This is a genomic window from Acidobacteriota bacterium (assembly GCA_018001935.1).
GTDB lineage: Bacteria > Acidobacteriota > JAAYUB01 > JAAYUB01 > JAAYUB01 > JAGNHB01.
Genome location: JAGNHB010000008.1, coordinates 57672 through 115342 on the forward strand (window position 1 = coordinate 57672; position 57671 = coordinate 115342).

Annotated in this window: 51 protein-coding genes and 1 pseudogene (2 of these 52 cut by a window edge); 32 read left to right on the forward strand and 20 right to left on the reverse strand. The window is 67.3% G+C overall.

From position 1 onward, the window contains the following. The 3 genes in view from elbB to KA419_05085 are tightly spaced (at most 17 nt apart) and all read left to right on the forward strand, a layout consistent with a single transcriptional unit that may run on beyond the window. Positions 1-364, forward strand: the 3' portion of a protein-coding gene (gene elbB / locus KA419_05075; protein MBP7865303.1) for an isoprenoid biosynthesis glyoxalase ElbB. It extends 299 nt beyond the left edge of the window; the window shows 364 of its 663 coding nt (coding positions 300-663); the start codon falls outside the window, past its left edge; it ends in the stop codon at positions 362-364. After that, a complete protein-coding gene (locus KA419_05080) occupies positions 361-981 on the forward strand; it encodes an LOG family protein (GenBank protein MBP7865304.1) in 621 nt (206 codons plus the stop codon). The genes elbB and KA419_05080 overlap by 4 nt, the downstream gene beginning before the upstream one ends. Before the next feature lie 17 nt (positions 982-998). Beyond that, positions 999-4181, forward strand: coding sequence for a hypothetical protein (locus KA419_05085; protein MBP7865305.1), 3183 nt, complete (start codon positions 999-1001; stop codon positions 4179-4181). Between the two features lie 16 nt (positions 4182-4197). On the opposite strand, the gene KA419_05090 is transcribed toward KA419_05085, so the two are convergent. The 5 genes from KA419_05090 to KA419_05110 form a co-directional block, all read right to left on the reverse strand. After that, a complete protein-coding gene (locus KA419_05090) occupies positions 4198-4800 on the reverse strand; it encodes a class I SAM-dependent methyltransferase (protein ID MBP7865306.1) in 603 nt (200 codons plus the stop codon). After that, positions 4790-5539, reverse strand: a complete 750-nt coding sequence (gene tatC / locus KA419_05095; GenBank protein MBP7865307.1) for a twin-arginine translocase subunit TatC — start codon at positions 5537-5539, stop codon at positions 4790-4792. Before tatC ends, KA419_05090 begins: the two co-directional genes overlap by 11 nt. A gap of 78 nt (positions 5540-5617) precedes the next feature. Next, on the reverse strand, positions 5618-5899 hold the full coding sequence (locus tag KA419_05100) for a twin-arginine translocase TatA/TatE family subunit (protein MBP7865308.1): 282 nt from the start codon (positions 5897-5899) through the stop codon (positions 5618-5620). A 13-nt stretch (positions 5900-5912) separates the two neighbouring features. Continuing rightward, on the reverse strand, positions 5913-8084 hold the full coding sequence (scpA, locus tag KA419_05105; GenBank protein MBP7865309.1) for a methylmalonyl-CoA mutase: 2172 nt from the start codon (positions 8082-8084) through the stop codon (positions 5913-5915). Next, positions 8081-10192, reverse strand: coding sequence for an acyl-CoA mutase large subunit family protein (locus tag KA419_05110; protein MBP7865310.1), 2112 nt, complete (start codon positions 10190-10192; stop codon positions 8081-8083). The genes scpA and KA419_05110 overlap by 4 nt, the downstream gene beginning before the upstream one ends. A 162-nt stretch (positions 10193-10354) precedes the next feature. Here KA419_05110 and KA419_05115 point away from each other — a divergent pair, with 162 nt between their 5' ends. Together KA419_05115 and KA419_05120 are read left to right on the forward strand one after the other, a co-directional pair. Beyond that, positions 10355-11467, forward strand: a complete 1113-nt coding sequence (locus KA419_05115) for a hypothetical protein (GenBank protein MBP7865311.1) — start codon at positions 10355-10357, stop codon at positions 11465-11467. Positions 11468-11539: 72 nt separating this feature from the next. Continuing rightward, the gene (locus KA419_05120) at positions 11540-15001 is read left to right on the forward strand and encodes a hypothetical protein (protein ID MBP7865312.1); all 3462 of its coding nucleotides are present in this window, start codon (positions 11540-11542) and stop codon (positions 14999-15001) included. 255 nt (positions 15002-15256) lie between these two features. Here the strand turns inward: KA419_05120 and hcp are convergent, their stop codons facing one another. The 5 genes from hcp to aspS form a co-directional block, all read right to left on the reverse strand. Beyond that, positions 15257-16852, reverse strand: a complete 1596-nt coding sequence (gene hcp / locus KA419_05125; GenBank protein ID MBP7865313.1) for a hydroxylamine reductase — start codon at positions 16850-16852, stop codon at positions 15257-15259. A 142-nt stretch (positions 16853-16994) separates the two neighbouring features. After that, entirely contained in the window at positions 16995-18218 is a 1224-nt protein-coding gene (locus tag KA419_05130; protein MBP7865314.1) for a sel1 repeat family protein, read from the reverse strand. A 259-nt stretch (positions 18219-18477) separates the two neighbouring features. Then, entirely contained in the window at positions 18478-19152 is a 675-nt protein-coding gene (locus KA419_05135) for a CDP-alcohol phosphatidyltransferase family protein (GenBank protein ID MBP7865315.1), read from the reverse strand. Continuing rightward, on the reverse strand, positions 19149-20141 hold the full coding sequence (locus KA419_05140) for a cyclic nucleotide-binding domain-containing protein (protein ID MBP7865316.1): 993 nt from the start codon (positions 20139-20141) through the stop codon (positions 19149-19151). Before KA419_05140 ends, KA419_05135 begins: the two co-directional genes overlap by 4 nt. Next, complete coding sequence (aspS, locus tag KA419_05145; GenBank protein MBP7865317.1) at positions 20134-21888, reverse strand: aspartate--tRNA ligase; 1755 nt, start codon at positions 21886-21888, stop codon at positions 20134-20136. Before aspS ends, KA419_05140 begins: the two co-directional genes overlap by 8 nt. A gap of 406 nt (positions 21889-22294) precedes the next feature. Here aspS and KA419_05150 point away from each other — a divergent pair, with 406 nt between their 5' ends. From KA419_05150 to arsM, 15 genes are all read left to right on the forward strand, one after another. After that, complete coding sequence (locus tag KA419_05150) at positions 22295-22591, forward strand: winged helix-turn-helix transcriptional regulator (GenBank protein ID MBP7865318.1); 297 nt, start codon at positions 22295-22297, stop codon at positions 22589-22591. Between the two features lie 81 nt (positions 22592-22672). Then, positions 22673-22933, forward strand: coding sequence for a carboxymuconolactone decarboxylase family protein (locus KA419_05155; protein ID MBP7865319.1), 261 nt, complete (start codon positions 22673-22675; stop codon positions 22931-22933). Positions 22934-23041: 108 nt separating this feature from the next. Further along, positions 23042-23287 (forward strand): thioredoxin family protein, encoded by a 246-nt coding sequence (locus KA419_05160; GenBank protein ID MBP7865320.1) that lies wholly within the window; start codon positions 23042-23044, stop codon positions 23285-23287. Position 23288: 1 nt separating this feature from the next. After that, a complete protein-coding gene (locus KA419_05165) occupies positions 23289-23666 on the forward strand; it encodes a hypothetical protein (GenBank protein ID MBP7865321.1) in 378 nt (125 codons plus the stop codon). Next, a complete protein-coding gene (locus KA419_05170) occupies positions 23659-23943 on the forward strand; it encodes a ferredoxin family protein (protein MBP7865322.1) in 285 nt (94 codons plus the stop codon). Before KA419_05165 ends, KA419_05170 begins: the two co-directional genes overlap by 8 nt. Next, positions 23940-24791, forward strand: coding sequence for a glycine cleavage system protein H (locus tag KA419_05175; GenBank protein MBP7865323.1), 852 nt, complete (start codon positions 23940-23942; stop codon positions 24789-24791). The genes KA419_05170 and KA419_05175 overlap by 4 nt, the downstream gene beginning before the upstream one ends. Before the next feature lie 165 nt (positions 24792-24956). Beyond that, complete coding sequence (locus tag KA419_05180) at positions 24957-25352, forward strand: putative zinc-binding protein (GenBank protein MBP7865324.1); 396 nt, start codon at positions 24957-24959, stop codon at positions 25350-25352. Positions 25353-25532: 180 nt separating this feature from the next. After that, positions 25533-26216, forward strand: a complete 684-nt coding sequence (locus KA419_05185) for a putative zinc-binding protein (GenBank protein ID MBP7865325.1) — start codon at positions 25533-25535, stop codon at positions 26214-26216. Next, on the forward strand, positions 26213-26647 hold the full coding sequence (locus tag KA419_05190) for a thioredoxin family protein (GenBank protein MBP7865326.1): 435 nt from the start codon (positions 26213-26215) through the stop codon (positions 26645-26647). Before KA419_05185 ends, KA419_05190 begins: the two co-directional genes overlap by 4 nt. 1 nt (position 26648) lies before the next feature. Beyond that, positions 26649-27344 carry a cytochrome C biogenesis protein gene (locus tag KA419_05195; GenBank protein MBP7865327.1) on the forward strand — a complete coding sequence of 232 codons (696 nt, stop codon included), beginning with the start codon at positions 26649-26651 and terminating at the stop codon, positions 27342-27344. A gap of 155 nt (positions 27345-27499) precedes the next feature. Continuing rightward, positions 27500-27940 (forward strand): hypothetical protein, encoded by a 441-nt coding sequence (locus KA419_05200; GenBank protein MBP7865328.1) that lies wholly within the window; start codon positions 27500-27502, stop codon positions 27938-27940. Positions 27941-27954: 14 nt separating this feature from the next. Continuing rightward, positions 27955-28434, forward strand: a complete 480-nt coding sequence (locus tag KA419_05205) for a rhodanese-like domain-containing protein (GenBank protein ID MBP7865329.1) — start codon at positions 27955-27957, stop codon at positions 28432-28434. 126 nt (positions 28435-28560) lie between these two features. Then, positions 28561-29010, forward strand: coding sequence for an arsenate reductase ArsC (locus KA419_05210; GenBank protein MBP7865330.1), 450 nt, complete (start codon positions 28561-28563; stop codon positions 29008-29010). A gap of 2 nt (positions 29011-29012) precedes the next feature. Beyond that, positions 29013-30068, forward strand: coding sequence for an ACR3 family arsenite efflux transporter (arsB, locus tag KA419_05215; GenBank protein ID MBP7865331.1), 1056 nt, complete (start codon positions 29013-29015; stop codon positions 30066-30068). Positions 30069-30202: 134 nt separating this feature from the next. Beyond that, positions 30203-30961 (forward strand): arsenite methyltransferase, encoded by a 759-nt coding sequence (arsM, locus tag KA419_05220; GenBank protein ID MBP7865332.1) that lies wholly within the window; start codon positions 30203-30205, stop codon positions 30959-30961. 263 nt (positions 30962-31224) lie between these two features. Here arsM and KA419_05225 read toward each other — a convergent pair whose 3' ends face one another. Then, positions 31225-31761, reverse strand: a complete 537-nt coding sequence (locus tag KA419_05225) for a 4Fe-4S binding protein (protein ID MBP7865333.1) — start codon at positions 31759-31761, stop codon at positions 31225-31227. Between the two features lie 264 nt (positions 31762-32025). After that, positions 32026-33127 (reverse strand): peptide chain release factor 2 gene (gene prfB, locus KA419_05230; GenBank protein MBP7865334.1). Its coding sequence is split into 2 segments (ribosomal slippage): positions 32026-33066 and positions 33068-33127, totalling 1101 coding nucleotides; the frame shifts between segments, so codons are not numbered across the junction. Between the two features lie 424 nt (positions 33128-33551). On the opposite strand from prfB, the gene KA419_05235 reads away from it, so the two are divergent. The 7 genes from KA419_05235 to KA419_05265 all read left to right on the forward strand — a co-directional run bounded on the left by KA419_05235 (position 33552) and on the right by KA419_05265 (position 42625). Further along, a complete protein-coding gene (locus KA419_05235) occupies positions 33552-34706 on the forward strand; it encodes a GAF domain-containing protein (protein ID MBP7865335.1) in 1155 nt (384 codons plus the stop codon). An 18-nt stretch (positions 34707-34724) separates the two neighbouring features. Then, positions 34725-36743, forward strand: coding sequence for a TonB-dependent receptor plug domain-containing protein (locus tag KA419_05240; GenBank protein ID MBP7865336.1), 2019 nt, complete (start codon positions 34725-34727; stop codon positions 36741-36743). Position 36744: 1 nt separating this feature from the next. Further along, positions 36745-37278, forward strand: coding sequence for a DUF4154 domain-containing protein (locus KA419_05245; protein ID MBP7865337.1), 534 nt, complete (start codon positions 36745-36747; stop codon positions 37276-37278). 19 nt (positions 37279-37297) lie between these two features. Further along, positions 37298-38914 carry a HAMP domain-containing protein gene (locus KA419_05250; protein MBP7865338.1) on the forward strand — a complete coding sequence of 539 codons (1617 nt, stop codon included), beginning with the start codon at positions 37298-37300 and terminating at the stop codon, positions 38912-38914. After that, positions 38911-41154 (forward strand): PAS domain S-box protein, encoded by a 2244-nt coding sequence (locus tag KA419_05255; GenBank protein ID MBP7865339.1) that lies wholly within the window; start codon positions 38911-38913, stop codon positions 41152-41154. The genes KA419_05250 and KA419_05255 overlap by 4 nt, the downstream gene beginning before the upstream one ends. A 52-nt stretch (positions 41155-41206) precedes the next feature. Then, a complete protein-coding gene (locus KA419_05260) occupies positions 41207-41590 on the forward strand; it encodes a response regulator (GenBank protein ID MBP7865340.1) in 384 nt (127 codons plus the stop codon). 282 nt (positions 41591-41872) lie between these two features. Further along, the gene (locus tag KA419_05265; GenBank protein ID MBP7865341.1) at positions 41873-42625 is read left to right on the forward strand and encodes an ABC transporter substrate-binding protein; all 753 of its coding nucleotides are present in this window, start codon (positions 41873-41875) and stop codon (positions 42623-42625) included. A gap of 170 nt (positions 42626-42795) precedes the next feature. Here KA419_05265 and KA419_05270 read toward each other — a convergent pair. Next, positions 42796-43173: pseudogene (locus KA419_05270) on the reverse strand (SUMF1/EgtB/PvdO family nonheme iron enzyme). Between the two features lie 665 nt (positions 43174-43838). Here KA419_05270 and KA419_05275 point away from each other — a divergent pair. Both KA419_05275 and KA419_05280 read left to right on the forward strand, forming a co-directional pair. Then, positions 43839-44804, forward strand: a complete 966-nt coding sequence (locus KA419_05275) for an ADP-ribosylglycohydrolase family protein (protein MBP7865342.1) — start codon at positions 43839-43841, stop codon at positions 44802-44804. Next, a complete protein-coding gene (locus KA419_05280) occupies positions 44801-46276 on the forward strand; it encodes an alpha-amylase (protein MBP7865343.1) in 1476 nt (491 codons plus the stop codon). The genes KA419_05275 and KA419_05280 overlap by 4 nt, the downstream gene beginning before the upstream one ends. Positions 46277-47002: 726 nt before the next feature. On the opposite strand, the gene KA419_05285 is transcribed toward KA419_05280, so the two are convergent. The 5 genes from KA419_05285 to ftcD all read right to left on the reverse strand — a co-directional run bounded on the left by KA419_05285 (position 47003) and on the right by ftcD (position 52775). Then, positions 47003-47542, reverse strand: a complete 540-nt coding sequence (locus KA419_05285) for a GNAT family N-acetyltransferase (GenBank protein ID MBP7865344.1) — start codon at positions 47540-47542, stop codon at positions 47003-47005. Then, a complete protein-coding gene (locus tag KA419_05290; GenBank protein MBP7865345.1) occupies positions 47539-48111 on the reverse strand; it encodes a hypothetical protein in 573 nt (190 codons plus the stop codon). The genes KA419_05285 and KA419_05290 overlap by 4 nt, the downstream gene beginning before the upstream one ends. A 321-nt stretch (positions 48112-48432) precedes the next feature. Next, on the reverse strand, positions 48433-49527 hold the full coding sequence (locus KA419_05295; protein ID MBP7865346.1) for a hypothetical protein: 1095 nt from the start codon (positions 49525-49527) through the stop codon (positions 48433-48435). Between the two features lies 1 nt (position 49528). Further along, positions 49529-50995: a PhoH family protein gene (locus KA419_05300; protein ID MBP7865347.1), complete on the reverse strand. Its 1467-nt coding sequence runs from the start codon at positions 50993-50995 to the stop codon at positions 49529-49531. 103 nt (positions 50996-51098) lie between these two features. Next, on the reverse strand, positions 51099-52775 hold the full coding sequence (ftcD, locus tag KA419_05305; protein MBP7865348.1) for a glutamate formimidoyltransferase: 1677 nt from the start codon (positions 52773-52775) through the stop codon (positions 51099-51101). A gap of 191 nt (positions 52776-52966) precedes the next feature. On the opposite strand from ftcD, the gene KA419_05310 reads away from it, so the two are divergent. Then, positions 52967-53821: a hypothetical protein gene (locus KA419_05310; GenBank protein MBP7865349.1), complete on the forward strand. Its 855-nt coding sequence runs from the start codon at positions 52967-52969 to the stop codon at positions 53819-53821. Between the two features lie 166 nt (positions 53822-53987). Here the strand turns inward: KA419_05310 and KA419_05315 are convergent, their stop codons facing one another. Then, the gene (locus KA419_05315; GenBank protein ID MBP7865350.1) at positions 53988-55550 is read right to left on the reverse strand and encodes a right-handed parallel beta-helix repeat-containing protein; all 1563 of its coding nucleotides are present in this window, start codon (positions 55548-55550) and stop codon (positions 53988-53990) included. A gap of 345 nt (positions 55551-55895) precedes the next feature. Between KA419_05315 and KA419_05320 the strand changes: the two genes are divergently transcribed. Then, positions 55896-56621: a hypothetical protein gene (locus KA419_05320; protein MBP7865351.1), complete on the forward strand. Its 726-nt coding sequence runs from the start codon at positions 55896-55898 to the stop codon at positions 56619-56621. Further along, on the forward strand, positions 56621-57523 hold the full coding sequence (locus KA419_05325) for a hypothetical protein (protein MBP7865352.1): 903 nt from the start codon (positions 56621-56623) through the stop codon (positions 57521-57523). Before KA419_05320 ends, KA419_05325 begins: the two co-directional genes overlap by 1 nt. A gap of 9 nt (positions 57524-57532) precedes the next feature. On the opposite strand, the gene KA419_05330 is transcribed toward KA419_05325, so the two are convergent. After that, positions 57533-57671, reverse strand: partial view of a hypothetical protein gene (locus KA419_05330; GenBank protein ID MBP7865353.1) — the 3' portion only. Its footprint extends 398 nt past the window's final position; only the last 139 of its 537 coding nucleotides appear in the window; its start codon lies off the right edge, out of view; its stop codon occupies positions 57533-57535.

Consider the following 57671-nt stretch of genomic DNA (forward strand, 5'->3'; position numbering starts at 1 on the left):
CCTTTGCACCTTCGCTGTGCAGGGCCCCGACTGCAGCGTCAACCCCGACGTCCGGCGGCTCGTCCTCGGGATGCACGCCGCCGGCAAGCCCCTCTGCGCCCTCTGCATCGCCCCGGCCCTCCTCGCCAAGGTGCTGGGCGACGCGGGTGTCCGGGTGACCCTCACCATCGGCAACGACCCGGGGACGGCGGAAGCCCTCCGCAAGGCCGGCGCCCTGCACCAGGACTGCCCCGCCGACGGGTGCGTGGTGGACGAGGCGAACCGGGTGGTGACGACGCCGGCCTACATGAGGGCCGGGCGGATTTCCGAGGCCGCGGACGGGATCGACGCCGCGATTTCCGCTCTCGCGCGGCTGATCGGGTGAGCCCGCAACCCGGCCGTCCGGGGGAGGCGGCCCTTCCCGCGCCGGAAGGCCCCCGGTCGGTGACGGTTTTCGGCAGCTCGCTCCCCGGCAACGGGATGCCGGAGTACCAGACGGCCTACCGCATCGGGTACCTCCTGGGTGCCGCCGGCTGGACCGTGGTGAACGGCGGTTACGGCGGCACCATGGAAGCATCCGCCCGGGGCGCCCGGGACGCCGGCGGACGGACCGTCGGGGTCACCGTGACCCGGTTCAGGGCCACCGGTCCCAACCCCTACCTGGACACCGTCATCGAGGAACCGGACCTCTTTGCGCGACTTTCGCGGCTCATCCGCCTCGGGGAGTGGTACGTGGTCCTTCCCGGAAGCACGGGCACCCTCGTGGAACTCGCCCTGGTCTGGGAATTCCTCAACAAGGGGTTTTCTCCGCGAAAAACCGTCCTGGCCGACCGGTGCTGGTCGCCCCTTCGGCAGGCCCTCCCGCCCGAAGCCGAGACGGGGCGCTGGCTGGAGACGGGCGCCGCCGCACCTCCCGAGGGCTCGCTCTGCTTCTGCGCCGACCTCCCCGACGCGGTGGAGGCTGTCCTCTCCCGCCGGGGATTCCCCGGCTCCACGTTATGACCGGCGCGGACAAGCCCATGAAGGTCGATGGGCGTAAACTGTTTCTGCGCTTTCTGTGTCTCCTCGTGACGGGGACCTCCCTCGTCACCGGCGCGCTCGCCCTTTCACCCGACAAGGGAATGACCCAGTACCTTCACGCCGTCTGGAGCACGCGCAGAGGCCTGCCCCAGAACACCGCCCACGCTATCCTGCAGACGCGGGACGGTTACCTCTGGATCGGCACCCAGCAGGGCCTCGCGCGATTCGACGGCGTGTCCTTCCGGATTTTCAACCGCGAGAACACCCCCGCCCTCCGGAAGAACCTGATCTCCCGCCTGTGCGAGGGCGCCGACCGGTCCCTCTGGATCGGGACCTTCGGGGCCGGCCTGCTGCGCTGCCGCGACGGGCGGTTCACCGCGATGGACCCCTCGACGGGCCTGAGCAGCAGCTTCATCTACAGCCTGTGCAACGACGACGACGGCTCGGTCTGGGTCGGCACCGACAGCGGGCTGGACCGGGTGCGGGGCGGACGGTGCGAGGATTATCCCGGGAAGGCCCAGCGACCCCGTACCGGGGTCCGGTCCCTGGCGAGGGACCGGTGGGGCTGGCTGTGGATCGGCGCCGACAGCGGGCTGATGCGTTACCGGAACGGGACCTTCGAGCGCGTTCCCCTCCCTGCCGAACTCCAGAACTCCAGCATCCTGGCCTTGCTCGTCTCCCCCTTTGACAACCGCCTCTGGGTCGGGACCAACAAGGGCCTCGCCTGGCTCTCGGCGGGGCAGTTCCACGCCTGCACCCCTGCGGAGGGCCTTTCCAGCCCCTTCGTGGAAGCGCTTGCCACCGACCGGCACGGGAACGTCTGGGTCGGGACGCACGACGGGGGCCTCAACCGGTACCGGGACGGGCGGTTCCAGTGCATTCGTCACACGGACGGCCTCCCCAGCGACATGGTCCTCTCCCTGCACGAGGACACGGAAGGGGGCCTGTGGGTCGGCACGAACGAAGGGATCGACCGGATCGGCGACGCGAAGTTCACGGTGCTCACCACCCGGGAGGGACTGACGAACAACCAGGTCCGCACCGTCTTTCAGGACGGCGCCCGAAACCTCTGGGCCGGCACCCACGGGGGCGGGCTCAACCGGATCGGCCCCGACGGGTCCGTCCGGGTGTACGGGGTCGCCGAGGGCCTTTCCGACGGCTTCGTGTACGCCATCGGCGAGAGTGCGGACAGCGAGATCTGGGTGGGAACCATGAACGGGGGCCTCTACCGCGTCACCGACGGGAAGGCGGCGCTCATCTCCGGCCCCAGGGAGAACAACCCAAGGGGCATCCGGGTGATTTACCGGGACAGCCGCAACCGGATGTGGATCGGCACCTACCAGGACGGCCTCGAACTCTACCAGGACGGGAAACTGACGTCTTTTCCCGCACAGGACCTTTTTGCGGGGATGCTCATCCGTTTCGTCCTGGAGGACCGCCGGGGCCGGCTCTGGATCGGGACCCACAAGGGCGTCTTCGTCATGGAGGACCGCCGGACCTGGCGGTACACCACGGCCCAGGGGCTGTCCGCCAACGAGACCATTTTCGCGTTCCAGGACCGGGAAGGGGAGATCTGGGTCTCCACCCTCGACGGCGGGCTGAACCGGTTTTCCGCCGATGCGGGTCGGTTCCGCTCCTACACCACGAAGGACGGCCTCTACAACGACATGATCTTCTGCATCCTCGAGGACGACGACGGCCGTTTCTGGATGACCAGCAACCAGGGGATCTTCCGGGTCGACAAGAGCGCCTTCCGGGATTACGACGAGGGGCGGGTCCCGCGCATCCCCTGCATCGCCTACACGGAAAAGGACGGGCTCCTCACCGCCGAGTGCAATGGCGGCTCCCAGCCGTCCGGGGTCCGCGCCGCCGACGGCCGGCTCTGGTTTCCCACCAAGAAGGGGTTGGCCTCCATCGATCCCCGGAACATCCTCGTCAACCGCATCGCCCCTCCCGTGGCCGTGGAAGAGGTGTCCATCGACGAGCGCGCACACCCCGTCCGCGACTCGGTGGACGTCCCCGCCGGCGCCCGCACCCTCGAGATCCGGTTCGCCGCCCTCACCTTCGTCTTCCCGGAGAGTGTCCGGTTCCGGTACTGCCTGGAAGGCTACGACGCCCGGTGGTACGAGACCTCGGAGGAACGCAAGGCGAAGTACGCCAACCTCCCGCCGGGCGACTACGTGTTCCGGGTCACCGCCTGCAACAGTGACGGCGTGTGGAACCCCACGGGCACGGCGATCCGCTTTACCGTTCGCCCCCTCTTCGTGCAGACCTGGTGGTTCTACGGCCTGTGCGTTCTCGCCGGGACCCTCGCCGTCGGCGGCCTCTTCCGCCTCCGCCTCCGGGCCATCCAGCGCCGCCACCGTGAACTCGAGCGCCTGGTGGAGCAGCGGACCTGGGACCTGCAGGAAGAGAAGAACCGGACGGAGAACGCCCTCAGCGAGGTCCGGGTGCAGAAGGACATCGCCCAGGAAGCCCTCCGCCTGAAGACCGACCTGATGCACATGGCCGTCCACGACCTCAAGAACCCGCTTCAGACCATCCTGGGGTACTCCGAGCTGATCCCCAGGCGCCTGGAGGAGAAGGGCACCGTCCTGCGGATGTCCAATTCCATCAACCTGTCGGCGGATCGCATGCTGAACCTCATCAACAGCCTGCTGAAATCCGCCGCCATCGAGAACGGGAAGATCACCCTGAACCGTCGCTGCGTCTCCCTCAACCGGGTCCTCCACGAGGCGCTCGAGGGAAATCGCGTCCGCAGCGAGGGGAAGAACCAGCGGGTGGAGGTCGAGACCGACCCCGACGTGGTCGTGCGGGGCGACGAAGAGCGGCTCCGGGAGGTGATCGACAACCTCGTCGACAACGCCATCAAGTACGCTCCGCCCGGCACCCTCATCCGCGTCCGGTTGACGCGCGAGAACGGGTTTGCCCTGTTCCGCGTGCAGGACGAGGGCCCGGGGCTCACCGAGGAGGACCAGAAGCACCTCTTCGAGAGCTTCCACCGCCTGAGCGCCAAACCGACGGGCAGCGAGCCTTCCACCGGGCTCGGGCTTTCAATTGTCCGCAAGCTCGTGGAGCTTCACGGGGGGAGGGTTTACGCGGAGAGCACCTACGGGCTGGGATCGGTCTTCGTGGTGGAGCTGCCGCTGGCGCCGGAAGGGGAGGGCGCGGAAGGTTCGTGATGTTTCACGTGAAACATCACGCCGGGACCCGGCACAGAACGGCCTTTTGCCCCGTTTCGAGAGCGTTGGGCGACTCCGTGCCGGCCACCGGGAAGGACCCCTCCCGGGCCCAGGAAGCGAACCGTTGCCGCATCAGGAGGTCCGCCGGGGTCCCTGCCCCGTGGAAGCAGAGGAAGAAGGACCCGGGGCGCTTCTTCAGGGCGGCTTCCAGCGGCCCGCCGGAAATCTCGGTGGCCCGGAGCGCCCAGAGCAGGCGGTCGCCGTGGTCCGGCGCCTCGTACTGCTCGAGCCGCCCGGGGACGACCTCCAGGGAGTCCAGCGCCAGAAGCCGCCGCACGTGACGGAGGAAGGTGCACTTTTTCCCGTTCGGTTCCAGGGCCACCACGCGCCGCTCCGGGAACCGGGCGGCCAGCACGACGGCCACCACCCCGTTTCCCGAGCCGATGTCCACGCCCGTGGCCCACGGGTAGGCCGCCACCCCTTCCGCGGCGGCCCGGGTGGTTTCCAGCAGTTCCCGCCGGAAACCCGCCGGGTCGCGAAACCCGGTGAGCCTCAGCCGGCGGTTCCAGCGGAACAGTTCGTCGATGTACCGGTTCAGAAGACGGGTGTCACCCGGCATGGCGGGCCCGGCGACGGGTGATGAGCCAGCACAGGATGACGCTGACCAGGTAGAGCAGGATCATCGGGGCGGCGAAGATGAAGAGGTTCACCACGTCGGTGGTGGGGGAGATGATGGCCGCCAGGATGAAGATGATGAGGATGGCGTGGCGGAGGGTCTTGATCATGAACCGGGGCGTGAGGATCTTCATCATCGCCAGGAAGGAGACGATGATGGGCATCTGGAAGACGGCCCCCATCCCCAGGATGACCATCATGGCGAAGTCGAAGTACTCGTCCATGCTGATCTGGGGGTTGTACGGCCGTCCCACCCCGATGAGGAAGCTGCAGGCGGCGGGGAAGGCGACCCGGTAGGCGAAGGTGCACCCGGCGAGGAACAGGAGGGACGAGAAGAACACGAAGGGGACGAACCAGCGCCTCTCCTTCTGGTACAGTCCGGGGGAGATGAAGCGCCAGAGCTGGTAGATGATGACGGGGGCGCTGAGAAAAACGGCGAAGCAGAACGCCACCTTGAGGGAGACGGTGAAGGGTTCCTGGAGCCGGAGGAACACCAGGGTGGACCCTTTGGGGAGGTGCCGGAGAAGGGGAAGGGCCAGCTGCCCGTAGATCCAGTCGTTGAAGGCGAAGGTCACGCCGAAGGCCACGGCCACGGCGATCACGGAGTACAGCAGGCAGGACCGCAGTTCCTGCAGGTGCTCGAGAAGGGTCATCTTCCGCAGTTCGTTGTTCGCTTCCGCCATGGTTGTGATGCGAGGTCCTTTCCGTGATTCGAAGGGAGGGGAAAGACCCGCGGGAGGTGCACCGCGGGCCCGGAGATATCATCCGCCGAGGTTTCGCCCCATGTCCGGTCCCGGCGGGTCGGCGGGGGGGGGCGTGCCCTGCCCGGGGACGGCCGCCCCCTCGCCTTCCGCCTGGAAACGTTCCTGGGCCTTCTCCGCCTCGACTTCCTCCTCGAGGGTGTTCTTGATGTCGTTCGTGGCGCGCTTGAACTCCCCCATGACCCGGCCCAGGGTCTTCCCGATCTCGGGAAGTTTCCGGGGGCCGAACAGGAGAAGGGCGACCAGGAAAATCGCCATCAGTTCAGGCAGTCCGAGGTTCATTGCAGCACTCTTTTCACCGGTTTTCCAGGAGGTCCAGGATTTTTCCCGCCGCCACGGTGATGACGGTCCCGGGGCCGAAGATGGCCGCGGCACCGTGATCCCGCAGGTAGTCGTAATCCTGGGAGGGGATCACTCCGCCCACCACCACCAGGATGTCCTCCCGGCCGAGTTGCCGCAACCACCCCGCCAGCTGGGGCAGCAGGGTCTTGTGACCGGCGGCCAGCGAGGACATCCCCACGACGTGGACGTCGTTCTCCACGGCCATGCGGGCCGCTTCCTCGGGGGTCTGGAAGAGGGGGCCGATGTCCACGTCGAAGCCGAGGTCGGCATAGGCGGTGGCCACGACCTTTGCGCCGCGGTCGTGCCCGTCCTGCCCCATCTTGGCGACGAGGATGCGGGGCCGACGGCCCTCCCGCTGTTCAAATTCGTCGGCGCGCCGACGAACGGTCTCCACTTCCGCCGGGTTTCCGAATTCCGATGCGTACACGCCCGATATGCTCCTGATGACGGCCTGGTGACGGCCGAAGACGGTTTCGAGGGCCGAGGAGATCTCCCCGAGGGAAGCCCTCGCCCTGGCGGCGTTCACGGAAAGCTCCAACAGGTTGCCCTCTCCGGACCCCGCGCAGCGGACGAGGGCGTCCAGGGCCTGCCGGACGTCGGCCTCGTTCCGTTCGGCGCGCAGCTTCTCGAGGCGTCGGATCTGGGCCTGCCGGACGGCGGTGTTGTCCACTTCCAGGATGGGGATGGGTTTCTCCTTGTCCAGGCGGTAGCGGTTGACGCCGACGATGGTCTCGCTGCCCGAGTCGATGTGGGCCTGCTTGCGCGCGGCCGACTCCTCGATGCGCATCTTGGGGAGCCCGGTGGCGATGGCCCGGGCCATCCCGCCGAGGGACTCGACCTCCCGGATGTGGCCCCAGGAGCGCTTGAGGAGGGCGTCGGTCAGCGACTCCACGTAGAAGGAACCCCCCCAGGGGTCGATGACCTGGCAGATCCCGGTCTCGGTCTGGAGGTAGATCTGCGTGTTGCGGGCGATCCGGGCCGAAAAGTCGGTGGGGAGGGCGATGGCCTCGTCCAGGGAGTTGGTGTGGAGGGACTGCGTGTGACCCAGGGCGGCGGCCATGGCCTCGATGACGGTGCGCGCGACGTTGTTGTAGGGGTCCTGTTCCGTCAGGCTCCAGCCGGAGGTCTGGGAGTGGGTCCGCAGGGCCATGGACTTGGGGTCCTTCGGGTTGAAGCCCTTGATGAGCTTGGCCCACAGCACCCGGGCGGCGCGCATCTTGGCCACTTCCATGAAGTAGTTCATCCCGATGCCCCAGAAGAAGGACAGCCGCGGGGCGAAGGCGTCGATGTCGATCCCGGCCTTGATCCCGGTGCGGACGTACTCCACGCCGTCCGCCAGGGTGTAGGCCAGCTCGAGGTCCGCCGACGCGCCGGCCTCCTGCATGTGATATCCGGATATGCTGATACTGTTGAACTTGGGCATCTTCCGGGAGGTGTAGGCGAAGATGTCGGCGATGATGCGCATGGAGGGGTCGGGCGGGTAGATGTAGGTGTTGCGCACCATGAATTCCTTCAGGATGTCGTTCTGGATGGTCCCCGCCAGCTGCTCCGGCTTGACGCCCTGCTCCTCCGCGGCGAGGATGTAGAAAGCCATGACGGGCAGGACGGCCCCGTTCATGGTCATGGACACCGACATCCGGTCCAGGGGGATGCCGTCGAAGAGGATCTTCATGTCCAGGATGGAGTCCACGGCCACGCCGGCCTTGCCCACGTCGCCCTCGACCCGGGGGTGGTCCGAATCGTACCCGCGGTGGGTGGCCAGGTCGAACGCGATGGAGAGCCCTTTCTGCCCGGCGGCGAGGTTCCGGCGGTAGAAGGCATTGCTCTCCTCCGCCGTGGAGAAACCCGCGTACTGGCGGATGGTCCAGGGTCGGACCACGTACATGGTGGCGTAAGGCCCTCGGAGGAAAGGGGGGATCCCGGCGGTGTAGGGGAGGTGCTCCGCGGCGGCGAGGTCGGCCGGGGTGTAGAGCGGCCGGACGCTCACCTGCTCCATGGTTCGCCAGGCGAGTTCCTCGAGCGGCTTCCCCGCCTCCCGCTCGGCGCGGGCCTTCCACGCGTCGATGGTGGACGGGGTGACGACCGGTTCGAAGGGTATGTTCTGAAAGTCGGGGATGGGGCTCATGACAACACTCCTGTCCGTTTCATGATGGTTTCGAGCACCGCGCGGCAGTTGGCGCGAAGGTGGATGAACTCGTCCACGCCCGCCTCGCGGTGCGCGTCGACCTGGGCCTCGGGGTACCCGGCCAGCACGATGAAGAGGTCGGGCCGCACCGCCCGGGCGGCTTCGACGAAAGGCGTCACCAGCGCGGGGTAGGTGTCGTCGGTTGAACAGAGGACCGCGACGGGCGCCCCGGAGTCCACGGCGGCCTTGGCGGCCTCTTCGGGCGTCGGGAAGCCCTTTGGGTTGATGACGTCGAACCCGCCCGCCTGGAAAAAGCCCGCGGAAAAATCGGCCCGGGCCCGGTGCTGGGCGCCCGGCCCCATGTTGGCCAGGAACACGAACGGGCGCCGCCCGGTCTTTTCACGCCAGGCATCGGCGGCCTGCCGGAGCGTTTCAAAACCCTCGGCGAGCCGGCGCGGCCGGACGGGGGTGACGGCGACGGGGTCACCCTTGTCGGGGAAGAACCGCCGGGTGAGGGCGGCGAGGTCGGCCCCCGCTGCGGCGGCCGCGACGGCGGCACGGACCCTGTCGGGCCCGGCGGGGGGCGGGGCGTCCAGGGGGCCGGCTCCCGCGACGGCGTCTTGAATCGCCGGGCCGGCGGCCGAACCGGGACCGGGGCCCCAGGGTTCCCCGTCCTCGTCCCGGAGGGGGGTCTCGTCGAGGTTGGGGTACATGTTGACGCCCAGGAGGGTGTCCTTTCGCCGGTCGACGTTCTCCACCCGTTTGCGGTAAACGGCTTCCGTCTCGGCCTGGGGGTACCCTTCCCGAAGGGCCGCACCCATCCCGCCCCGGCGCTCGATCTGGCGGAAAAGCTCCCAGGCTTTCCCGGCCAGTTCCAGGGTCAGGGCCTCCACGTACCAGGACCCGCCGGCGGGGTCGATGACCTGGGCCATCCGGGCTTCCTCCGCGAGGATGACCTGGATGTTCCGGGAGAGGCGCCGGGAGAACGCCCCCGGCGTCCGCGCCGGCGCGTCGAAGAGACCCGTGTCCAGGCTGTCGGCGCCGCCGGCCACGGCACTGAAGGCTTCCGTGGTCGCCCGGAGGATGTTGGTGTGAGGGTCGAGCCGGGAGAGGTTCCAGTCGGCGACCCGGGCGTGGGCCACCATCCGGGCGGCCGCCTCGCCGCCGCCGGAGGCCAGCACGACGTTGGACCACACGAGGCGGGCGGCCCGGAGCTTGGCGATCTCCAGGAAGAACTGGGGCCCCACGGCGAAAGTGAAGCGGATGGAGCCGGCGGCCTCGTTGACCCCCAGGCCCCGCCCCGTCATCTCGCGGAGGTACTCCGTCCCGGTGGCGGCGGCGAAGGCCACCTCCTGGACGGCGTTAGCGCCGGCCTCCTGCCACCGGTCCGCGCGGACGGCCACCGTCCTCAGGCGAGGGAAGGCTGCGGCGGCCCACGCCGCCAGGTCCGCCAACGTGTCATAGCGGGCGGAGAGGCTTCCCTCCAGGCGGCCGGCCGCGGCCAAATCGCCCAGCGGGTCGCACTCGACGGCGCCCGCCAGCCGGTCCCCGGGCAAACCCTTCTTCGCGGCCAGGGCGGCCAGCATCGCGGCGGCGGCACCGGCCTCCCCGCCGGACTGGATAAAAACGGGCGTTCGCCCGAGATCGCAGCCGTCCAGGGCTCGCAGCCACTCCGACACGGTTTGCAGAGGCCGGTTTCCTCCCTCCCCGCCGTGCCGGGCGAGGCAGAGATTGACAGCGGTCTCGCCGTTGTCGAGGCCCTGGCGGAGGGCGGCGTTGATGGTCTCGGGGTCGGGCAGGCAGGTCAGGGGGCTGACCGCCCAGGGGTCGGCCACGAAGCCGGCCGGGCGGGTCCCCCTGACATAGGGGGGGGCCCCGGGGAAGGACCCGGGAACCGGGCTGCCCTGGAGGTCCTCGGCGTTGTAGATGGGCCTGAGGGTGATGCCCTCGTAGGTCGGCGTGAACATCTTCCGGTCGAAGGGCGCGTCCTTGAGGAGGGCGGTCGCCTCCTTCTTCCAGTCCTCATACCCGGGGGGGGTGAAATCCGCGGCCAGGTCGAGCCTGTCCTCGACCCCGGGTGTCGCGTGGTCAGGTTTTTCGTTGTTCATGAACACCTCTTCAGAAAGTCGATCGGCCTTTCATTATAGTCAGTTTTCCCGGTCCGGCGTAACTTTTTTCTGGACCCTTGAATTCGGCGGTCGGATCTGCTAGATTGCGGCCGTAAGGGTCAGAAATCGAGCAGGCTCGGATCTCGGGTTCCGGAGAAAGCCATGATTTGCCCCAAGTGCGGCTTCGAACAGGACGACGGGCGGGCGGAGTGCGTCCGGTGCATGGTGGTCTTCAGCAAATTCGAGGCGCTCCTCAAGCGGAAGGAGCAGTCCAACGCCCGCTACTCGCCGCAGCCCGGCGAGGAATCCGAGGAATCCCCCGACGCCGGCGGCGAGCCGAACGGGTCCGTCCAGGCCGCGCTGTCCCCCGAAACCGTTGCCGACCTTCAGCGACGGGTCCGGCGGATCCAGGACAGCCTCGACGGCATGAACCGCTTCCAGGAATCCCTGCTCCAGGAGATGGACCGCCAGAAGGGCCGCATCCGCGACCTCTTCAACCTCTTCACCGGCCTGCGCGACGCCGTGGACCACCAGGTCCTCCAGATCCAGGGCGGCCTGCAGCCGGTCGTCCAGGCTTTTCGGACCGTGGAGGCGGCCATCACCGACGGGGTCGAGCTCCGGGCGCTCCGGGAGGAGATCCGGAACCTCTCCGAGCGGATGGACGACCTGGCTCCCCTTCGCCAGGCGGCGGTGGAGGCCGAACGGCTCTTCCCCAAGCTGGATCAGCTCGAAGCGGTTCACCGGGAACTGCGTGGCATGATGACCGGCCGGGTCGACGTCCCGGGGGATTCGCCCGGCTCCGACCTGGTCATGATGCGGATGGAACTCCAGGCGCTCCGCTCCGAGGTCCGGACCCTCATGGACCAGTCCCTGGGCGGCAAACAACCGCCCAAGGCCCCGGGTGAGCACAGCCGGGCCGAACTGGACAAGCGCCTGGCGGAACTGGTCCGGCGGCTCGACGCCCTCGGCAAGACCCGGGAGGAGGAGGCCGCCCGGCGCGACGAGTTCGCCCGGGGCTTCGAGAACCGGTTGAAAGAAGTGGAGGAGACGGTGCTTTCCCTGTCCGACGGCGGATCGTCGAGCCGGGAGTTTCAGGATCGGATGACGGCCCTCTCGGCGGAGATGGTCTCGACCCGGCAGGCCCTGCGGGCGGTCCAGGAGAACTCGGCCGCCCGCCACGACGACATCCTGGAAATCCGCGCCCAACTCGATTCCACCCGCGACCTCCTCGACCGGATCCGGTCGGCCTGGGACCACTCCTCCCCCGCGCGGTGACGGGTCCGCCGCCTTGCCCGGTGCCGCCCCGCCGGCAGCGGGACGTTCCCGACCCGGAAATGGTGGCTGTTGGTGATCAAGCGCGGAACCCTCCTTCTGGCATGGTTTCTCCTGGCCCTGGCCCCGGGGTTCGAGGCGGTGTGCGCCGCGCCCGGCGGCTATTTCCGCGTCGGCTCCCTGTCCCTGGCCGAGGGCCTGTCCCAGGCCTCGGTTTACTGCACCATGCAGGACAGCACGGGATTCATGTGGTTCGGCACCCAGGACGGGTTGAACCGTTACGACGGCTATCGCTTCACTGTCCACCGCAAGATCGCGGGCGACGGGACCTCGCTCCCCGACAACTACGTCATCACGCTGGCCGAGCACCCCCGGGGCACCCTCTGGGCGGGGACCCGGGCCGGCCTGTGGCGGCTCGACCTCCGCACGGGGGCGTCCCGGCGGGTGACCTGGCCGTCCGATGCGGAACTTCCCGGCGGGCCGGGCCAGGTTCAAACCCTCCTGCCGTGGGGCGATTATCTCTGGGCGGGCGTCCGAAACGCGGGCCTGTACCGGGTGGATTGTTTCGGCGGGCAGGCGGTCCGCGCTCCCTTTCCCGCCGGGGCCCGTCCCTGGCGCAGCGTCATGGCCCTCGCACCCCGGGACCGGGGGTCGTTCTGGGTCGGGACCGAGGGCGGCCTGGCGCGCTATGAGCCCGCGACCGCCCGGTGGGAAACCGTCCCGCTCGGGGCGCCGGCCGCGCCGTTCGCCGACGCCGCGCTCGTCCAGGCCCTCCTGCCGGACACCGACGGGTCGCTGTGGGTGGGGACCCGCGGCGGTCTCTGCCGCCTGCCCCCCGGCGGCCGGGCCCCGGACTGGCTGCCGGTGTCGCCCTCCGACCCCGCCGCCTTGAGCGACGCCAACGTGCAATCCCTCTTCCGGGCCCGGGACGGAGCCGTGTGGGTGGGGACCCGGGACGGCGGGGTGTGCCGCCGGGACCCCGTATCGGCGCGGTTCACCCGCTTCGCCCACGACCCGGCCGACACGCTTTCCCTGAGTGGAAGCACCGTGCTGAGCCTCTTCGAGGACGCCGGGGGGGTGATCTGGGTGGGGACCTGGGCCGCCGGGGTGGACCGCCTGAGGATCGTCCCCTTCGAGTACTTCCAGTACGTCCCGGAGAGACCCCACGGCCTCGGCGGGAAGAACATCCGGGCCGTCCTCTGCGCCGCGTCCGGCCTCGTCTGGGTCGGCACCAGCGAGCAGGGGCTCGACTGCCTGGATCGAAGGACAGGGACCTTCCGTCACTATCGGAACAACCCCTCCGACCCGTTCAGCCTGGTGGACAACCGCCGGGTCTGGGCCCTGGCCGAGGGCGCGGACGGCTCGATCTGGGTCGGCACGGGGGGCTTCGGCCTGGACCGGATGGACCCCTCCACGGGCCGTTTCTCCCACTACCGGCACGACCCCGACCGCCCCGACAGCCTCGTCAACGATTTCGTGAAAACGCTCCTGGTGGACCCGCGGGGCAAAGTCTGGGTCGGCACGGAGGCCGGCCTCGCGTGCCTGGACCCGGAGATCGGGCGCTTTCGCTCCTACCCGCTGGAGAAAGCCCCCGACGGTTCTCCGCACCCCACCCGGGTGGATTTTCTCTGCCTCGACCGCTCGGGGGCCCTCTGGGCCGCGAGCCAGTCCTCGGGCCTCTTCCGGCTGGACCCGGCGTCGGGCACCGTCCTGAGCTTCCAGCACGACGAGTCGAACCCGGCGAGCCTGAGCAACAATTCCGCCACGTGCATCTACGAGGACCGGGCCGGCAACCTCTGGGTGGGGACCTGGGGCGGCGGCCTGGACTGCCTGGAGGCGGGCGCGGCGCAACGGGGGCGGACGGTTTTCCGGCACTTCACGCCGGACCGCGGCGTGCACGCCTACAACATCTCCGGGATCACCGAGGACGCCTCGGGGGCCCTCTGGGTGAGTTCGTCCATCGGCCTGTTCCGGCTGGACCCGAAGACGGGGGTCACCGGGTTCTACGACCGCCGGGACGGTTTCCCGGACTGCAACTTCAACCCCGTGGCCTTCTGCCGCACCCGGTCCAGCGAGATCGTCCTGGGCGGTCTCGCGGGTCTCACCATCCTCGACCCCGCCCGCTTCCGCGTCAACACCCACGTGCCCACCGTGGTGCTGACGGCCTTTCTGAAATCCAACCGCCCCGTCGCCCTCGACGTCCCCGCGGAAACCCTGGAGCGGCTCACCCTGGAACACCACGACCGCGTCGTCTCCTTCGAGTTCTCCGCCCTGGATTTCAGCGCTCCCGACAAGCACCGCTACGCCTACCGCCTCGAGGGCTTCGACAAGGACTGGGTCTACACGACGGCCGCCAACCGGACCGCCACGTTCACCAACCTCGACCCGGGGACGTACGTGCTCCGGGTGAAGGGGTCCAACAACGACGGGGTGTGGAACGAGACCGGCCTGTCGCTGACCCTCGTGGTCACGCCGCCGTTCTGGCGGACCTGGTACGCCTACGTCGCCTACGTTGCGGCGGGGCTGGGCCTGGTGCTGTTCCTCGCCCGGGTCAAGAGCCAGCGGCACCAGCGGGAGATCGCCTTTCACCGCCGGGAACTCGAGTACCAGCGCCTCAAGACGGAGTGGCTCGAAAAGGTGGACCGGCTCAAGGACGACTTCCTGGCCAACACGTCGCACGAGCTGCGCACCCCGCTGACGTCCCTGGTCGGCTACGCGCACCTGGTCCGGAAGAAGCTCCGCCGGGTCGTCTTCAACCCCGAGTGCACCGACGCCGCCCGCCGCGAGAAGGCCGCCGCCCAGGTCCTGGAGAACATCGACATCCTCCTGGCCGAGAGCCGCCGCCTCACCATCCTGATCGAGGACCTCCTGGACCTCAACGGCCTGGAGAGCAACACGGCGATGTGGGAGGAAGCCCCCGTGGACGTCGGGGAGGTGGTGGAGAGCGTCCTGAACGAGCTGGGCCCGAGCTTCCGGGAGAAGTCGTTGACCGTGGGCGTCGAGCTGCAGGACGCGCCGGAGGTCCCCGGGGACCGCGCGCGCCTGCGGCAAGTGGTCTGGAATCTGGTGTCCAACGCCGGGAAGTTCACGCCGCCCGGCGGGGCGGTGAAGGTGTCCCTGGAGTACCATGCCAACGGGGACCGGCCGCGGTCGCTTCGGCCGGGGCGGGGGGAGTTCATCCACGGGCCGGGGCCTGCCGAGGCGCGGCGGGAGGCGTCCCGGGCCGGCGGTGGCGGGCGGGCGCCGGCGGGGGGCGAGATCCGGGTCACGGTGGAGGACACCGGACTGGGCCTCGACGCGTCGGACTGCGAGGCCGTGTTCCAGCGCTTCCGCCAGGTCGGGGACACCCTGACCGCCAAGCCCAAGGGCGTCGGGCTGGGCCTGCCCATCTGCAAGCGGATCGTCGAGCACCACGGGGGCCGCATCTGGGCCGAGCAACGTCCCGGCGGCGGGGCGGTTTTCCGCTTCACACTGCCGCTCGAGCCCCGGGTCTCGGAATCGACGGGGAAACTTCGCCGCCGGGACTCCGGGGCATAGCCCCCCGGCGCCTCCGACCGATAAGCGGGGCCGGGAAGTCCGCGACCAGCTCGGTCCGTGCCCCGGGCCCGAGGCGCGCGTCCCCCTGACGATCGCCGTTTTCGCTTCGGAGCCTGACCCCCTTCCGCCCAAACCACTGCCTTCTTGGGTATTACACCGAAACGCCCGTGCCCCCTTGGCCTCCGTGCCCCTCTGGCCTCCGGGTCCCTTTGGTCCCTTTGGTCCTTTTGGTCCTTTGTCCTTTCCCGAAAAGCCTCACCCGGAGATGCCGTACTTCTCCCGGAAACGCTTCCCGGCGTCGGTGAGGAGGTAGGCGGGCAGGGAGGGCCCCATGCGCACGTTCCGGAACCCCAGCGCCGCCAGGGCCAGCACGATGCCCACGGCCTTCTGGTCGTACCAGGCCAGGTCGAAGTCGATCGGGAGGTCGTTCACGTCGGCGATCCCCAGGGCGTCCTTGAGGGCCAGGGCGATGCGCACCAGCGAGTAGCAGTCGTTGCACTGCCCCGCGTCCAGCACCTGGGGAAGGCCGGCGACCTCCTTTCTCACCTGCTTGATGAATCTGAACTTGGCGCACCCGGCCGTGAGGATGATCGTGTCGTCGGGCATGGCGAGGGCGGCGTCGGTGAAACGCTTGCGCCGCTGGTCGCGCCCGTCGCACCCCCCCATCACCACGAACTTTCGGATCGCCCCCGACCGGATGGCGCCCAGGACCGTGTCCAGGTGCTTGGCCACGAAGCGGTGAGAAAAACCGCCCGTCACGGTGCCCTGTTCCAAGGCTTTCGGCGGCGGGCAGGTCTTCGCCAGGGCGACGATCGCCGAGAAGTCCTTGGGCTGGCCTTCCGGGGCCTCGGGGATGTGGACCACGCCGGGGTAGCCCGCGGGACCGGTGGTGAAGATCCGGTGGCGGTACGCGTCCGGGACCGGCGTGATGCAGTTGGACGTGACCAGGATCGGCCCGTTGAAGGCCTCGAACTCGATGTCCTGCATCCACCAGGCGTTGCCGTAGTTCCCGGCCAGGTGGGCGTGCTTCCGGAAGGCCGGGTAGGCGTGGGCCTCCCACATCTCGCAGTGCGTGTAGACGTCCACGCCCGTTCCCTCGGTCTGTTCCAGCAGCTCCTCCAGGTCCTTCAGGTCGTGGCCCGTGATCAGGATGCCCGGCCGCCCCCGCACGCCCAGGGGGATGGGCACCGCGCCGGGCTCGCCGTAGGCCGCGGCGTTGGCCTCGTCCAGGACGGCCATGGCCCGGGTCATGTAGCGACCGGTGTCGAGGGCGATCTCCTGGAGGGCCTCCTCGTTCTTCTCCTCGGCCAGGCGGGCCAGGATGCGGAGCAGGTCGCACCAGAGGCCGTCGTCCTCGCGACCCAGCGCCGCGGCGTGGATGGCATAGGCGGCGGCCCCCTTCAGCCCGTAGGTGGACAGTTCGGCCAGCGAGCGGATGTCCGGGTCCTTGGTGTCACGGATGTCGATGGCGGTGGACTTGCGCAGAAGCTGCGCCGTCCCGTCGGCCTGCCAGGTCACCAGGTCCTCCAGCCCGGCCGGGACGTCCACGGTGAACCGCTCCCGGAGGCTGTCCCGCAGGGCCAGCCCTTCTCGAATCATGGCCTGGAAGCGCTCGGAATCGAAGTTGGTGTTGGTCACGGTCGAGAAGAGCGACCGGGAGGCGAAGACCGCCTCCGCCCGGGGCACCTCGCCGGCGGCCATGGCGGGCCGGGCGCAGAGGGCGATCCCCTTGAGCAGGTAAATCAGCAGGTCCTGCAGGTTGGCCGTCTCGTCGGTCTTCCCGCAGGCGCCGAAGTACAGGCACCCCTTGTTCTCCCCCGTCTCCTGGCACTGGTAACAGAACATGTGCATGGCGGTCTTCCTCCCCCGCGCAATTTTCCCGATCCGGCCTCAGGGTACCATGCCTTTCGCGTCCAACGCCTTGATCAAAGTCAAGAGGCCGCTTCAATGCCCCGCTTCATCTTTGCGGTTGAACAGGCTTTTTGAGAGGGCGTCAATTTTCCTCAGGATCTTTAACGCCTTCCTTGAGGAGCTTCATCACTCGATGGATGGCGTCCTTCAGGCCCAAGTGATATGCTTTCTTATATAAAACCATGGCTTTCTGCTTGTCTTGAGAAACGCCTTCCCCGGCCTCGTACATCAGGCCGAGATTGTTCATGGCCGTAGCGTCGCCCTTGTCGGCGGCCTTCTGGTACCACCGGACGGCGGCGGCTTGGTCGGCCTGGACTCCACAGCCCTCATGATACATATATCCCAGCCGACACATGGCGGGTGTGTAACCGGCCTCGGCGGATTTCATGCACCAGGAAAAGGCTTCCTTTTCGTTTTTTTCCACTCCTTTTCCTTCCATCAACATCCCGCTCAAATTGAACTGGGCGGCTTCATGCCCTTGCCCGGCCGCCTTTCGATACCATTGAACCGCCTCGGAAAAATCGATTTCCCGGCCGTAGCCTCTTTCGCAACAGACTCCGTAATCGTACTGCGCAGCCGTGTGGCCCTTCTCGGCCGCTCGTTGAAACCAGTACTGGGCCTCTTTCAGATTTTTCCCCCCACAATTGCCTAAAAAGTGCAGTTTCCCCAGGTTGTACTCCGTGATCGCATCCCCTTGAGCCGCGGCCTTTGCCAACCATTTCTTTGCTTGCTCACAGTCTTTATCGACACCCGTCCCCTCCAGGTAACAGACCGCGAGATTTGCCTGCGCGTCCACATGACCCTGCTCAGCCGCCTTGAGATACCATTTGGCCGCTTCTTTCGGATCACGGTCAACGCCTTCCCCCGACTCACAGGTTCGCCCCATGGCGAATTGGGCTTCCGGGAGGCCTTGCTCGGCCGATTTCCGAAGCCAGGTCAAGGATTCCGGCGCGTTTCGTTCGACTCCCTCGCCGGAATCCAGCATCATGGACAGCATGAACTGCGCGCGTGAATCATTCTGCTCGGCGGCCTTCCGGAACCACCGCGCCGCTTCCGCCGGGTCTTTCCGCACACCCTCGCCGCGATAAAGAAGATCTCCCAGACAGTACTGCGCATTCGCACTCCCCTTCTCGGCCTCCGGGCGAAGCAGGCGCACCGCTTCCTTGAAATCCCCTTTCCTGCAGGCAGCGATCGCCAGCTCCATGGGGTCGTCGAGAGTTTTTGCTTTGATTGAGGCGGGAGCAAAAGCAAAACCGATCAAACAGGTAATAAACAGAGGCAACCCTCTTGACTTTCTATTATTCAATCTACTTACCTCCAATCAATCTATGTGGATCACCATCTTCGCTGAGATCGTCGTCTTCATTATAGACCGGAACCGGTGGTTCTCCGCCCCGCATTTCGCGGGGGGCATTCTTCGATCTGTCGCGAAGGCGGCGGGATGGCCGTCCATTCGACCGAAAACGAATCGGAGCCGCGCGCGTAAGCAAGCGGAAAGATGTTTTTACGCTGACCGCTCCCTCACGGTCGCGGCGCTGACGTTGTTTCTGGAGAGCGTGGGGTGGTCAGGGGGGGGTGAGGATCAACCAAACGAAGCGGGCGAGAAGGGCACCGCACAAAAAAAGGATGAAGGCGTTGGTGAGGCGGGCGCGTCGGGTCCGCTCCCGGCTGAAGCCGTAGGCGGAGTAGCCCGCCACGATCTCGGGGACCGTCTTTCGCCCGCGGACCACGTCCCAGAAGACTTTCGCGTACACCAGGGCGGACACGACGACGAAGAAGGCCAGCACCGCAAGGGTGTCGGTCTTCATCCAGTCCAGTCGGAACGCGTAGGTCACGAAGGCCCAGAGTTCCACGGCCAGGGCGGCTTTTCCCCAGAAGTTGGGGGTGATGGGGACCTTCGCCTTTCGGTTCAGGAGCAGCCCCCCGGCCGCGATGAGGACGTCCTTCCCCACCAGCAGGGCCAGCGCCCAGGTGGGGAAACCGCGCTGCACCCAGATGGCCGCGGCGAGGAAGAAGACGCAGACCTTGTCGGCGGCCGGGTCCAGGACCTTCCCGACGTCGGACTGGGAACGGAGGAGGCGGGCGAGGAAGCCGTCCAGGAAGTCGCTCAGGGCCATGACGGCGACCCAGGCGGCGAGGGCGGTGTCGTTGCCGGCGGACAGGGCGTTCAGCACGAAGGGGATGGCCGCCACCCGCACCAGGGTGACGGCGTTGGGGAGCGTCGCGAGCCCCCGGCTCATCGGACCAGGCCCCGCTCCAGCATCGTCTTGAGGATGGCCAGCACGGCGTAGGAGCAACGGGGGACCTCTTCGAGGATCTTCCGCAGGGGGGCCCTTTCCGAGACTTTCATCCAGACCATCAGGGCGCTGTCCAGCGTGTCCTCCTCCGCCCACCGCAGGGTGTTGCAGCAGGGTTCGAAAACCCGTTCGAAGTCCTCGATCTCCTGCAGGATGACCTTGCTCTCGTCCTTCAGGCGCATGGCCTCCAGCAGGAGGTTCATGGGCGGCCGGTCGATGGGGGCCGTGATGTCCTTCCGGCTCACGTTCTCGCCCCGGAAGGTGAATTCACCGGCGATATCCTCGTGGAAGATCTCGTAGAAGGCGTCTTCCCCCTCGAGGCGCCCCATGCGGGCCGTCACGATGTTCCCCTTGGCGAAGGCCACCTCGGCGCGGACGGCGTCGGGGGTCTCGATGAGCATGATGCCGCTCTGCCCGGTGTTGATGAGGGTCTGCATGACCGTGGCCAGGTCGAAGAAGTGGAGGCTTCCCTGGAGCTCCTTCCGGGTCCCCGGCTCCCCGCCGGTGATCTGCCGGTCGGCGTTCTCGAGGCGGAAGGCCAGGATCTCGCAGAGCCGGCGAACGAAGATGATGTTCCCCGAGATCAGCTCCTCGTACTTCTCGGCGGGGATCTCGAGGACCTCGACGGCCTGGGGCACGCGAACCGACGCCAGTCGGGGCCGGCCGGTGATCAGGGCCATCTCGCCGAAGCACTCCCCCCGGGAGAGGTAGGCCACGATGGCGGTCTGCTTCGCCTCCTTCCGGGTGATCTGGATCTCCACCACCCCGTTCCGGATGATGTAAAACTGGAAGGACGACTCCCCCTCGCGAAAGATGAACTCGCCGGGGCCGTAGGTCCGGAGCAGCCCCTCGTCGTACACCTTCTGGATCAGGGAATCGGGCAGGCCCTTGAAAAGCTCGGACTCCTTCAGAAAACGGGTTTCCTCAACCATTGCCACCCTCCACCCGCAGATGCAGCTCGGCGAGCTGCCGGTCGGACACCCCCGAGGGCGACCCCGTCAGCAGGCACATGGCGGAGGTCGTCTTGGGGAAGGCGATGACGTCCCGGATGGAAGTTTCCCCCGCCAGGAGCATCACCATGCGGTCGAGCCCCAGGGCGATGCCGCCGTGGGGCGGCGCCCCGTGGCGCAAGGCATCCAGGAAGAAACCGAATTTCTCCCGCGCTTCCGCCTCGGTCATCCCCAGGGTCCGGAAGATCTTCTCCTGGAGTTCGGTCCGGTGGATCCGGATGGACCCGCCGCCCAGCTCCATCCCGTTCAGGATGACGTCGTAGGCCTGCGCCAGGGCGGTGGACGGGTTCGCGAAGGCGGGGTCCGCCGGCGAGGTGAAGGGGTGGTGGCAGGCGGCCCAGCGCTGCTCCTCGGCGTCGAACTCGAACATGGGGAAGTCGGTGACCCACAGGAAGTCGAACCGGTTGTCGTCGATGAGCCCCTCGCGGCGGCCGAGCACGAGGCGGAGGGCGCCCAGGGACGTGGCGGCGGTCCGTTCGGGACCGGCCACCATGAGGAGGGCGTCGCCGTCCTTCCCGCCCGCCGCCCGCAGGAGGGCGAGCTTCTCCTCATCGGGGACGGCGGCGGGGATGGAGGACTTCAGGGCGTCCTGGTCCAGCTTCAGCCAGGCCAGCCCGCCGGCGCCGTAGGTCTTCACCGTCTCCTGGAAGCCGTCGATGTCCTTGCGGCTGTACTTCGCCCCGCCCGGGACCAGGATGCCCCGGACGACGCCCCCCTCCTCCACCACCTTGCGGAAGATCCCGAAGGAGGAGTCCCGGAACGCGTCCGACACGTCGCAGATCTCGAGGCCGAAGCGGGTGTCGGGCCGGTCGGACCCGAACCGTCGCATGGCCTCGGCATAGGTCAGCCGCGGGAAGGGCACCGAGACCTCGTGGCCCACGAGGCGCCAGACGCGCTGGAGCATCCCCTCCACCAGCGCGTAGATGTCCTCGGGGGTGACAAAGCTCATCTCCACGTCCACCTGGGTGAACTCGGGCTGGCGGTCGGCGCGCAGGTCCTCGTCCCGGAAGCAGCGGACGATCTGGAAGTACCGGTCCATCCCCGAGAGCATGAGGAGCTGCTTGAAGAGCTGGGGCGACTGGGGCAGCGCGTAGAAGCGCCCGTGGTGGATCCGGCTCGGCACCAGGTAATCCCGGGCACCCTCCGGGGTCGACCGCGTCATGAAGGGGGTCTCGATTTCGAGGAAACCCTGCTCGTCCATGTATTTTCGGACCTCGAAGGCCGCCTGGTGACGCAGGACCACGTTGCGGGTCATGGGGGCCCGTCGGAGGTCCAGGTAGCGGTATTTCATGCGGAGTTCCTCGGACGCCCGGACCTCGTCCTGGATCTCGAAGGGGGGGAGATCGGAGGTGTTGAGGATCTCCACGGACGTGGCGATCACCTCCACCTGCCCGGTGGCGAGGTGCGGGTTGACGTTGCCGGGGGTCCGGGCCGCCACCCGCCCCTCCACCCGCACCACGTATTCGCTCTTCACGCCCTCCGCCTGCTCGTACAGGGCGGGATTGTCCTCCCGGTCCAGGGTGACCTGGGTCAGGCCGTGGCGGTCCCGGAGCTGGAGGAAAAGCACGCCCCCCAGGTTCCGTACCGCGTGGGCCCAGCCGGTGAGCACGACCGACTGGTCAACGTGGCCCAGGTTCAATTCGCCGCAGGTGTGGGTTCTCAGGCTCATGGGGTCCTCGCTTTCAGGAAATGCCTTTCCACCACCCCCGGGTGCTCATCCGATCGCCCGTCGAGGGGAAAGGAACCGGCGGTCGCCCGCCGGCCGGCATTGTACCACAGGTTCAACCCGGGACGTTGCCATCCGTTGCGGGAAATCGTGAGCGGTTCGCCCTTCCTGCCCCCAGAAGAAATTTGATGCTCCCGTATAAAGTCGACAATTGGATATTTCCCGCGAATGACGCCAATTGACGCGAATAACGAATACAAAGAAATAAATTGGCTTGTGATATTCCAATTCGCGACGATTCGCGGGCTAAATCGACTTTTTGCGGCCCCATCAAAATTGGCGGGACCGAAAAAAAGGCTTGACAGGGGAGACATAGCTTGGCAATAATGCCAAATTGTTGGAGGGAAGGATGGCGGACGCGTTTTCCTATCAGGCCAAAGCCACTGTTTTGAAAGCCATGGCTCACCCGAGCCGGCTGAAGATCATCGACGCCCTGTCGGAAGGGGAACGGTGCGTGTGCGAGTTGCGGGAGGTGGTCGGGGCGGACATGTCCACCGTGTCCAAGCACCTGTCGGTGATGAAGGCCGCCGGCATCGTCGATGATCGCAAGGCGGGGCTCCAGGTCTTCTACCGGTTGCGGTGCCCGTGCATCCTGAAGTTCTTCGGGTGCGTCGAGGCCGTTATTTCCGAGAAGTCCCGGAAGTGAACCTTTTTTTTCTCGTTTACTTGGCAACATGGGAATATAGGAAAACGGTTGAAGAAATTTCACTGAACCAAGGAGAATGCGATGGATGAACGCACCCGGGAATTGATTGCCGTCGGCGTTTCCGTCGGCGTCCACTGCCAGCCCTGCCTGGAGTATCACCTCTCGAAGGCCCGGGAGCTGAAGATCGCGGAAGGGGACGTCCGGGAAGCCATCGAGATCGGCACCATGGTGGAGAAAGGGGCCCTGACGGCCATGCGGAAGTTCGTGGACCAGGCCCTGGCGCCGCCCGAGGCGCCGGAAGGCCCCTGCTGCTCCGGAAGCACGACGTCCTGCTGCGGGTGAGCCCAGGGTCCGGCCCGGACGCTCCCGGCGCGGAGTGCCGGCACCCCGTCCCGAGACGGGTTGGAGATCGGTTGAACGAATGCGATTCTGCCCTTGAGGGAGGAGAAGATGGAAATACTTGTATTGGGAACCGGTTGTGCAAAGTGCGAAACCCTTTTGAAAAACGTCCACCAAGCCCTGGAAGCGACCGGGACCTCCGCGACGGTGAGAAAAATCAGCGACATCAAGGAAATCATGAACTACCGGATCCTGATGACCCCGGGGCTCGTCATCGACGGGGCGGTGAAGACCGCCGGGCGCGTCCCGAAGCCGGAGGAGATCTGCACGCTCCTCACCGAGGCGGCGGGGGTCTGACATGGGCGACAAGCAACCCGGCCTGATCCTGTGCGTGTGTACGGGGAAATGCCCCGGGTTCTCGAAGATGGACATCTGGGACTTCGTCAACCGCGTCCGCATCGAGTTGCCCGTGGAGTACGCCTTCATCCACCCGCAGCTCTGCGAGGAGGACGGCGACCGTTTCCTGGCGGACATGCTCAAAGCCGACCGGCCGATGGTCATCGCCGGCTGCGCCCCCAACATGCAGGTCAAACTCTTCCGGGACGCCTTCGCCGCGGCCGGCCTGGACGTCAAGAAGGACCTGGTCCCGCTGGACGTGCGGGACATGACCACCGACGAGGCCTTCCGGAAGGTGGCCGACGCTCTCGAAAAAATCGGGGAGGCGGACCATGCCTGACGACACCTTCATGGGGGTCAAGCGGGAGAAGATCCCCTGGTTCCCCACCATCGACTACGCCCGGTGCGACTTCTGCATGGAGTGCGACAAGTTCTGCCCGCACAAGGTGTTCGAACGCAGGGACGGTGCGCGGAAGCTGGTGGTGGCCCACCCGAACCACTGCGTGGTGTTCTGCCGGGCCTGCGCCAAGACCTGCGGGCCCGACGCCCTGTCGTTCCCCGTCAAATCCGAGGTCGTCGCCCTCATCAAGAAAATCCGCGAGGAGGAGGCGTCGTGACAACGGCCATCCTGCCCTGCAACGGCCTGGACAAGCCCTTCGGCCCCCTCTCCCGGGAGGTCGCCCTGTGCCTGGCCGCCCGGACCGGCGGGGACCTCGTCTGCCCCGTCCTGCTGAACCAGGCCCCGGACCGGTACCGAGAAATCCTGGCCGCAACCCCCCTGACCGTCATCGACGGCTGCGCCACCCGGTGCGCGTCGAAACTGGCCGCCCGCCTCGACCTGAAGGTGGACCGGAAAGTCTTCATCCCCGAGGAGGTGAAGAAGGCCTCGGTCAAGCCCGAGAACACCCTGGTTCCGGGCCCGCAGGCGCTGGCGTTCGCCCGGCAGGTGGCCGGCGGGTGGACGGCGGACGGCGAGGCGCCGGAGCCGGCGCCCGTGGCCGTCTCTTTCCCTCCCCCGGGGGACGTCCTTCGCGTGACGGTGGACAAGTTCGTTTTCAAGTTCCCGTCCGGCGGTTTCCTCTTCAACGAAAACGACTGCTGGGCCCAGGTCCTGGGAAACCGGGCCCGGGTGGGGGTGTCCGACTACGTCCAGCAGAGCCTGACGGACATCACCTGGTTCGAGCCGCCGGAAATCAGCGCCGTGGTGGAACAGTTCGGCGACCTGGGGCAGGTGGAGTCGTCCAAGGCGGTCATGGAGATCGTCTCCCCCGTCAGCGGACGGGTCGTCGCGGTGAACACGAAACTGAAGGACAAGCCCGAGTGGATCAACGAAGACCCGTACGGGAGGGGGTGGATCGCGGAGCTGGAGCTGACGAATGTCTCGGAAGACATGCAGTTCCTCCTCGGGCCCGACGCCTACGCGGAAGCGGTTCGCCGAAAAGCAATGGAAGCGGTTGCGAAATGAGACCCGAAGGGGTTGATTCCAGTGGCTTCCGGAGAGAACCGGCGAGCCCGGCGCCCGCTGAACCATGGTCGCCAGGGGCATGATCCCGCTTTCGTGTCCGAAACCTGTTCGTGCGGTTCGTGTGGTTCGTGGTTGAGATCCGGTCCTTCCGGGTTGGGGTGCAACATGCAAGAAAAACACAAAACCCTGGTCATCCCCTGCAGCGGCATCGGCAAGGTCCACGGGCTCGTCAGCCGCGAGGTGGCCTACGACCTCGCGCAACGCCGCGAGGGGCAAGGTTACGACACCCTATGCCTCGCCCTCCTGGTCACGGGGGACGAGGCGGCGCTGGACAAGGTCGGGAGCGCCCCCTGCGTCACCGTGGACGGCTGCCCGAAGCTGTGCGCCCTCAAGAGCGTCGAGCAGGCGGGGGGAACCGTGGCACGGTCGGTGAAGGTGGTGGACGCGATGAAGAACCACCGCGGCCTGAACGCCGGCACGGCCACCGCCCTGACGGACGACGGGTGGGCCCTGGTCCGGGAGATCGCCGACGACATCGAGAAAGGCGGACCCCGCCAATGACTCGCTCCAGAAACAGAGTGAAGTTTTCCGGATCCGCCTCACGCCAAGACGCGAAGCCGCCAAGCCTCGCCAGGAACGACCGGAAAGATCATCGGACCCGCTTTGCGAGGCTCTGCGTCCTGGCGACTTTGCGTGAGGCTGTTTACACCGATCCCGACCGATCAGGGGAGATTGTCGGACATGGAAACGCAGCGTAAAATCGGCATCATTTCCTGCAGCGGGGAGGAGATCCCCGAGGGGACCCTCTCCCGCAACGCGGTGCGGCGCGTCCTCGAGGCCCTCCGGCCGGGGAGGACCGTGACGCTCTGCCTGCCCCTGTTCCTGGCCGGCGGCGAGGAGGAGCGGGCCTTCGCCCGGAACCACCCCGTCGTCGCCGTGGACGGCTGCGCCAAGCGCTGTGCGAAACGGGGCACCGAGATGCACAGCGGCCCGGTGAGCGCCTCGGTGGTGGTGACGGACGTCCTCGGCGGGCCGGCCGACGGCTGCGCCCGCTCGGCGCGGGACGTGTCCGCCGCCGACGCGGAGGCGGTCTGGGTCGTCGCGGAGCGGGTCGCCGCCGAGGTGGACGCCCTGCTGGAGCGCTCGCCGGCGTCACCCGCCCCGGAGGGGGACCCGGCGGCCGGCTGTTCCTGTTCGCGCCCCGTGCCCGGCCTCTCCGTCACGGTGGGCGGCCGGCCGGTCACCCTCGACGGCCTGGCGCTGATCTTCGACCAACTCGCCGGGGAAGGGATCAGCGGGGCGGGCGGAGAGGCCGGGGCCATCCTGCGGCGGGTGAAGATTTACCACGAAATCCCGGAAGGGATGGAGGAAGACTATCAGGCCGCCCTGTTGCGTGCCTATCAGGACTACCGGAGGAACCGATGAGAAAGAACGCGTGGAAGGTCGTGGTGGTGATCGCCCTGGCCGTTGCGGTGGGGCTCGTCATCGCCAACAAGAACCGGCCGGGGGAGACCGGGACGCCGGCGCCGGCGGCGGCCCCCGCGGTATCGGCCGCAGCCTCACCCGCACCGGAGCCGAAGCTCCCGAAGCTCGTGGACCTGGGCGCGAAAAAGTGCGTCCCCTGCAAGATGATGGCGCCGATCCTGGACGAACTGGCGAAGGACTTCAAGGGGAAGCTGATCGTGGAGTTCATCGACGTCTGGCAGAACCCCGAGGCCGGGGACAAGTACGGCATTCAGTCCATCCCCACGCAGATCTTCTACGACGCCGACGGGAAGGAATTCTTCCGCCACGAGGGGTTCTACCCTAGGGAAGAGATCCTGGCCAGGTTCGCGGAGAAAGGATACCGGTTCTGAGATGGAAGAACTGTTCACCGCGTTGACCCGGGCCGTGGAGGGGTCGGCCCCCATGGCCCTGACCGCCGCGCTGGTCTGGGGCGTCCTCAGCATCGTCCTGAGCCCGTGCCACCTCTCCAGCATCCCCCTGATCGTCGGCTTCATCAGCGAGCAGGGGGAGTTGACCCTTCGGCGGGCCTTCGGCATCGCCTCCCTCTTCAGCCTGGGGATCCTCGCCACCATCGCCGCCATCGGGGCCGTCACCGCGGCCATGGGGCGCCTCATGGGCCAGGTGGGGGCGTGGGGCAACTACCTGGTGGCGGGGGTTTTCCTGCTGGTGGGCCTCCACCTGCTGGACATCGTCCCGATGCCCTTCTCGGGCCCGGGCCAGGTGGGGCTCAAACGACGGGGGCTGCTGGCCGCCTTCCTCCTGGGCCTGGTCTTCGGCATCGCCCTGGGGCCCTGCACCTTCGCCTTCATGGCGCCGGTCCTGGCCGTCAGCTTCAAGGTGGGGGCCGACAACCCGGCGTACGCCGCGCTGCTGCTGGCCGCCTACGGCGTCGGGCACTGCGCGGTGATCGTGGCGGCGGGGACCTTCACCGGGGTGGTGGAGCGCTACCTGAGGTGGAACGAGAGATCGAAGGGGACCCTGGTCGTCCGGCGCGTCTGCGGCGTCCTCGTCCTGGCGGGGGGCGTCTACATGATCCACATCGCGTAAACGGGAAACCACGGATGAACACGGATGAACACGGATGGAATCGAGCGGGAGGCCGGCCGGGTCATCCTCCCGGACGACCCGCCCCCTTCTGTCATCCGTGTCCATCCCTGCTCATCCGTGGTTCAAATTCGATCCGGAATGAAGGAGGAATGAAGATGCGATCTCGTGTTCTGTCGATCCCAATGATAATGATCCTGGCCCTCTCGGCCGTGATGGCCGGGAATCCCGCTGCGACCGCGAGGAAGACGCCGGGGAACCGGTACACGGCCTACTATTTCCACGGCAAGCTGCGGTGCCCCACCTGCCTGAAGATCGAGAAGCTCTCGGCCGAGAGCCTCCGGGCGAACGAGGCCGACATGTTCAGGCGTGGTGTTCTGGCATGGAAAGCGGTGAACATCGACCTGCCCGAGAACGAACACTTTCGCAAGGAGTTCGGCCTGACGGCGTCCGCCCTGGTGTTCGTCTGCGAGGAAGGGGGCAAGGTCAAGCGTTCCCGTTTGGTGGACGAGGTCTGGGAGTGGGTGAACGAGCCGGAGGCGGACTTCGGGCAGAAGGTGGACGAGGCTTTCTCACGCTTCGTCGCGAACCGGAAGTGATCCGGAGCGATTCCATGAGTGAGTTCTTCCCTCAAGCCGATCACGCCGATGGCGCCCCCGTGCCGCTTTCCCCGCGGGAGGCCCACGAGGCCGCCCTGCGGGGCGCGGTCTTCGTGGACATCCGGCCCGACTTCGAGACCAACTACCGGGTCTTCGACGTCCCGGCCCTCTTCAACCTGCCGTACCGGGCCTACCGGGAGGGCTTCACCCTCCTCCCCGCGGGGGAGCCGCTGGTGGTGGTCGACAACGTGGGGACCAAGAGCCCCGAGGTGGCCCGTTTTCTCATGGCCAACGGCTGGCGAGAGGTGGCGGTCCTCGTGGGCGGCGTGGTGGCCTGGGCCCAGGACGGCTTGCCCCTGGCCAGGGACCCGGACTACGAACTGGTTGGCGGCTGCGGCTGCAAGCTGAAGCCGAAGAAACCGCGGAAGGAAGGCTCCGCGGTGGCGCCGAAGGCGGAGGCGGAGGAGGACCCACCCCGTGAAAACAGGGAATGAACCACGAACCACACGAAAGACACGAACGGGGGCGCGTGCTGACAAAACTTCCCTGAAAAAAACGATGGGGTGGGCTTCGCGGTCGTGCTGCGATGGATCAAATCGTGAAGGAATACAGGTGAACGGATGTCGGTAACGCGAAAAGTTCTGTTCCTGTGCACGGGGAACTCCTGCCGCAGCCAGATGGCGGAGGGGTGGGCGCGGCACCTGCGTGGAGACATGATCGAACCGCACTCCGCGGGAATCGTGGCGAAGGGGCTCGACCCGCTCGCCACGCGGGTCATGGCCGAAGCGGGCGTCGACATCTCGGGGCAGGCGTCGAAAACCGTGGAGGCCGTCCGGGACATCCCGTTCGACCTGGTGGTCACCGTTTGCTCCCACGCGGCCGAGACCTGCCCCGTCTTCCCCGGGAGAGCGCGGCGCCTGCACGCCGGCTTCGACGACCCCCCGTCCCTGGCGCGGTCCGCCGGGTCAGAGGAGGAGGCCCTCGCCGCCTACCGCCGGGTGCGCGACGACATCCGGGCTTTCGTCGAGGGTCTTGAATTTGAATCTGTTCGGTTTATCCAGGAGGGTTGATCATGACCGATCACGTTTCACGTCGCCTCTCGTTTCTCGACCGGTTCCTGACGATCTGGATCTTCCTGGCCATGGCCGTCGGCGTCGGCATGGGCGCCGCCTGGCCCGGGGTGAAGAATTTCTGGAACCAGTTCAGCTCCGGGACCACCAACATCCCGATTGCCATCGGGCTGATCCTGATGATGTACCCGCCCCTGGCCAAGGTCCGCTACGAGGAGCTGGGGCGGGTGTTCCGGAACTGGAAGGTGCTGCTGCTCTCCCTGGTCCAGAACTGGGTCATCGGGCCGATCCTGATGTTCGGCCTGGCGGTGGCGTTCCTGGCGGACAAGCACGAGTACATGGTGGGCCTGATCCTCATCGGCCTGGCCCGCTGCATCGCCATGGTGATCGTCTGGAACGACCTGGCGGAGGGCGACCGGGAGTACGCCGCCGGCCTGGTGGCCTTCAACTCCATCTTCCAGGTGCTCTTCTTCTCGGTCTACGCCTGGCTCTTCATCACCGTCGGGTTGCCGCTGGTGGGGCTGAAAGGAACAGTGGTGGCCATCTCCATCGGGCAGATCGCCGAGAGCGTCTTCATCTACCTGGGGATCCCCTTCCTGGCCGGGATGTTCACCCGCCTGGTGCTGGTGAAGCTCAAGGGGAAGGCGTGGTACCACGCGAAATTCGTGCCGGTCATCAGCCCGATCACCCTGGTGGCGCTGCTGTTCACCATCGTCGTCATGTTCAGCCTGAAGGGGGAGTTCATCGTCAAGCTGCCGATGGACGTGGTGCGGATCGCCATCCCGCTCCTGGTCTACTTCGTCGTCATGTTCCTGGTGTCGTTCTTCCTGAGCGCGAAGGCGGGGGCGGATTACGGGCAGTCCACCACGTTGTCCTTCACGGCGGCCTCCAACAACTTCGAGCTGGCCATCGCCGTGGCGGTGGCGGTGTTCGGGATCAACTCCGGCGAGGCCTTCGCCGCGGTCATCGGGCCGCTGGTGGAGGTGCCGGTCATGATCGGCCTGGTGAACGTGGCCTTCGGGATCCGGAGCCGGTATTTCAGGTGCGCCTCCCGATGAAGGGGGAAGCGCTCGCGAAGACGACCGCGCAAACGTCGCACCGGTCTTCGGTCAACGGTGAAAACAGAGGGTGTGCGAACCCGTTTTCAACCGCATCCCGACTTTTTGCGTGCCGATCGAAAAAGAGGTGACTTATGGCAGACAGTGACATCCGTGACATGGTGAAGGAAGCTTACGGGACGGTCGCGCGGAAGCAAAACGGCTGCTGCGGCCCGGCCGCCTGCGGGTGCTCCGGGGCCGCGGCCCAGCCGGTGCCCGAGGCCGACCTGGGCCTGTCCTGCGGGGACCCGGCCGCGTTCGACCAGATCCGGCCCGGCGACACGGTGGTGGACCTCGGTTCCGGAGCCGGCCGGGACGTTTTCATCGCCGCGCGGCAGACCGGTCCCCAGGGAAAAGTCATCGGCGTGGACATGACCGACGACATGCTGGGCCTGGCCCGGTTGAACGCGGTGAAGTTCGCCGCCCGGGAGGGTTACGACAACGTGGAGTTCCGCAAGGGGTACATCGAGGACCTCCCGGTGGAGGACGGCTCGGTGGACGTGGTCATCTCCAACTGCGTCATCAACCTGTCGCCCGACAAGCCGAAAGTGTTCCGCGAGGTGCACCGGGTCTTGCGGCCGGGGGGCCGGATGGTGGTCAGCGACATCGTGCTCAACCGGGAACTGCCTTCAACGGTCCGGGAGAACGCCAGCCTCTACGCGGCCTGCATCGCCGGGGCGCTGCGGCGTGAGGCGTACCTGGAAGCCGTCCGGGGGGCGGGGTTCGCCGAGGTCCGCGTGCTGAAGGAAGTCCTGTACACCGGTGGCTACAGCCTGTCGGACCCCGTGACGCAGGGCGTTGCGGAGGATTTGACCGGCATCGCGTCCAGCCTCACCGTCCTGGCGACCCGGTGACCGGATAACGGCTGGTCTCACCCTGAGACACGGCGGAGAATGATCTTTAGCCCGTCCGAGCGGCAACGTTTGAAGAAGGCGCATGCCGACGGAAGCGATCCGTATCACCTCCCGATTTTTCCTGGCCTTCCTGGAACGGAACGGCCGGAAGTTCCGCATCGCCATGGGCGTCAACATCGCCGGCTGATGAATGGCCTGGCGGGGCCCGTCGGGCCTCCTCGAAAATCTTCACCTTGAATCCGCCACGGATTCAAGGTGAAGATTTACCTCGGCTGCATCTCGATGCACTCCAGGGGGCATTCCTCCACGCAGAGCCCGCAGCCGTAGCAGGCGCCCGCGTCGAACGCCAGACGGTCGTCCTCGATCGTCCGGGCGCCGAAGCGGCAGGCCGGGACGCAGTTGCCGCAGTGGGTGCAGACGTCGGGGTCGGTGACCGAGATCATCGCGCCCTTGTCGCATGCCTCGCTGCGGTCCAGGAAATAGGCGCAGCAGTCGTCGCAGCAGAAGCAGACCCCGGCGGCGGCGCCGGCGGCGTTGCGGAAGGGGCGCGCCACCAGGCCGGCCGCCTCGGCCTCCGCGAGGAGCTTCTCCGCTTCCGGCCGCGCCAGGGGGCGCTTGCCCGACCCCGTGGGCTCCGTGTCCTCGAGCATCAGGCAGACGTCCATCCGCGAGCGCGCGCAGGAACCCTTGCGCTCCCGGCAGCCGCAGTTGGACACCCAGAAACCCGAGGCGTTCTTCACCAGCACCCGTGCTTCATCATGAGTACACACAAAGTGGACCGGCGACGTCTCGTTCCCCATCCCCACCTCCTGTAACCGCATATCCTCATGGCTATTCTAACCACGAAATACACGAAATACACGAACAAAGACCGCGGGCCCGGAAAGAATTCAGTAATTCCATGGAAACGATTTGATGTGCTTTCGCTGAAGAACCGAATACGCTCGGTTTTTCATCGCGATCAGCCCCCGTCCGGGAAGGGCAGAGTTTTACCCACCCATCCAGAACGCACTGATCCCCTGCTTTTTCGTGTATTTCGTGTATTTCGTGTATTTCGTGGTTGGTCAGGAAGTTTCCCGGAACGCGACGAGGTAGGCCTTGATGAAGTCGTCCAGGTCGCCGTCCAGAACCGCGTTCACGTTGCCCATCTCGAACTTGGTCCGGTGGTCCTTCACCATCTGGTAGGGCTGCAGCACGTAGGAACGGATCTGGCTCCCCCAGGCGATGTCCTTCTTGGTCCCGCCGGCGGCCTCCAGCTCGGCCTTCTTCTTCTCCATCTCGATCTCGTACAGGCGGGCCCGGAGGACCTTCATGCACATGTCCTTGTTCCGGATCTGGCTCCGCTCGTTCTGGCACTGCACCACGATCCCCGTGGGCAGGTGGGTGATGCGCACCGCCGAGTAGGTGGTGTTCACCCCCTGGCCGCCGGGGCCGGACGAACAGAAGGTGTCCACGCGGATGTCCTTCTCGTCGATCTCCACCTCCACCTCGTCGCTGATCTCGGGGGAGACGTACACGGACGAGAACGAGGTGTGGCGCCGGGCGTTGGCGTCGAAGGGGGAGATGCGCACCAGGCGGTGCACGCCGCTCTCCGCCTTCAGGAAACCGAAGGCGTAGTCCCCCTCCACCAGGAAGGTGACGGACTTGATCCCCGCCTCCTCCCCCGGCTGGAGGTCCACCATCTGGGTGTTGTACCCCTTTCGCTCGCAGTAGCGCAGGTACATGCGCATGAGCATCTGGGACCAGTCCTGGCTCTCGGTGCCGCCCGCGCCCGGGTGGATGGTCATGAAGGCGTTGCGCATGTCGTTTTCGCCGGAAAGGATCGTCCGGATCTCCGCCTCCTGGAGGGTGGCGGCGAGGCGGGTCGCCTGCTCCGCGATGTCGGCGGCGACGTCCTCTCCTTCGTCGGCCAGTTCCAGGAGGGCGCCGAGGTCATCCGCCGACCCCCGGAGGTCCTGCACCAGCTTGATGTTGTTTTTCAGCCGGCGGATCTTCTTGAGGACGTCCTGGGCCTTTTCCTGGTCGTTCCAGAAGGCGGGGTCCGCCGCTTCGCCCTCGAGGCATTCCACGTCGGCCGCGCAGCGTTCGACGTCAAAGATACCCCCGGATATCCTGGATGCGCTTGTGGCTCTCTTCCAATGTTTTCCTGATTTCGTCCAGTTGCATGTCGAGGACCGTCCCTGGTGGATTCCGCGGTTGACGGCCCCGGTCGGCCGTCGGCGCGAATTCCGCCATGATAGCGCACCCCCGCGGCAAATGCAACGGGTTCGAGGGGTCCCCGGCGGGTTGCCGCCCACGCGCCCTGCCGGGCCCTGGCGGCCCGGCAAGTGCCCGAAAGTGCCGTGGCGCACTTGACATTGAAAGGCCCAAATGCTTAAATCGTCCAATGAGCGGGAAATTACTCAAGAAAGCCCTGAACCGACCCGAAACGCGGGGGTTTCTGCAGGATTTCGTCGTCTCTCTCGGGACCCGGGCGTCGGTCCGGACGGCCGGGGGGGCGATCGTGTTCGGGGACCCCGAGGGGCCCTCGGATTCCCGCGCGGAGATATGCCACCAGGGTGAAACCGTCGGTCACGTGAGTGCCGGGGCGATGGCCGAACCGATCGCCCGGGTCATTCGGTTCATCCTGGACCGGGAGGCGGAAACCCGGGACCTGGCCTCCGAGACGCTGGAGCAGTACCGGGAGATCGCCTTCCTGAGCGAAATCTCGGAGATCATGGCGAACTCCTCCCTCGAGTTGCGCGAGCTCGGGAGGATCGTCATCGAGAAGGCGCAGCGGCTGATCGTCGGCGACAACGGGTCCATCATGCTGCTGAACGAGGATTCCGGCCGCTTCGAGATCATCGGGGCGTACGGGACCAAGGCCGCGGTCCCGGTGAGCTTCTCCGAGGGATCGGGGATCGTCTGGAAAGTGCTGCAGGGCGGGCGCGGGGAGATCATCAACGACGTCCGCAGCGACCCCCGCTACGTGCCGGGCGGCCCCGCCATCCACTCGCTCCTCTGCGTCCCGCTCCGGGCGAAGAACCGGGTGGTCGGGGTCATCAACATCAGCAGCGAGTCGCCGGTGGCCTACTCGGCCCGGCACCTGAACATCCTTCAGACCCTCGCCTCCGAGGTGGCGGTGGCCTTCGAGAACGCCAACCTCTACACGCGGCTGCGGGAGACCTTCTACAGCACCGTGCGGACCCTGGCCGAGACCATCGAGCGGCGGGACACCTACACGGGCGGCCACACCCAGCGGGTCATGGAGTACGCCCTCGGCGTCGGCGACGTCATCGGGCTCGACTACGGCCAGCTCAACGACCTCGAGCTGGTGGCCGTCCTCCACGACGTGGGGAAGATCGGCGTCAGCGACCTGATCCTCCTCAAGCCCGACCGGTTGACGGCCGAGGAGTACGAGACCATGAAGACCCACTCCGCCATCGGGAGCGAGATCCTCGCCAACATCCGGGAACTCCGCCGGCTGGTCCCCGGCATCCGGCACCACCACGAGCACTTCGACGGCAACGGGTACCCCGACGGCCTGGCGGGGGAGAAAATCCCCCTTCTCGCCCGGGTCGTCTCGGTGGCCGACACCTTCGACGCCATGACCAGCGACCGTCCCTACCGGCACGGCCTGAGCCCCGACAGGGCCTTCCGGGAGTTGCTCCGCTGCAGCGGGAGCCAGTTCGACCCCCTCATGGTCCGGGCGTTCATCAGCCGGTTCGCGGAGTCTTTCGGGTTCAGGGCGCCGGACGCCGTGTGACGGCGCGGGAGGACAACCATGAAGATCCGGGCGATCATCCCTGGCGGTCTTCTCTGGGTGCTCCTGCCCCTGCTCGTCGGGGCCGCCGTCGGCCAGGACAGGGGCGGGACCCCCGAGGAGGAGCTGGAGCGGATCCGGGGAATGTCCCTGGCGGACCTTCTGGAGACCGAGATCCGGGTGACGTCGAACAAGGCGCAGACTGCCCGCGAGTCCTCCGGCATCGTTTCCGTGGTGACGGCCGACGAGATCCGACGCTCGGGCGCCCGCGACCTTCTGGACGTCCTCCGCCTGGTCCAGGGCTTCGAGTTCGGCCTGGACGTTCACGCGGTGATCGGGCTGGGCTTTCGCGGCAACTGGGGCCTGGAGGGCAAGATCCTCGTGCTGCTCGACGGGCTGGAACTCAACGAGTCCTTCTACGGCATCGTCCCCTTCGGAAACCACTTTCCCGCGGACCAGGTCCACCGCATCGAGATCATCCGCGGCCCGGGCTCGGTGATGTACGGCGGGAACGCGGAGCTGGCGGTCGTCAACATCGTCACGAAGGGCGCCGCGGCCCTCGAGGGGGCTTACGTCCACGGCACGTACGGGACCTTCGGCGACACGTACGGCCGGCGCGACGCGGGCCTCGTCGCCGGGTACCGGAAGGGGGACCTCCGGCTGGACGCTGCCGCGTTCTTCGGCCAGGGCCGCGTGAGCGACCGCGACTACACCGACAGCGAGGGGAACACCATCAACCTGGGCTCCTCCACCGCCAAGTGCCCCGGCATGGTGAACATCGGGGCCTCCTTCAAGGGGCTGGCCTTCCGCTTCGTGATGGACCGCTACCTCACCGAGGCCCGGGACGGCTGGGGGCTGAATCACCCGGAACCGATCCCCAACGATTTTCCCTCCTATCTCGTGGAAGCCCGCTACGAGTGGCGCCCGACCGAGCGCCTGAAGCTGACGCCCTCCGTCCAGTTCAAGAGCCAGGCGGCCTTCAACGGGACCAACGAGGCGGCGATCGTCAACAACCTCTACTTCGACCTCTGGACGGATCGCCGCCTGGGCCGGCTGACCCTCGAGTACGAGGCGTCGAAGGACCTTTCCATCCTCGCCGGCGCGGAGTACCGCCACGACTTCGCCCGCATCTTCGGGCCCGACGAGCTTGTGAGCCTCTTCAACGGGGGCCTGCGCACCGTGGACTACTCCAACGGGGCCTTCTTCGCCCAGGGGACCCTCCACACGGCGCTGGCGGACTTCACCGGCGGAATCCGCTTCGAGCACCACAGCCAGTTCGGCAACTCCGCGGTCCCCCGCTTCGCCGCGACCCGCACCGGCGAGCGCTGGCACGTCAAGGTGCTGTTCGCCAAGGCGTTTCGGGCGCCCACCATCGCCAACATCGACTACAACCCCGACATCCGCCCCGAGAAAGCCTACTCCTTCGAAATCGAGTTCGGCTGGCGCCCGGCCCGGGACGTCTACCTGACGGGGAACCTCTTCTACCAGACCCTGCGCGACAACATCGTCTACGTCAACGAGGCCGAGACCCAGGAGTCCACCTACCTCAACCTCGGCCGGACCACCACGTGGGGTGTCGAAGCCGACCTTCGGTGGAAGCGGGAAAGGCTTGACCTCCACCTCGGCTACTCCTGGTACCGGGTCTCGGAAAACGACGCCCCGCCGTACGAGGTGCCCGGTGACGAGAGGGCCCTGCTGGCCTTCCCGAACCACAAGTTCACCGTCTCGGGGACGTTCCTGCTGGGGCGGGGTTTCTCGCTGAACACCACGCTCGCGGTCCTGGGAGAGCGTCACGGCTACCGTTCGGACGGGACCGGGACCCTGGTCCCGGACACCTTCCCGGTCCGTGCGCTCTGGAATGTCTACCTCCTTCGGGAAAACTGCTTCGCGGAAGGGTTGGACCTCGGGGTCGGGGTGTACAACCTGCTCGGGTCCGGTTACGCCTACATTCAGCCCTACCAGGCCAGTCACCCCCCGCTGCCCGGCCCCTCCCGGGAACTGGTGCTCAAGCTCGGCTGGCGATTCGACTGGAAGCACTGACATGAGATCCCTCGGCCTCCTCCTGCCCTGCCTGATCTGCCTGACACTCCCGGTGCGGGCCCAGGAGGAGACGTCCCCCGACATCCAGGCCATCACCTTCACCAAGATCTTCTCCTACGTCAAGACCCTCAAGGGAAAATCGCCGGGGGTCATTGCCATCGTGGACGGGGGGGACGGGGCCGGGGGCGCCCGGGCGATCGCGGAAGCCTTCCGGCGGGAGATCGACCGGTCCGGGCTCTCCCGGCGGTTCCGCGTCTCCCAGCTCCCGGTCGACCGGCTCGACCCCGCGAGCACGGACGTCTGCTACATCGGGTCCGTCTCCGGCGCCCGGGGCGTCGAAAGCTTCTGCCTTCGCAACAAGGTCCTCACCATCACGAGCTCGCCCGAGGTCATGAAGCGCGGGATGGTGTCGATCCTGGTGGGGCTGTCGGACAACAAGCTGAAAATCGTCGTGAACATGAGCCGTTTGCGGAGCGAGGGTCACGAAATCTCCGCGGAACTGCTCGACCTTCCCCGGGTCGCCATCATCCGCTGAACGGAGGCCGTCGACGGACATGCATGACCAACGACAACGTGAAACCCTGAGATGGCGCCACCGTCTCGGCTTCCGCATGGTCTGCCTGACGGCCCTGCTCCTGGGCGCCATATCCCTGTTCATCTTCTTCTTTTTTCCCGACCGCCTCGAGCGGCAGTACGCCCGCGCCGTGGAGGACAAGGCCGCGGGGATCGCCTCGATGACGGCCTACGGCGTTCGCGCAGGGGTCTACTTCGACGACGCCGAGGCCATCCAGAAAGCCGTTGAAATCGCCCGGCAGAACCGGGAACTCGTCTACCTGGTCGTGGAGAACGCCGAGGGGCGGCCCCTGGCCATGTTCAATCCCCAGGAGGCAGCCCGGCACCACTACCGCGAAGCCGCGACGAAACCCCCGGGGACCGACGCGGTCTGCGCCGTCTCCAGCCCGGTCACGCGGGAGGGGAAGCTGATCGGGCGGCTGTTCCTGGGCCTTTCCACCCGGGCGGTGGACGAGGAGGTGAGCCGGAGCCGTTCCCTGGTGGCCCTCATCAGCGCCATCATCTTCCTGGTCGGGCTCGCCGCCGCGTTCTTCATCGGCCGGATCGTGACCCGGCCCCTGAACCGGATCATCGGGATCATCGGCAAGATCAGCGGCGAGAACCTCAAGCAGCGGGCCCCCGTCGAGGAGATCGACAGCGAGGCCGGGCAGCTGGCCCGGGCGTTCAACCGGATGCTGGACGAGCTCGAATCGGCGTGGCTCAAGTACGAGGAGATCAACCGCACGCTCGAGAAGCGCATCAAGCTGCGCACCCACGAACTGACCCGGGAGATCGCCGAGCGGCGAAAGATCGAGGACGCCCTCCGGGAGTCCAACGAGCAGCTCAAGCAACTGGACAACCTCAAGACCGAGTTCATCTCCACGGTCTCCCACGAACTCCGGACCCCGATGACCTCCGTCCTCGGGTTCGCGAAGATCTGCCGGCGCAAGCTCGACAACGCCGTCCTCCCGGCGCTCGGGGCCGGCGACGGCACGCCCGCCCGCCAGGCCTTCGACCAGGTCCGCCATGACCTTGAGATCATCGTCAACGAGGGAGAGCGGCTGACCGCCCTCATCAACGACGTCCTGGACCTGGCCAAGCTCGAGTCCGAGAAGATGGAGTGGAACATGCAGCCCCTGCAGATCCGGGACGTGGTCTCCCAGGCCGTGGAGGTGGTCCGTCCCCTGGTGTTCCAGAAGTCCATCGAGATCCGCACCGAGTTCGGGCAGCCGCTGCCCGAGATCCTGGGTGACCCGGACCGCATCCTGCAGGTCCTGATCAACCTGCTCTCCAACGCGGTGAAGTTCACCGACCAGGGAGGGGTCACCTGCACCGTGAAGTCGGAAGGGCCCGAGGTGCTCGTCAGCGTGATCGACACCGGGATCGGCATCGCCGAGCAGGACCTGGAGTCCGTTTTCGACAAGTTCAAGCAGGTCGGGGACACGCTCACGGGAAAACCCCGGGGGACCGGTCTCGGCCTCCCCATCACCAAGCACATCATCGGTGTGCACAAGGGGCGGATCTGGGCGGAGAGCCGCCTCGGGGAAGGGAGCCGTTTCTTCGTGGCCTTCCCGGCTTATGAAGCGTCCGCCCAGGCGCTGAGGGAGTCGGTTTCATGACGACACAAAACGACGGGGACAAGACGAACCGGGAGCTGGAGGACCTGGTCCGAAGCCGGACCGCAGACCTCGAGCGGGCCAACATGGCCCTCTTCGAGGAGGTGGTCCAGCACGAGAACACCATCAAACTCCAGCAGGCGCTCTTCTACATCAACGAGGAGGCGTCGCGGGCCGAGGACCTCGAGGCCTTCTACCCCGTGGTGCATCAGATCGTCCAGGGGTTGATGCACGCGACGAATTTCTTCATCGCCCTCTACGAGCCCCAGACGGACCTGCTCACCTTCCCCTACTTCCGGGACGTGATCGACTCCCCCCCGCCGTCCCGGCACCCCGGACGGGGGCTTACGGAGTACGTCCTGCGCACCCGGGCGCCGCACCTGATCCTGCGGGAGGAACTCGACCGGCTGGACCGCGACGGCGTGACCCTCAACGCCTACGGGACGAGCCCCGCCTGCTGGCTGGGGGTCCCCCTCGCCCTGGGGGAGCGCTTCTTCGGGGTCATGGCCGTCCAGAGTTACGACGCCGAGCACCTCTACACCGAGCAGGACATGGACGTCCTGGTCTTCGTCGCCCGGCAGGTTTCCACGGCCATCGAGCGGCTCGCGCTGGAAGCCATGCGCCGCCGTTACGAGTTCATCGTCAACACGGCACAGGAGTACATGTCCCTGGTGGACCGCCAGTACCGGTACGTCGCGGTGAACGACGCCTACTGCCGGGCCCGCCGGCACGCCCGCGAGGAGGTCCTCGGGCGGACGGTGTCCGAGATCTGGGGGGAGGACCGCTTCAAGCGTTTCATGAAGCAAAACTTCGACACCTGCTTCTCGGGCCAGGTGGTGAACTACCTCAGCCGGTTCTCCTTCGACGAGGGGGAGGAGCGGTGCATGGACGTGACGTACTACCCCTTCCGCAACCCCGCCGGCGAAGTGACCCATGCCGCGGTCGTGAGCCGGGACGTCACCGTGCAGGTCCATGCCCAGGAAGAGCTGCGCAAGGCCAAGGAGGAGCTGGAGGTCCGGGTGGAGGAGCGGACGGCCGAACTCAAGCGGGTGATCGGGCAGCTCCGGAAGGAAATCAACGAGCGGCAACTGGCGGAGCGGGCCCTCAAGCGCAAGGAGGAGTACTTCCGCGCCCTGATCGAGAACGCCCAGGACACCATCGCCATCCTCGACGACCAGGGGACGATCACCTTCCAGAGCCCGTCGATCCTCCCGATGCTGGGGTATGCCCCCGAGGAACTGGTCGGCCGGAACGCCTTCGGGTACATCCACCCGGACGACCGCCCCCTGATGCTGAAGGCCTTCGAGGAATCGAAGTACCTTTCCGGGCGCACCACCAAGGTGGAGTTCCGGTGGCTCCACCGCGACGGCGCCTGGCGCCACATCGAGGCCATCGGCAGCAACCTCCGGGACAACCCCGACATCGGCGGGATCGTCATCCACTCCCGCGACATCACCGAGCGCAAACAGGCGGAGGAGGCCCTGTTGCGCTCCAACGAGAAACTGAAGGAGTTGGACCAGGTCAAGACCGTTTTCCTCTCCACGGTGTCCCACGAGCTTCGGACCCCCCTGACCTCCATCCTGGGCTTCGGCAAGATCATCCGGCGCAAGCTCTCCGAAGCCGAGGGGGCCCGCGACGGCGACACCCCTTCGCGGTCGGACCGGGTCCTCACCCAGGTGGCGGAGAACGTGGGGATCATCGTCGCCGAGGCCGAGCGCCTCACCTCGCTGGTGAACGACGTGCTGGACATCACCCGGATGGAGTCGGGGATGCTGGAGTGGAAGCGGCTGCCGGTCCACATCCCCGACCTCGTCGCGCAGGCGGCGGCCGCCACGGCCGCCATGGCGGAGAACCGGGAGATCGCGATCCGGACCGAATTCCCCCCCGATCTGCCCGAATTCAACGGGGACCCCGACCGCCTGCACCAGGTCCTGGTCAACCTTCTCTCCAACGCCTTGAAGTTCACCGAGAAGGGGACCGTCACCGTGTCGGCACGGCGGGAGGGGAACGATCTCCTCGTCAGTGTCGCGGACACGGGGATCGGCATCGACCCGACCTTCCACGAGAGAATCTTCGACAAGTTCCGGCAGGTCGGGGACACCCTGACCGGGAAGCCGGAGGGCACGGGGCTGGGCCTTCCCATCTGCCGGCAGATCGTGGAACACTACGGCGGCCGGATCCGGGTCGAGAGCACGCCGGGGACCGGAAGCATTTTCTCGTTCACCCTGCCCCTGTCCCCTTGATCTCGGGGGTGGGACCTGTGGTACAATCCGGCCGTCGCACTGGGAGGGTAGAATGCCCAAGATCCTTATCGTAGACGACGAGGCGCATATTCGACTGCTTCTGGAGCAGTCTCTGGAGGAATTCGAGGACGTCGGCGTCGAGATCATGACCGCCTCGAACGGGCGGGAGGCGTTCGAGATGATCCAGGCGAACCACCCGGACCTCGTCTTCCTGGACGTCATGATGCCGGAGATGAACGGTTACGACGTCTGCCTGAAGGTGAAGCGGGAACTCGGGATGACCGGCGTTTACATCATCATGCTCACCGCCAAGGGCCAGGAGTTCGACCGGAAAAAAGGCATCGACTACGGCGCCGACCTCTACATGACCAAACCCTTCGACCCGGACGTGATCGTGGACAAGACCGCGGAAGTCCTGGGCATCCGGCCCGAGTGACCGGCGCGCGGCCGGTCCCGTCCGGAAAGCCGCCCGATGGGTGAAGGCGATCACGGGGAAACGACCCGCCCCTCACATGACAGGATGAAGAGAGCCTCCCCGGTCCCGGCCGGGGATCGTTGTTTTCCGCGCTCCCGGCGGTTTCGCCCCCCCCGGCCGTCCGAGACGGGACGGCGGGGCCCGGGCCTGGGCCTTGCGCTCCTCGCGGCCCTGGCGGTCGTCGGCGGCTGCGGGAGAACCGCCGCGCCGGGCGCTTCGGGGCCCGTCCGCCGGGTGGTCTGCATGGCCCCCGCCTACTCGGAGATCTGTTTTGCCCTCGGCCGGGGTGACGCCGTGGTGGGCGTCACCGATTTCTGCGTTTTTCCGCCGGAAGTGACACGGGCCGCGAGGGTCGGGGGCTTTCTCAACCCTGACCTCGAGAAGATCGCGCACCTCCGTCCGGACCTGGTCCTGACCGCCCCCGAGCAGGGACAACTGCGGCAGAACCTGGAGGCGCTCGGTCTGCGCACCCGAACCCTCCCCGTTTACTCCGTCGCCGACATCTTCGCGGCGGTGGAGGCCGTCGGCAAGGAACTCGGGGCCGAGGAGGCCGCCCGGCGGCTCTCGGCGACGCTTCGCGACGCCACGGCGCCCCGCCCGCTCCCGCCGGGCGTCCGTCCGCCCCGGACCCTGCTGGTGGTGGGGCGCAACCCCGGGGAACTCTCGGGGATCTTTGTCGCCGGGCCCGGGACCTTCCTGTCCGAGGTGCTCGGCCGCGCCGGCGGCGCCAACGTCTGCCCGGAGGGGATCCTTTATCCCACCCTGTCCCTCGAGGGGATCGCGAGCCTCGACCCGGAGGTCATCCTGGAACTGCGCCCCGGGGAAGGGCTGACCGAGGCCCGGAGAGCCGCCCTGGTCGCCGACTGGGACCGGATGCCCTTCCTTCGGGCGGTGAAGTCGCGCCGGGTCTTCGTGCTCACCGAGGACTGGGTGGACATCCCCGGCCCCCGCGTGGTGCAGACCCTCCGCCTCTTCCACCGCCTCCTCCACCCGTGAGCCCATTCCGAAGCCGGCCAAGCCACGCGCGGGAGGGTTTTTCGGGCCGGGCGGCTTTTCCCCCTTCTCTCCCGCGTTGGGAACGAGTCCGTCTGAAGGTCCGGGCGGCGGGCGGATCGGGCCAAGCGGAAACCCATGCAGGGATCTGGTTCGTCAGGGTCCCAGGCACCCCGGTACGCAGCGCGGCAGCAACTCGCAACTGCGAGCCAACTCCCGCCCCGGATCACGCGTTCCATGCCGGATGCAGCGCCGGGGTGGTCGGTGGCCGAACCCGTCGGATAGAGCCCGTACCAGTCCCAGCACCATTCCACGACGTTCCCGGTGATGTCGATGGGTGCCGGAATAGGGCCGTTGCTGAAGATACGGATGGTATCGAATCCGGTGTAAGGGGTTCCGGTCCAGATTCCGTCGCTCAGGCGCAGGTATTGCCCCCGGGCGGGTATGGTCACATCCACCGAGGTCACGAGGCTGCCGCCCAGCCAGGCCTCGAGCGTTACCTCGACCGCCGTCTCCTGGGGATTCATCAGGGCGACGCCGGTGTAGTCCATCCAGGATCGCACCGCCTCCCCTCCTTCACGAAACCATCTGCTGCACCTGATCCGTCCGTGTATTTCGTGTATTTCGTGGTTAAATAATCTTTGGACTTTTTCGTGTGGTTCGTGGTTTTGTAATCCCTGGAGGCACCGTGGTGGACAAGCCGATCGAGAACTGTTACTGGGTGATCCCGGGCCGCTTCCTGGCGGGGGAGTATCCCGGGGGCCGCACCCCGGCGGCCGCCGCCGCGCGGCTCGAGGCGATCGTGACGGCGGGCGTCACCTGCTTCGTGGACCTGACCAGCCGGGAGGACTTCCTGGAGCCCTACGAGCCCCTGCTGGCCAGGATCCGCGGCGGGGCGGCCCGACGCCTGGCCTTCCCCGTCGGCGACGTGGACGTCCCCCGCTCCCCCCTCGACACCGTGGCGATCCTGGACGCCCTCGACGACGCCCTGGCCCGCGGCGAGGCCGTCTACCTCCACTGCTGGGGCGGCGTGGGCCGCACCGGCACCCTGGTGGGCTGCTGGCTGGCCCGCCACGGCCACCCGGGCCCCGCGGCCCTGGACCGCCTGCGGGAGCTGTGGGCGGCGTGCCCCAAGTCCCGGGAGCGGGTCTCCCCGGAAACCGACGAACAGGCGGCGTACGTCCGCCGGTGGCGGGAGGACGCCCCGGACGCCCTCGTGTCACGCTGCGCCGGCGCCCTGCTGGGCCTGGCCGCGGGCGACGCGCTCGGGACTACCGTGGAGTTTTCGCCCCCCGGCTCCTTCATCCCACTGACCGACATTGTCGGCGGGGGCCCTTTCCACCTGAAACCGGGCGAGTGGACCGACGACACCTCCATGGCCCTCTGCCTGGCCGACAGCCTCATCCACTGCGGCGCCTTCAACCCGTGGGACCAGATGGACCGCTACGTCCGATGGTGGACGACAGGGTACCTGGGGAGCAACGGCCGGTGCTTCGACATCGGCAACACCACCCGGGACGCCCTGGAGCGCTACCGCCGGACGGGGGACCCGATGGCGGGGTCCGCCAACCCCCGCGCCGCCGGCAACGGCTGCCTGATGCGACTCGCCCCCGTCCCGCTCTTCTTCGCGGCCGACCCGGCCACGGCCATCCGCCTCAGCGGCCTGAGCGCCAGGACCACCCACGGCGCCGCCGTCTGCGTGGATGCCTGCCGCTACCTGGGCGCCCTCCTGGTCGGGGCGGCCGCCGGGGAGAGCCGGGAGGCCCTGCTGTCGGAACTGTACACCCCCGTCCCCGGCTTCTGGGACGAGTACCCCCTCCACCCCGAGGTGGAGGCCGTCGCCCGGGGCTCCTTCAAGCGGAAGGAACCGCCGGCAATCAAGGGCTCGGGATACGTGGCGGCGTCCCTGGAGGCCGCCCTGTGGGCCTTCCACCAGGCCCGGGACTTCCGCGCGGGATGCCTCGCCGCCGTCAACCTCGGCGACGACGCCGACACCACCGGCGCCGTCTACGGCCAGCTCGCCGGCGCCCACTTCGGCCTCGACGGCATCCCCCAGGAATGGCGCCCGCGCCTCGCCCGCCCCGACCTCCTCCACACCCTCGCCCGCCTCCTCGCCGCCCAACGCCCCCCCCAAAGTGGCGCCGCCCTCCAGGGCGGCGAACCCTCAAAGGAGCTGACATGAACACCCACCCCGCCAATCCCCTGTTGTACCAACTCAACACCCGTGTCTTCCTGACGGACCTCTCGCGCCGCCTGGGGCGGCCCGCCAACCTCGACGACGTCCCCGACGACGAACTCGACCGGCTGGCCGGCCTGGGGGCGGACTGGGTCTGGTTCCTCAGCGTCTGGCGGACGGGGCTCGCCGGGCAACGCGTTTCACGCGGAAACCCCGACTGGCGCCGGGAGTTCCAGGAAACCCTGCCGGACCTGGTGGACGACGACATTCCCGGCTCCGGTTTCGCCATCACCGGGTACGCCGTGCACCCCGACCTGGGCGGGGACGCCGCCCTGGCGAGGCTGCGGGAGCGGCTGCGGGCCCGGGGCCTGCGCCTGATGCTCGATTTCGTGCCCAACCACACCGCGCCGGACCACCCGTGGGTCGAGGAACACCCGGGGTTCTACATCGAGGGGACGGAAGAGGACCTGACCCGGGCGCCCCAGAACTGGGGCCGGTCGGACGACGGGGGCCGAATCCTGGCCTTCGGGCGCGACCCCTACTTCCCCGGCTGGCCCGACACGTTCCAGCTCAACTACGGGAACCCGGAACTGCAGGCGGCGATGACCGCGGAGCTGCTCCGGATCAGCGGCCAGTGCGACGGGGTGCGTTGCGACATGTCCATGCTCGTCCTTCCGGAGGTCTTCGAGCGGACGTGGGGCGTGGCGTCCGGCCCGTTCTGGCCGAACGCCATCCGGCAGGTGAAGGAAAGGCACCCCGGGTTCGTGTTCATGGCCGAGGCGTACTGGGACCTGGAGTGGGTGCTGCAGCAGCAGGGCTTCGACTACACCTACGACAAGCGCCTGTACGACCGGTTGCGGGAGGGGCGCGCCCGTCCCGTCCGCGAACACCTCTGCGCCGACCGGGACTTCCAGGGGCGCTCGGCCCGCTTCCTGGAAAACCACGACGAGCCGCGGGCGGCCGCCACCTTTCCCATCGAGTCCCACCCGGCCGCGGCGGTCCTCACGTTCCTCTGCCCCGGCCTGCGCTTCCTCCACCAGGGGCAACCGGAGGGCCGCCGCCGGCGGATCTCGCCCCACCTCCGCCGCGGGCCGGAGGAAACGCCCGACGCGGGGGTGGCCGGCCTGTACGAGCGTCTCCTGGGCGTGCTGCGGTGCCGGGGGGTGCGGGAGGGGCAGTGGCAGCTCCTCGAGTGCCGCCCGGCCTGGGACGGCAACTGGACCTGGGACGGCTACATCGCCTTCGCCTGGCTAAGCCCCGGCGACGATCCGCTGCTCGTGGCGGTGAACTTCGCCCCGAACCAGGCCCAGTGCTACGTCCGGCTGCCCCTGCCGACCGCGGGTCACGAGTGGACGCTGCGCGACCGGATGGGCCCCGACGTGTTCGAACGGAACGGGGACGACCTCCAGGAACGCGGCCTCTACCTCGACATGCCGCCGTGGAAGGCCTCGGTCTTCGCCCTGGAACGAAAGGAGTGATCCACGGGAAATCATGGAGGCGCTGAAGATCTGCATCTCGCAGGGAGTCGGAGCCTCCAATTTCGGCGTGCCGATCCTGGCCGAGGAACTGGCGCGACAGGAAGCCGGGAAAAAGCAGCCCGCCAGGAAGTGATGGCCTCGTGTACCGTGGTGTCGTCGCCTAGTGCGGCGAAACAAACAAAGAAGTTACAGACGCAAGAGATCCTTCCGGAATTCCTCTCACCAAGGCACTAAGGCACGGAGAAGAGATGCTTCCGATTACCGTGAACCGGCCGAACGCCCTCACCGGTCTCCTGACTTCCGACTCCGGACTTCTTCGTTCGTGTGGTTTGTGTGGTTCGTGGTTCAAGAAAGGCTGTTAGCGGATTAGGCTGAAGGGGTTCAGGGTCTGACCCGATGAATCGTGTCTGTCGTGAGCAGCGTACCTCGGCCCTGGAATCCCGTCTGTGTATTTCGTGGTCCCTCTTCCGGTCACGAGGTTGCGCGGCTGGACGGCTTTGCGTCTTTGCGAGCGGTTGAGACCGCCTGTTTCTTGGGTAGAGTCCGGATGATCCGTGTTCATCCATGGTTTCATCTCCAGTTATCCGCATTGGGAGGCATCGTTTTTTCCAGCAGACCGGCGGGGACGAGCCGCGCCGACTCCACGCCCCTCCTCCAACGGGTCACTCCCCCCGAAGAAATGCCGCCCCCGGCCCTCGGCAAAGTGCGGAAAAGGAGTTAGAGAATCTACAGGAGTTTCATGAAGAGGATGCCGTGGCGGCCGAAACCGTAGTAGTGGGGGAGGGGCCGGATGCGGCGGAAGCCCAGGGACTCGTACAGGCGGATGGCGCGCCGGTTCTCGGACCGCACCTCGAGGCGGATGCGGTTCGCCGGCCGCCGCCGGGCGCGCTCCTCCGCGAACCCCATCAGGCGGCGGCCCAGCCCTTTCCCCTGGGCCTCGGGCCGGACCGCCAGCGACCCGATGCGGCACTCGAGGCGGTGGTGCGGGGACCCGGCGAAGACCAGGATCAGGGTGCCGGCCGGGACGCCCCCCTCGTCCTCCGCCAGCCAGACCTCGCAGCCGCGCTGGGCGAAGAGGAACTGGAAATAGTCCGCGGGGTAGGCCTCCTCGGCGAAACAGGCGTTCTCGATGTCGAGGATGACGCCCAGGTCGTCGAGGGTGGCCCGGCGGACGAGCCTGTCCTGAGGGGTTTCCGCCCCGGGGGTGTTCGCCGGGCTTTCCGGGGAGGGCGGCTGTTTATCGTCCCGGCTGATTGGCCCGCTCACGGCACGTTCACCGTCGTCTCCCCGGAACCCACTTCGATGGCAAGCAGATGCAGGAAGCCGATATCCGGGACAGGCAGACCTGTCTGACGGCAATATCCCATGATATCGCTGAAGTCGAGTGTGAGGACAGCCTTCAATCGGTATTCCCCGGGTTTCAAGTGCCACAGCGCATGCATCCCTTTCAGGCCCTCCCGGATATTCAACCGGATTTCCGCCGAAGATCCCGGGCCGACCCGGCGAAAATCCGTCAGCGCTTGCGGGGGATACTCGGTATTCCCCGTGTTTCGGCCGAAGAATTCTTTTCCTGCGGCGTCATGGGCGATGATTCTTACACGGGGCGACCCCTCCGGGAACCAGAAGGGCACATAGACCGTGTTCTGTGTCGAGTTTCGCAGTGCCAGGCCCATCTCAACCAGGCCGGAATAACGAGGGTTTTCGAAGCCGACGATGCCCAATCGAAGCCCGCCGGCGGTCACCGGGCCCCAGGAATACCCCTCATGGGTCTGGCCGGAAATCAGGGCTGTCACCAGGGTAAGAACACATAAAGCGAACGGCACGATCTTCCACATGTCCAGAATCCGTTCTGCCCAACCCATGCGGGGTTTTTCCCGACCCCGCCGGGGGCCGGACACCGGCGGGCAACACCGGTTTTCTTCTTTCCCCCGGGGACCTCGTGGAGACCCATGACGCCGTGGCCGATCCGGGGTCTCCTCGCAGTCCCCGAACCGAATAAACCGGAAAGGAAACCACGAAATACACAAACGAAGAGAACGGAAGTCAGGAGTCGGGAGATGGCGTTTGGCCTGTTCACGGCGATTGAAGCGCATCTTCTCCGTGCCTCCGTGCCTTGGTGAGAGAAATTCCGGACGGACCTCTGGAGAGCGGCGCACTTAAAGGTCTGCGAAATCCTCGTCGCCGGCGGGGCCCTCCGCCTGGAACCACTGGAAGGCCAGGTCGAGGGTGATTTTCGAGACGTCGCCGGGGCGCGTCGCCGCCGGGGCGTGGGCCTCGATTTCCGCGTAGGCGTGGGCGTCCCCGGTGAAGTGGTTGTAGAGCTGGACCAGGTCGCCCGCCGGCGCCGGTTCCCCGCCGGGGCTGTCGGCGTACACCCCGCCGGACGGCCGCTCGAAGCGCTGGGTGATCTCCAGCCAGACGCCGCTTTCCCGGGCGTAGTGCATGTAGCGCACCACCACCACGGGGCCGAAGTGGGTCGCGGGGAAACCGAGCTTCACCTGGTGGTCACCCGTCAGCCGGATGACCGCGGGGAGGACGCCGCCCGAGACCCACTCGGGCGGGACGGGGTTGAAGAAATCGTCCCGGAAGAGCGGCCGCCGGGCCCGCTGCGGGTCGAGGAAAACGGCGGCGTAACCGGGGACCGGGACCTGGAGGATCGACCACGCCCCGACGGCGACGCGATCGCCGGGGCCTTTCCGCGAGACGGACTGCTCCACCCGGAGGCAGAAGGGCCCGGTCTTTTCCCGCTTGAGCGGTCCGGTTTCCGCGAAGGCGGTGGAGTGAGACCGCGACCCGGTCAGCGAGAGCGGGCCCGTGACGGGGTCGAGGGCCCCGGGGAGACCGATGGCCCGCTCCAGGCGGAAGAGGGCTTCCCCGCCCGGGCCTCCCGTTCTGAACTCGGAGGCCAGCCGGATCTCCTCGTCCGAGGCGAGCCGCTCCACGCGGAAGTGACCGGGGTCCATCTCCGGCGGGCAGTGCCAGTTGTCCTTCTCGAAGTACAGGTCAGGCCCCCCGCGCTCGGGGGCGATCCAGGTCCGCTGGCCGCCGGCGTTCCAGTTCCGGGGGAGGGGGGTCTCGAGCAGGTCGGGGTTGAACCACAGGAAGTCCTGCCCGTCCGCCTCCACGGCGAGGATTCGCCCGCCCATCTCGGGGACGATCAGGGCCCGCCCGCACCGGTCCCCCAGGGAGAGGGCCGTCATGCCGCCCTCGTGGATCTTCACCACCAACCGGTCGAACTGCGTCTCGCTCATCTCAGTTGCCCTGCCGTTTCTTCTGGGTGCTGACGATGTGTTCCTCGAACCACTTGGAGGTGTAGGAGCGCACCATCTGGGTGAGGGAGATGGAGGCGATGAAGGGCTCGGGGAAGCGCCGGGCGTGCTGGTAGAGGTGGACCAGGGCGTTGGAGTACTTGTCCAGGTAGATGTTGTCGATCTGGGTGGGGTCGCCCAGGACCATCAGCTTGGAGTCCTCCCCGAGCCGTGTGCCGAGGGTTCGCATCTGGAAGGGGTTGGCGTTCTGGGCCTCGTCGAAGACCACCACGGAGCCGGAGAGGTCGGCCCCGCGGACGTCCGCCAGGTTCATCATCTCGATGACGCCGTCGTCCAGGAGTTTCTGGTACCCCGCCTCGCTGGTGAGGAAATCCGCCCCCACCAGCTTCTGGAGCTTCTCCACGAAGGGCCGCATCCGCGGGAGGAGCTTCTTTTTCACCGTGCCCGGGAGGAAGCCGATGTCCTCGCCGAGGCGGGAGTGGGTGATGATGGGCTTGATGAGCTTGATGGAGTCGTATTTCTTGCGGAGGAAGACGTGCTCCAGCGCCGCCGCCATGGCGATGTGGGTCTTGCCGGTGCCCGCCTTGCCCACCATGACGTGGATCTTGACGTGGTCGTCCATGGCCTGGGCCATGCAGACGGCCTGCTCGAAGTTGTTCTTGTACCGCTGCGAATCCAGCACCCGCGGCCCCACCCCCAGCACCCGGACCGTCTCGTAGTGGATGAACTGGAGGGCGTCGCCCCGGCGGTAGCCCAGCCCCACGTGGTTGGCGGCCTCGTCGGCCAGGAGCACGCCCTCGTTGAAGCGCAGCTTGACGCGGTTGAAGTTTCCCACGTGCCACTCGGCGGGCTTCTTCCCGGCGAAAAGTTCGTCGAGTTCCTTCGCCGTCAGCGTGACGGTGCGGAGCGGGTCCTCGGTGCCCGTCAGGCTGTCCTCGGTCACCTTGTCGTGGAGGTAGTCCTGGGAGGGGATCCCCAGCGCCTGGCTCTTGATGCGCAGGTTGCGGTCCTTGGTCACCAGGATCACCTGGCGGTTTCCCAGGTCCTTCTTGACGCGCATCAGGGAGGCGAGGAGGAAGTTGTCGAAGTAGGAGAGTTCCAGTTCCTTGGGGAAGCTGGCGTCGCCGTGCCCCCAGAGGAAGAGGAGCACCCCGTCGTTGCCGTTGGGGATCCGCGCCCCCTTCCCGGTGGAGTAGCCGCCCTTGGAGAGGACCTGCTCCAGTTTCTGGGAGACCTCCCGGGCGTTGAAGCCGATGACGGGGTCGCCCTTCTTGGCGTCGATCTCGTCGATGACGTGCAACGGGATCACCACCACGTTCTCCTGGAAGCGAAAGAGGGAGGTGGGGTCGTGGAGGAGCACGTTGGTGTCCAGGACGTACACCTTGAGTTTCGCGTCCAGGCTCTGGAGGATCGGGGCCAGCGTGGCGACGGGGTCGAGTTCGTGGATCATGCGGCAGCACCTCCGGGAAATTTGCGACCGGGAGGGGCGCCCGCCGGCGCCGGTGTCCACCCCTCCCCCTGTGCGCCCGCGGCGGGCGCCCGCACGCGGTCCGTCACTCCTTCAGGCCGTCCTTCATGCACGCCTCCACCTCCGCGGCGAGGGCGAGCGCCTCGTCCCGGGCGGCCAGGGCCTCGGCGCGGACCCGGGTGGCGAAGGCGGCGTCGGTGATCCCCTGCAGGTTGATGAGCACGTTGTAGAAGGCCCCCATGGCGGCGGCCCGGCCCATGAGGCCGCCGACGCCCGCGTCGCTGAGGGAGTTCCGGTTCCCCTCGCGCGCCGTCCGGCAGGCCAGCTTCAGCGCGTCCACCGAACGTCTCAGGACCCGGAGCGGCACGAGGGTCGCCCCCTGGTTGGCCGCCTCAAGGGCGGCCAATCGGGCGGCCTTCTCCTCGTCGGTCCGCTTGGGCAGGGAGAGGGCGTCCATCACCTTGTTGAAGGCGTCGGTGTCCAGGTCGATGTCGGCCAGGAACTCGTCCTTGAGCCGCTGCCCCTCGACGCCGATGCGCAGCATCGTCTCCCGGACCCCCTCGTAGCCCTTCTTGCCCGCGGTCAGGTTGGAGACCATGGCCCCCAGCGCCGCCGACAGGGCGCCCGCCAGGGCCGCCACGGAGCCGCCGCCGGGCGCGGGGGAGTCCGACGCCAGCTCGTTGGCGAACTCGCGGAGGTTCATGCCCGCCAGGCGGGGTTTCTCGGTGAAGACGGTGTACTCGATGATCTTCTTCGCCGGGTCGAAGGGGGCCACGTCCGCCAGGCCCAGGGACCGGACGGCGGTGTGGATCAGCTCCTCCTCGTGCACGCCCGGCGGTTTCCCCTGCTTCTCCAGGAAGTAGGTCCCGGCCTCCAGAAGGGCGGTCTTGGGGATGAGCCCCACCAGTTCGCTGCCCGTCACCCGCAGGCCTTTCTCGGCCGCCAGCCGGCAGACCGCGTCGAAGACCACGTGCACCGGCGAGACCTTGTAGTTGGTGAAGTTGATGGAGAGCTGGGCGCAGTTGTACTGGGGGATGTACCAGCCGATGGCCTTCACGTCCTTGAAGAGGCCGGGCACCATGACGGTGCTGCCGTCGGCGTCCTTGACGATGGCCCCCTTCGCGTCGCGCTTGGCGCGGCCCTTCTCCCGGATGGCGAAAGCGATGTCGGTGAGGAGGGCCTTGTCCCGGGTGTTGAAGTTGATGTTGTAGGCGATCAGGAACTCCCGGGCGCCCATGACGGTGGCGCCGGAGCGCGGGTTGAAGACGGGGGCGCCGAAGTCGGGCTTCCACTCGGGCCTCAGGATCTTCTCGGCGAGGCCCTCGTACTCGCCTTCCCGGATGGTGGCCAGGTTGACCCGCTCGGGGCAGGCGGCGGCCGCCTCGTAGAGGTAGACGGGGATCCCCAGCTCCCGGGCCACCCGCTCGCCGGTCTGCCGGGCGATCTCGGCGCAGTCCTCCATGGTGACGCCCGCCACGGGGATGAAGGGGCACACGTCCGTGGCGCCCATGCGGGGGTGGGCCCCCGTGTGCCGGCTCATGTCGATCAGCTCGCCCGCGGCCTTGATCCCCTGGAAGGCGGCCTCGCCCACGGTCTCGGGGGGCGCCACGAAGGTGACCACGGTCCGGTTGGTGTCGGCGCCGGGGTCCACGTCGAGGAGCTTGACGCCGTCCACGGAGGCGATGGCCTGGGTGATCCGGTCGATGAGGGCGCGGTCGCGCCCCTCGCTGAAGTTCGGCACGCATTCCACGAGTCGCTGCATGGGTGGTCTCCTTGATGGTTTTCGCCGTCGGGCCCGGCGGCGGCGGTGTCCGTCCGCCCCGGTTTTCCGGACATTCTAGGACAAACGCGCCGGAAAGGCAACGATCACCCGAGCAGGGGCGCGGACCCGGTTGCTTTTTGCCGCGCATTGCCCCGATAATAGGTCTGGAAACCGTCGCGAGGAGGCCGCCCATGACCCCGGACCCGACAACGTTCGAACGCGTGCGGAAACCGCCGGTCAGCACCATGGGGAATCCCGGGGCGCGGAGCTGCGTTCCCCGCGGGCCCGGTGACGCTCGGACGCAACGTGGCCTTCACCGGTCGCTCCTGACGGACTGCCGGGTCAACACCCTCCGGATTGGCATGTGTGGCCTGGCGGCCGGGCTGGTCCTGGCGGCGGCGGGGCTTCTGCTCGGGGGGTGCGGGGGTAAGGGCGCCGGCGAGGCGGAATCCGAGCTGGCCCAGCCGTCCACGCCCATCGACGGGACCCGGTACTTCCCCATGACGGAGGGGAGCCGGTGGTCCTACGTCAAGCGCCAGGCCCTGGACGAGGGGGAGGAGGACACGTCAGGCCAGTCCTTCGTGGCGAAAGCCTGGGAAGCCCCCGACGGCAGCCCCGGCTGCATGCTCGACGACCCGGGTCGGGGGATCCTCAACGCCTTCACCCTGTATTTCGCGAAGACCTCCCGGGGGATCGTCTCCTACCTGGGCCTCTTCGGCATCGGCAAGACGAAATTCGACACCCCGATGCTGGCCCTTCCGGCCCGGATCGCCGCCCGGGACGTCTGGGCCTGGTCGGGGACCACCAAGGGGGTGGCCTTCAAGGTGGTGAGCAAGCTCCAGGGCCTGGAGACCCTTACCGTCCCGGCCGGGACCTTCCCCTGCATCCGCATCCGTCACGACCTGGACCACGGTGGCTGGCTGGTCCACTGGTACGCCCAGGACGTCGGCCTGGTGAAGGCGGACGCCTTCGTCCCCTCCCACGGGGGCCTTCCCTCCTCCCGCCACTCCCTCGAGCTGGAAAAGTACTTTATCAGCAAGAATTGATGCACCCGCAAAAAGTCGCGAAAGGGGGATTTCCCGCGAATAATACGAATATACGCGAATTTATAACACGAATCATATCTATTGATTGTTGATTTCTGATTCGCGTTCATTCGCGTGATTCGCGGGTAAAATGCAACTTTTTGCGGGGGCGTCAAAATTGACGGGCTCAGGGCGTACCGGACAGGAGGCGGGCGAGGGCGTCCTCGTCGGCGGCGTCCAGGGTGCCGTTGCCGTCCAGGTCCGCGGCCGAGGGGAAGCGGCACGGCGCCAGGAGAGCGCTCAGCGTCCCCGCGTTCAGCAGTTGCAGGGCAAGGCGATCGACGGCGGTGACGCGGTCGTCCCCGTCGAGGTCGCCCCGGGCGGGGAGGGCCGTGAGGGTTTCCCAGGCCCCGATGTCGGGGCCGGCGCCGGCGGGCCGGGGGACGCCGTCGAAGTCGGCAACGGGGAGGTCCGTGGACGACGCCCCGCCCGCGGCGGGCGAGCCGGGCCCCGTGTGGAAATCCCCCGCGGAGGCCAGGAGGAACAGGGGGTCACCGGTCCGGGGGTCGTCGCCCCAGATCTCCCCCTCGCTGTCCCGGAAACCGTCGATCAGGTTGTGGTCGGCGACCCAGGCGCCCGCGGGGACGGTCGGGGCCACGGCGATCTGGAAGGAGAGGTTCTGGCTGCACAGGTTGTTCCGGATGACGACGCCCGCCGCCTGGGGGTTGTCGTGGGCGATCCCGCCGCCCCACCCCGTGTCGTTGGTCCCGTTGCCCACCACCGTGTTGTTCACGACCCGGATGTCGGACATGGGGTGGTCGGCGACGCAGCAGTCCGAGATGTGAATCCCCACCCAGCCGTTTCGCCAGGCGAGGTTGTTGTAGACCTTGACCCTCTCCAGGAGACCGCCCACCTCGGAGGCGATGGAAAAGCCGTTCTCCACGCCGTCGTGGGCCACGTTCCCGAAGACCTCGATGTCGGAGGTGGGCCGGGCCTGGGCGTCCACGTAGTAACAGACCGCCCCGGTGTGGTGAACCCGGTTCCCGTACGCCCGGGTGAACGTGGCGCCGTCCTTGAGGCAGATGCCTTCCTTGGCGCCGTGGTGGACGTGGTTGAAGCGGACCTCGCACCACGAGGAATTCCCGATGGTGATGCTCTCGTTGAAACCGCCGGTGCACACGTCGTGGACCTCGTTGCGCTCCACCACCACGTCGGTGCTGTTCCAGGCGGCGATCCCGGAGTCGGTGGTGTTGGAGACCCGGTTGCCGTCGATGAGGATGTGGGACGAGGTGTCCGCCAGGATGCCGGGGTTGTGGACATTGGACACCGTGTTGATCACCCGGAGGCCCGAGACGCGGATCCACGACTGCAGGGAAAGGTCCACCAGGGCGCCCCACTCGGGGACGTCCACGGTGGCGCCGTCGAGGACCGCCTCCGCGCCGGGGGCGGCGGCGAAGGTGATGTAGTTGCCGGGGGTCCCGGAGTGGGCGGGCGTGAGCCGTTCGGCGTACGTCCCGGGGCCGATGAGGACCGTGTCCCCCGCCGTCAGGGTGTCGGCCGCCTTCCCGAGGGTCCGCCAGGGCTGGGACGCGGTGCCGGGGTTGGCGTCGTCACCGGTCACCGCCACGTGGTAGACGGCGGCCCGGGGGGCGGCGGCGCTTTCGGCCCGTGCCGGGACCCCGTCGCGCGGCCAAACCGCGGAAGCCATCAACAGGATGAAAAGAGCCGAACACCGTGTTCTTCCTCCCATGATTCCCTCCCTCGTCTCGTGCGGAACGGATGCCTTTCGACGCTCAAGGCCGGCGAGGTTGCCGGCCCGCCGGTTTCTCGCGCCCCCTCGACAGCCACACCGCCGGCGGAAACCGGGCGGTGCACGCGAGGGGCCCTGTGGGGATTTCCGGCTGGTTACATTGAAATTGTACCACAATGACGGTCCGATAAACCCTGAAACCGAACGTGAACGCGATTGCAAAGGGCACTTTTCGGGGATGTCGTGCTGGTCATCCCTGCAATCAGTCACGCGAGGCGATTTCGTGGAACCAATTTGACACCCCGCCTCGTAGTATGGTATGGAAGCGTTGTTCGGAGGAGTGCCGTGAAGAACCGAATCCCCCTGCTGATGATCGCGATCCTGGCGGCCGGGTGCGCCGTGCAGGCCCAGGTGTCGGAGCGCAAGCTCACCGTCTCGGGGGACGCCGTCGTCAAGGTCCAGATCCTCCGGGGCAACGTGGTGGTTCGCGGGTGGAACAAGGCCGGGGTCGTGGTGGTGCGGGCCCGTTCGGAGAAGGGGACCAGCCAGCCGAAAGTGGAGCAGAACGGCAACGAGATCACCATCGGCGCGTCCCCCTCCCACCCCGCCTTCTACTGCGGCGCCGAGTCCGACAACGTCACCTATGAGGTGACGCTTCCCGCCGGGTCCGAGGTGAAGACCAAGATCATGACGGGGAACTTCACGGCGGAGCGGATGTCGGGCAGGGTGGACGCCAGGATCGTCAACGGGAACATCGTCCTGCGGCTCGACGACCCCGTGTCGGTCAACGCCGACTGCGTGAGCGGCACCATCGACTGCGTGCTCGCCGGCCGGTTCGCCCGGGAGATGAACCTGAAAAACATCGCCGGGACCATCAACCTCGTCCTTCTCCGCGGCGGCGACGCCAAGGTGAACGCCGAGAGCATGACCGGCACCATCACGCTGCGCCCCGATCTCAAAAACGCGAAACGGGTGAGCGCCTACGGCATCAGCCGGGTGTCCGGGACGCTCGGAAGCGGCACGGGGTCCATCTCGCTGTTCACCGTTTCGGGGACGGTGGTCGTCAAATAATGCGAGGTTCGAAACCAACCGTCCTCCGGCAGCGGCGGACGCCCTTCGTCGAGATCTTCCGGACCACGCCGGCACAAACGGTGTGCCCGAATTTTTACGTGCTGTCCCACGCCAACGGCTGCAGTTTCCGCCCACTCTGCCGGTACTGCTACCTCCAGGCGTCCTTCTGGTACCTGGACCGCCCGCACGTCTTCTCGAACCTGGACGACATGATGGCCGAGATCCGGCACTGGATCGACCGGGACGACCCCGAGTCGGTGGTGCTCAACGCCGGGAACCTGTCGGACAGCCTCTCCTTCGAGGGCGTCCGGCCGCTGGCCGCCGACCTCGTCGCGCTGTTCCGAGAGCGGGCGGAGAAACCGGGGCGCCCCCAGACCCTCCTCCTCGTCACCAAGGGGGGGCGCCGCGAGTGCCGGGCCTTCCTCGAATCCGAACCCTGCGCCAGCATCGTGCTGTCGTTCTCGGTGAACCACCCCGAGGCCGCGGCTCGCTTCGAGGCCGGCGCCGCCCCGCCCGAGGAGCGCCTCGCCGTCGCCGGCGAACTCCTCCGCGGCGGCTGGCGGGTCCGCCTGCGCATCGACCCCATGATCCGGGGCTACGATTATATTGCCCTGGCGGAGCAGGCCCGTGAACTCCGGCCGGAGCGGGTCACCCTGGGGACCCTCCGCGCCGAGCCCTCCCTCTTCAAGTTCATCCCCAACGGCGTGCTGAAAGACCTGGTGCCCTCCCCGGACCCGCGGGGGCTGGCCCGCTACCCCGTCGAGGAACGGGTCGCCCTCTACCGGGCCGTTCTCACGGCGCTGGGGGACGTCTGCTCCGTGGGCCTGTGCGAGGAGACCCCCGAGGTGTGGGACGCCGCCGGCCTCGACCGCACCGTGGCCCTCTGCAACTGCGCCGAGTGACGGCGCGCCTCACTGCACCTTGATCAGCCGGGCCTGGTTGATCTTGAGGGTGTTGCTGACCGCGGACAGCTCGAGCGTCCCCTCCACCGTGACCAGCTGCTTGAGGACCATGATGGGGCCGCCGCCCCCCTGCTCGCTGTGGGCGCCG

Coding starts and splice junctions, on each gene's coding strand:
- KA419_05205 (MBP7865329.1), top strand. CDS start 27,955: ATGAGTGAGTTCTTCCCTCAAGCCGATCACGCCGATGGCGCCCCCGTG.
- hcp (MBP7865313.1), bottom strand. CDS start 16,852: ATGCACATGTTCTGTTACCAGTGCCAGGAGACGGGGGAGAACAAGGGG.
- KA419_05155 (MBP7865319.1), top strand. CDS start 22,673: ATGGATGAACGCACCCGGGAATTGATTGCCGTCGGCGTTTCCGTCGGC.
- KA419_05280 (MBP7865343.1), top strand. CDS start 44,801: ATGAACACCCACCCCGCCAATCCCCTGTTGTACCAACTCAACACCCGT.
- KA419_05165 (MBP7865321.1), top strand. CDS start 23,289: ATGGGCGACAAGCAACCCGGCCTGATCCTGTGCGTGTGTACGGGGAAA.
- KA419_05245 (MBP7865337.1), top strand. CDS start 36,745: ATGAGATCCCTCGGCCTCCTCCTGCCCTGCCTGATCTGCCTGACACTC.
- arsB (MBP7865331.1), top strand. CDS start 29,013: ATGACCGATCACGTTTCACGTCGCCTCTCGTTTCTCGACCGGTTCCTG.
- KA419_05250 (MBP7865338.1), top strand. CDS start 37,298: ATGCATGACCAACGACAACGTGAAACCCTGAGATGGCGCCACCGTCTC.
- KA419_05325 (MBP7865352.1), top strand. CDS start 56,621: ATGCGAGGTTCGAAACCAACCGTCCTCCGGCAGCGGCGGACGCCCTTC.
- KA419_05140 (MBP7865316.1), bottom strand. CDS start 20,141: ATGGTTGAGGAAACCCGTTTTCTGAAGGAGTCCGAGCTTTTCAAGGGC.
- KA419_05195 (MBP7865327.1), top strand. CDS start 26,649: ATGGAAGAACTGTTCACCGCGTTGACCCGGGCCGTGGAGGGGTCGGCC.
- KA419_05295 (MBP7865346.1), bottom strand. CDS start 49,527: ATGAGCGAGACGCAGTTCGACCGGTTGGTGGTGAAGATCCACGAGGGC.
- KA419_05190 (MBP7865326.1), top strand. CDS start 26,213: ATGAGAAAGAACGCGTGGAAGGTCGTGGTGGTGATCGCCCTGGCCGTT.
- KA419_05210 (MBP7865330.1), top strand. CDS start 28,561: ATGTCGGTAACGCGAAAAGTTCTGTTCCTGTGCACGGGGAACTCCTGC.
- arsM (MBP7865332.1), top strand. CDS start 30,203: ATGGCAGACAGTGACATCCGTGACATGGTGAAGGAAGCTTACGGGACG.
- KA419_05185 (MBP7865325.1), top strand. CDS start 25,533: ATGGAAACGCAGCGTAAAATCGGCATCATTTCCTGCAGCGGGGAGGAG.
- KA419_05180 (MBP7865324.1), top strand. CDS start 24,957: ATGCAAGAAAAACACAAAACCCTGGTCATCCCCTGCAGCGGCATCGGC.
- KA419_05290 (MBP7865345.1), bottom strand. CDS start 48,111: ATGTGGAAGATCGTGCCGTTCGCTTTATGTGTTCTTACCCTGGTGACA.
- KA419_05100 (MBP7865308.1), bottom strand. CDS start 5,899: ATGAACCTCGGACTGCCTGAACTGATGGCGATTTTCCTGGTCGCCCTT.
- KA419_05090 (MBP7865306.1), bottom strand. CDS start 4,800: ATGCCGGGTGACACCCGTCTTCTGAACCGGTACATCGACGAACTGTTC.
- KA419_05135 (MBP7865315.1), bottom strand. CDS start 19,152: ATGAGCCGGGGGCTCGCGACGCTCCCCAACGCCGTCACCCTGGTGCGG.
- KA419_05310 (MBP7865349.1), top strand. CDS start 52,967: ATGACCCCGGACCCGACAACGTTCGAACGCGTGCGGAAACCGCCGGTC.
- KA419_05225 (MBP7865333.1), bottom strand. CDS start 31,761: ATGGGGAACGAGACGTCGCCGGTCCACTTTGTGTGTACTCATGATGAA.
- KA419_05265 (MBP7865341.1), top strand. CDS start 41,873: ATGGCCCCCGCCTACTCGGAGATCTGTTTTGCCCTCGGCCGGGGTGAC.
- KA419_05085 (MBP7865305.1), top strand. CDS start 999: ATGAAGGTCGATGGGCGTAAACTGTTTCTGCGCTTTCTGTGTCTCCTC.
- tatC (MBP7865307.1), bottom strand. CDS start 5,539: ATGGCGGAAGCGAACAACGAACTGCGGAAGATGACCCTTCTCGAGCAC.
- scpA (MBP7865309.1), bottom strand. CDS start 8,084: ATGAGCCCCATCCCCGACTTTCAGAACATACCCTTCGAACCGGTCGTC.
- KA419_05170 (MBP7865322.1), top strand. CDS start 23,659: ATGCCTGACGACACCTTCATGGGGGTCAAGCGGGAGAAGATCCCCTGG.
- KA419_05300 (MBP7865347.1), bottom strand. CDS start 50,995: ATGATCCACGAACTCGACCCCGTCGCCACGCTGGCCCCGATCCTCCAG.
- KA419_05160 (MBP7865320.1), top strand. CDS start 23,042: ATGGAAATACTTGTATTGGGAACCGGTTGTGCAAAGTGCGAAACCCTT.
- KA419_05200 (MBP7865328.1), top strand. CDS start 27,500: ATGCGATCTCGTGTTCTGTCGATCCCAATGATAATGATCCTGGCCCTC.
- aspS (MBP7865317.1), bottom strand. CDS start 21,888: ATGAGCCTGAGAACCCACACCTGCGGCGAATTGAACCTGGGCCACGTT.
- KA419_05150 (MBP7865318.1), top strand. CDS start 22,295: ATGGCGGACGCGTTTTCCTATCAGGCCAAAGCCACTGTTTTGAAAGCC.
- KA419_05115 (MBP7865311.1), top strand. CDS start 10,355: ATGATTTGCCCCAAGTGCGGCTTCGAACAGGACGACGGGCGGGCGGAG.
- KA419_05110 (MBP7865310.1), bottom strand. CDS start 10,192: ATGAACAACGAAAAACCTGACCACGCGACACCCGGGGTCGAGGACAGG.
- ftcD (MBP7865348.1), bottom strand. CDS start 52,775: ATGCAGCGACTCGTGGAATGCGTGCCGAACTTCAGCGAGGGGCGCGAC.
- KA419_05235 (MBP7865335.1), top strand. CDS start 33,552: ATGGCCGAACCGATCGCCCGGGTCATTCGGTTCATCCTGGACCGGGAG.
- KA419_05240 (MBP7865336.1), top strand. CDS start 34,725: ATGAAGATCCGGGCGATCATCCCTGGCGGTCTTCTCTGGGTGCTCCTG.
- KA419_05260 (MBP7865340.1), top strand. CDS start 41,207: ATGCCCAAGATCCTTATCGTAGACGACGAGGCGCATATTCGACTGCTT.
- KA419_05315 (MBP7865350.1), bottom strand. CDS start 55,550: ATGGGAGGAAGAACACGGTGTTCGGCTCTTTTCATCCTGTTGATGGCT.
- KA419_05255 (MBP7865339.1), top strand. CDS start 38,911: ATGACGACACAAAACGACGGGGACAAGACGAACCGGGAGCTGGAGGAC.